The sequence below is a fragment of the Paraburkholderia caledonica genome (assembly GCF_000383275.1).
Classification (GTDB): domain Bacteria; phylum Pseudomonadota; class Gammaproteobacteria; order Burkholderiales; family Burkholderiaceae; genus Paraburkholderia; species Paraburkholderia caledonica.
Genome location: NZ_KB911045.1, coordinates 113,787 through 171,457 on the forward strand (window position 1 = coordinate 113,787; position 57,671 = coordinate 171,457).

The window sequence follows — 57,671 nt, forward strand, 5'->3', positions numbered from 1 at the left end:
CCGTGTGCAGCAGCCAGAACGAAGCAATGTCGCCGGAACGGAACTCGATGATGTTCTTGGTCGGTTCGCGGTGAAAACCGTATAGCGCGTTGACCTTGGCCTGCAACGCGTCGATCAGTTGACGCAGCCGTTGATGCAGAACCGGCGAAGCGTCGATTGCGAGGCACGGCGGCACGAAGCTGTCGTCGATTTCAAAGCCCGACGTGGCTGTGCGGCGCACGCGCACGAGCGGCACCGAGAGCAGTTGATCGCGCGGCTCGCTGTGCGCAATCAGCTTGACACTCGTTTTGAGGAAGGTGATGTCGGCTTCGGCCGCGTCGGTGAAATGATCGGCGACGGGAGTCTGCTCACTGACGTAGCGCGCAACGAAGCCCGCGTTGTTGTCGTGCGAATAATTGGCGCCCGTCTCGCGCAACGGATGCAGCGCGAGATAAAACGTAAATTCGTTGATACCGTCGGGCAGCGTGTCCAACGCGATCGGCGGTGGCAGGTCGTCCGCTTGCGGCGCCGAATACAATGCGCCGTCGGGGAACACCAGCGAAAGCTCGCTGACACGCAGCACGTTGCTGCCAAGTGCGTCACGGTCGAAGCGCGCCGAACGTACGCCCCAGTTATACGGCTGGATAGCCTGAATGGACTCGAACAGGCGCGCCTCGTGATAGGCGTCCTGACGCTGAAAATGCTGCGGCCTCAGAAACAGGCCTTCCCCCCAGAGCACTTTTGCGGAATAACTCATCTCAAACCTGTTATATGGGTTCAGCGTGCGGCGCGGCCGCAATAAGCCTATTCGGGCGCCGCATTGTTAATGCTCTTGAAAATGTTAAATCTCACTGCCTCCGCATCTTTCGCGGCAGGTTTTAACCACAGCTAACAGCGGAAAGCATATTCAGCGGCTGCGCGGGCAATCCCTGTTCTGGCGGGATCACCGTGCCGTTGGTCACCGTCATTGCGCAGTTATGCAGGCCGATCATTATGCCGGATTTCTCCGACTTCGCCGGGTCGAAGGCGAATTTCCAACGCTGCATGGCCGGATCGCGGAATAGAGCGACGATACCGAAGGCTTGCGCTTCACGCGATACCTTTTCGGTAACAACGTAACGTTGGCCTGGGATCAGCGTCACTTCACGCACGCCCAGCAGATCGCCGCCGAGTATGGTCTTTTCCTTCGCTGGGTCAGTAAATGCGTCGAATGGCGCCTGCTGGAATGAAGTGGGATCTTTCAATGTGTAAAGCCGCACCACCAGCGCAAATGGTCGCTTGTCATTCGCGGCATTCAGATTGGGCGCCGCATATAACGTGAGGCCGACATTGCGCGGCGGTTTTTGCGCGTCCGGCAAATCCGGCTTGCCGAGGCCGCTCGCCTGCAAAGCCGCGTTGGCAGCGGCTCCGAGCACGGTAACGCCTGCGGCACAACCGCCTAGCGCGGCGCACAAGGCGGCGTTTGCAATCAATAGCGATGCATGGCGAACAAGACGCGAATTCATATACTTCGACCGGCTGGCCGCCGTCCCCCGTCTAAACATCGATAACAAAATTATTTCCGCAAAACTTCACCAACTAATGCCGCTTTCTGCCGTTTACTGCCTCGCGATGCTGCTTGCATGTAATGCCGCGCATACATTGGCTTTGCGCCCGGTGAGTGGCAAAATTTCCCGTTTACCCGACTGCCCCTATTGCGCCAGGAAACAATTTCTGCGTGCCTGGTTTTAAAGATCCATGCGTATTTTTTTCGTGCAATGCTTCTTCACATGAAAGTTGAATTATCGAAAATTGGCCTGTACTATACCCGCGCACTTGAAGCAAAGCAAAACTCCGGTTTCTCCTTGAATTAAAAAATCGCACGTCGGTGAAAAACGATGAATGACCGTCTGTTAGTAAAACTATCTGGGGTAGTGTTGGCATGCGGCGTGATCGCCGGTTGCGCGACACAAGGCAACAACACGGCGACCACACCGGAGGCTTTTAATAAGCAGCTCGCGGACGCAGATACTGTAGCGAAAGGCGGCGATCAGGATCGTGCTATCGCGCTTTATCAGCAGCTTTCAAAATCAGATCCGACGCGCGAAGAACCGTGGTCGCGCATTGCGCAGATCCAGTTTGCGCAAGGTCATTACGGTCAGGCTATCGTCGCCGCGCAAGAGGCGCTGCAGCGCGACCAGACCGACCGTCAGGCAAAGAGCGTACTGGCCGTGGCAGGTCTTCGCGTTGCCACTCAATCGCTCGGTGAATTGCGTCAGGACGCGTCGCTCGCGGGCGACGCCAAGTCGGACGCGCAAGCGCTCGCCAAGCAGTTGCGCGACACGCTGGGCGAAGCCACGCTGTTCCCGCCTGACCCGAGCGACAAGACGCCTGCAAAGAAAAAGCGCGTGATTCGCCGCGTCTCGAAGAGCAAGACAGTAGAGGCGCCTGATGCGAGCACCACGGCTGCGGCTCCGGCTGCCACGCCGGCGGCTCCGGCGGCGCCTGCCCCTGCGGCACCCGCAGCGCCCGCCAAGGCCGCGCAAAGCGGCGGCGCGTCAGATCCGTTCAGCGCGCTGCGCTGATCTCCACGTCTCACCATCAGCATTCGGGAGCCGACGATGGCGAAGAAAGAAAGCATACAAAAACGCTTGCAAAAAGTGCGGCCGCCCCGCGTGCAGCTCACCTATGAGGTCGAGCGCGGCGATGCGATCGAGGTGAAAGAGCTGCCGTTCGTCGTCGGCGTGGTGGCCGATCTGGCGGGGCAATCCGAAGTCGATCAGCCGAAGCTTCGCGATCGCAAGTTCGTCAATATCGACCGCGACAATTTCGACGACGTGATGAAGGCGATCGAGCCGCGCGCTGCGTTCCAGGTGGAAAACCGCCTGAGCGAAGCCGGCGGCAAATTTGCCGTGGATCTGCGTTTCAAGTCGATGGCCGATTTCAATCCGGACGAAGTGGTCGCGCAAATCGAGCCGTTGCGGCGTCTGCTCGAAGCACGTTCGAAGCTCGCGGATCTGCGCAACAAGCTCGCCGGCAACGACAAGCTGGAAGATCTGCTTTCCGAAGTGCTCAACAACACGCAGCAGTTGCAAACTCTGGCGAAAGATCAGGGCAATGCGGCGAACCAGAACGGCGGCGCGCCGGACCACGACAAGCAAGGCGAATAAGTACGGGGTGTGAGATGAACCAGCAAACAGCAGCGGCCCAACTCGCTACTGCGCAAAGCGGTCCGGAATCCACGCTGCTCGACGAGATCGTCGAGAAAAGCCGCGTGGCGAAGTCCGATTCCGAACATGCGCGTGCGAAAGACCTGATCGGCGAACTCGTGCACCAGGTGCTCGACGGCACCGTGGTCGTCTCCGACAACCTGTCGGCAACGATCGACGCACGCGTTGCGGAACTCGACCGCCTCATTTCCGCGCAGTTGAGCGCGGTGATGCACGCACCCGAATTCCAGCGCATGGAAAGCACCTGGCGCGGTCTGGACTATCTGTGCAAGGAGAGCAACACCGGCTCGACGGTCAAGATCAAGGCGCTGCATGCGCCCAAGCGCGATCTCGTGCGTGACTTCAAGACCGCGATCGAATTCGATCAAAGCGCGCTCTTCAAGAAGATCTACGAAGAAGAGTTCGGCACGTTCGGCGGCTCGCCCTTCGGCGCGATCATCGGCGATTTCGAGGTCACGCGTCAGCCCGAAGACGTCTATTTCATTGAGCAGATGTCGCATGTCGCGGCGGCCGCGCATGCGCCGTTCATCGCTTCGGCGTCGCCCGAATTGCTGGGCCTCGAAACGTTTGCCGATCTGGGCAAGCCGCGCGACCTCGGCAAGGTGTTCGATACCGTCGAATACGCGAAGTGGAAGTCGTTCCGCGACTCCGAAGATTCGCGATATGTGGGCCTCACGCTGCCGCGCTTTCTCGGCCGCCTGCCGTTCAATCCAAAAGACGGCGCCACGGCAGAAGGCTTCAACTTTGTCGAAGACGTCGACGGCACCGATCATAGCAAGTACTTGTGGTGCAACGCGGCGTGGGCATTCGCTGCGCGCCTCACGGCTGCATTCGACGATTTCGGCTGGTGTGCAGCCATTCGCGGCGTGGAAGGCGGCGGTCTGGTGGAAGATCTGCCGACTCACACCTTCAAGACCGACGACGGTGAAGTCGCGCTCAAATGCCCGACCGAAATCGCTATTACGGATCGCCGGGAGAAAGAGTTGAGCGACCTGGGTTTCATTCCGCTCGTGCATTGCAAGAACTCCGACTACGCCGCGTTCTTCGCCGCGCAATCGGTGCAAAAGCCCAAGAAATACAGCACCGACAGCGCAAATGCGAATGCTGTTCTGTCCGCGCAATTGCAGTACATCTTCTCGGTATCGCGCGTTGCGCATTACCTGAAGGCAATGATGCGCGACAAGATCGGCAGCTTTGCATCGGCGCAGAACGTCGAGGTCTTTCTCAATCGCTGGATCTCGCAGTACGTGCTGCTGGATGACAACGCAACCCAGGAACAGAAAGCGCAGTTCCCGTTGCGTGAAGCATCCATCCAGGTCTCGGAGATTCCGGGCAAGCCCGGCGCATATCGCTCGGTTGCATTCCTGCGCCCGCATTTCCAGCTCGACGAACTGTCGATCTCCTTGCGGCTCGTCGCCGATCTGCCGAAACCGGCCAATTCATAAACGAAGTCAGAAAACCCGGGCCGGCCGTCCGGGTTAGCTGTTAAAATCACCTCTTTGGGGAGTCGATGAGTTATGAAGGACATCTATTTAAAATTCGGCAATCCGGCGATCAAAGGCGAGTCTGCCGATAAAGATCACGCTGGCTGGATCGAAATCGATTCGTGGAGCCACTCGATCACGCAACCGCGCTCGGCCACGGCTTCGACCGCAGGCGGCCACACGTCCGAGCGTTGCGAACACGCGGATATGCAGTTCACGAAAGACATCGACGTAGTCAGCCCGCTGATCTATCAGCACGCATCGGGCGGCACGACGTTTGACGAAGTCACCATCGACTTCATGCGTTCGGACGGCGAAGGCAATCGCATCAAGTACCTCGAAGTAAAGCTGAAGTACGTGATCATTTCGAGCGTGACGCCGAGCGTCGTCGGCGAAGGTCTGCCTACCGAACAGTTCTCGCTGAAGTATGCAGCCGTGCAGTGGAAGTACACGCAGCAGAAGATCGGCGGCAACCAGGGCGGCAACGCGCAGGGCGCGTGGAGCCTGACGAAGAACGACAAGACGTACGCGGTCTGATGCATGGGCGCACGCGGCGCGCGGCCCGGAAGGGCTGCAGCGCATGGCGTGCGCACTGCATCTAACCGCTTCTTCGGACGCCGATGAAACGCTTCGAACCCAGCTTTCTCGACAAGCTGTTCGACGACGAACCGCATCTGCCGGCTTCACCGGCGATGCGGCAATTGTCGTTGGAGGAGTTAAAGGGCACTGTCGCGCGAGATGTCGAAGCGATACTGAACACGCGCATCGCGCTGACCGAGCATGAGCTCGCGGCTTTGCCCGAATGTCAGCGCTCCGTGCTCACGTATGGCCTGAACGACTTCGCAGGACTGAGTCTCGCGAGTCATTACGACCGCACGTTCATCTGCAAATCGATTCAACAGGCAATTGCGCGGCATGAGCCGCGCTTACAGCAGGTATCGGTCACGCTCGAACTGAACGAACAATCGACCAACGCGCTGAACTTCGCAATTCAGGCGCTGCTGGTCGTTCATCCGGCGGAAGAACCGGTGAGTTTCGACGCGATGTTGCAGCCGTCCACATTGCAATACTCGGTGACGCGCGCACGCGCAAAATTGTAGACGCTGTTTTTAGCTTGATACCGTTTGGCTTCAATGCCGCTTCCCCGCCGCCGCCACGCGCATCGGCGGCGGTAACGAAGCGGAGAAGGTTCGGGTCCGGGGATTAGATCGATGGAAGAATTGCTGCCGTATTACGAGCGCGAGTTGTCATTTTTGCGGCGCTATTCGCGCGACTTCGCGGAGCGCTACCCGAAGATCGCCGCGCGTCTTGCCATGTCGGGCGAGCACTGCGAGGACCCGCATGTCGAGCGAATGATCGAGTCGTTCGCGCTGCTCGGCGCACGCATCAACAAGAAGCTCGACGACGATTACCCCGAGTTCACCGAAGCGCTGCTCGAAGTGCTATATCCGCACTATCTGCGGCCATTTCCATCGTGTTCGATTGCGCAATTGGGCACCTCCGCCGCATTGAGTCATCTGACGGAACCGGTCACGATCGAACGCGGTACTGAACTGAAGTCGCGGCCCATTCGCGGCGTGCAATGCCGTTTCCGGACCGCGTACGACGTCACGCTCGCACCGGTTCGTATCTCGGAGGCGAAGTACACGTCAGTCGCAATGGCGCCCAGCGCGACCGTGCTACCCGGCAATGCGACCGCAATCGTTTCGATCACCTTCGAATCCACCGCCGCGCAACTCGATCTGTCCGCGTTGAAGGTGGATACGTTGCGCGCGCATCTGCACGGCGAGCAGTCGTTCATTGCGGCGCTCGCCGACTGCCTGTTTGTCAATGCTATGGCCACATATGTCGAAGCCGACCGGCGCGGCGTATGGACGCAACTGCGTGCATCGCCGCTCGTGCAGGCAGGCTTTGACGAGCAAGACGCGCTGATCGACTATCCGGCCAAGTCCCATCCGGCTTATCGGCTCCTCACCGAGTACTTTGCATTCCCGGAGAAATTCAATTTCGCCGACTTCGATCTGACCGCAATGACGCGCGCGACAGGACGCTGCCAACGCCTGACACTGCACATCGTGCTGAAAGAAGTGCGCAGCGATTCGCATGTCGCCAGACTTCTCGATGCCTTGTCGGCGCATCATTTCCGTCTCTTTTGCACGCCGGTGGTGAATCTGTTCGAACAGCACGGCGAACCGATTCGCGTGACCCATCAGGCGGTCTCGTACCCGGTGATCGCTGAAGCGCGCCGCGCATTTGCCTATGAGGTTTATTCGATCGATTCGGTCAAGTTCGTCAGGCAACAGGCGCATCAGGAATCGGTCACCGAATTCAGGCCTTTCTATTCGCTGCATCACGGCGAGGCCGCACGCGCCGGACACTACTGGTTCGCGCGCCGCAACGATTGGGTCGCGCAAAAGAGCCCAGGCTACGAGACCGAGATCTCGATTGTCGATATCGACTTTGAACCGGCGGCGCCGCAAACCGACACGTTGAGTCTCGATCTGACCTGTACGAACCGCGACTTGCCCGCGGGCCTCGCCGTGGGTCTCGAAGGCGGCGATCTCTTTCTCGAAGGCGGGTCGCTGACGGGCAGCATTACGATGTTGCGCCGGCCCACGCCGAGCGTGCGTTTCGAACGCGGCCGGGCCGCGCATTGGCGGCTTATTTCGCATCTCGCGCTGAACCATGTGTCGCTCGCGAATAGCGGGCTTTCCGCGCTGAAGGAAATGCTGGTGCTCTACGATTTGCGGCGCACGGCGGTGTCGGCGCGGCATATCGACGGTCTTGTCGGAATCGAGCAGTGCGCGGCCGTGCAATGGCTGCCCGGCAAACCGTTCGCGACGTTCGTGCGCGGCATTGAGATTCGCTTGACCATCGACGAAGAACATTTTGTCGGCACGAGTCTCGCGTCTTTCGTGCGCGTGATCGACACATTCTTTGGGCTGTATGTGCATCTGAACAGCTTTGTGCAACTGGTCGTCGTGTCGAAGCGCACTGGCGAGGAGATCTTGCGATGCAAACCGCGCAGCGGCGAATCGATCCTGGCGTAGTCGAGCAGCTTCTCGACGAACCACATCGCTTTGAATTTTTTCAGGCGGTGCGGCTGTTCGAAAAGTGGTTTGCACAACAATCGCCGTCTGACACCGGACGTTCCGGCGATATCGTCGCGCAGCGCATTGCTTTTCGCAATTCGCTCTCCATGTCTTTCCCGCCGAGCGAGATCCACGGTGCGCAATCGTACGACGACGAAGGCACTGCGCTAAAGGAGAAGGCCCAGCGTACGGCAGCGCTCGAAGACGGCTCGCTCGAAAAAGTTGACATCACGCCGGCATTCTTTGGCTTGCTCGGCGGGCAGGGCGCGTTGCCGTTGCACTACACCGAGCAGATCATCGCCCGTGAACAGATCAAGCGCGACCGCGCCACGCGCGAATTCTTCGATGTGTTTTCCAATCGCGCCACCGCGCTTTTTTACGCGGCGTGGAAGAAGTACCGCTTGCCGTTTCATTACGAACTGGATCGCGACGAACGCTACTTGCCGTTGCTGCTTGCGCTCGCGGGCGTTGCGGACAACGACACCCGCACCAGTCTGCAAACTGGCGAGGGCGCGCTATTCGACGAAGCGATTGCCGGCTATGCGCTGCCCGCGCGGCACAGGCCAGTGTCGGCAGCGTATTTGCAACGCACGTTGTCCGAATACTTCAAGGTGCCGGTGCGTGTCGAGCAGTTCGTCGGCAAATGGTATGACGTGCCGCGCGATCAATTGACGCTGCTCGGCAGTGTCAACGCGACACTTGGCGCAACTGCGCTCGCCGGTGAGCGCGTCTGGCAGCGCGACATGCGCGCGCGGCTCGTGATCGGACCGCTCGACAAAGCCGACTACGAGGCGTTTCTGCCCGGTGCGGACCGCGCCGTTGCGCTGGAACGCATGCTTACGCTGCTGGCGGGCATCACGCTCGAATACGAAGTGGCGCTAGTGCTGCGCCGCGAGGCCGTGGGCCCGACGCTTCTCAGTAAGGGCGCACGCCTCGGCTGGGACGCGTTTCTTTGTACACGCGACGCCGAGCGCGACCGCATGGATGCGCGTTACGAACTGCACGTGATTCACTGACTATAACGATAGAACCTGACCGGATCGCACGACATGAGCACGTCCCTCAATACCCTGATCGCGAAACTGAATCCGACTTGCCGGCAAGCAGCGTTGCTGGCGGCGAACAACTGTCTTGCCCGCGGTCATTACGAGGTGGACCTCGAACATCTGCTGCTTGCGCTGCTCGATGAACCGGCAAGCGATGTTGCGCTGGTGCTGCGCGCAAGCAGGATCGATCCACATGCGTTGCGTGCGGATATCGAGCGTGAGCTGCAGCGCCTGAAAACAGGCAATACGCGTACGCCGGTGTTCTCGAAACAGCTGATCGATCTGCTCGAACAGGCATGGCTAATTGCGTCGCTCGATTCGCAGATTGGGCGCATCCGTTCAGGGCATTTGCTGCTCGCGTTGCTGAGCGCACCCGATCTCGCACAATTCGCCGAGCGGATGTCGCCATTGCTGGGCGATGTGCGTGTGACGGATCTGAAGCATAAGTTCGACGAGTTGACTGCAGGCTCTCGCGAAGTCGAGCGCAGCGATGCGGCGCAGAGTCCGGACGAAAGCGCGAACGATGCAGCGAGAGCGGACGCGGCGGTGGGCGCACCGTCGAAGACGCCGGCACTCGACACCTACACCAGCAACCTCACGCAGCGAGCGCGTGAAGGGAAGATCGATCCGGTGATCGGCCGCGAAGGCGAAATTCGCCAGACCATCGACATACTGATGCGGCGTCGGCAGAACAATCCGATCATGACAGGCGAGGCGGGTGTCGGTAAAACTGCGGTGGTCGAAGGGCTCGCGCTTCGCATTGCGGCAGACGACGTGCCCGCGCCGCTGAAAGGCGTGGCGCTGCATGTACTGGACATGGGCCTCCTGCAAGCAGGCGCCAGCGTGAAGGGCGAATTCGAGAATCGCCTGAAGAACGTGATTGACGAGGTCAAGAAGAGCCCGCATCCGATCATCCTGTTCATCGACGAGGCGCATACGATCATCGGCGCGGGCGGGCAGGCTGGCCAGAACGATGCGGCGAATCTGCTGAAGCCGGCATTGGCGCGCGGCGAATTACGCACAATCGCTGCGACCACCTGGAGCGAGTACAAGAAGTACTTCGAGAAAGACGCAGCACTGGCCCGCCGTTTCCAGGTCGTGAAGATCGAAGAACCGAGCGAAACGCTTGCGGCAGCGATGTTGCGCGGCATGGCGTCGTTGATGGAAAAGCACTTCAACGTGCGGGTGCTCGACGATGCGATTACCGAGGCAGTGCGCCTCTCGCATCGATACATTAGCGGCCGGCAACTGCCGGATAAGGCCATCAGCGTGCTTGACACCGCATGCGCGAAAGTCGCGCTCGCGCACAGTTCGACACCGGCCGCTATCGACGACACGAAGAAGCGCCTCGAACGTATCGACGCGGAAATTGCGGCGCTGGAGCGCGAAGTGGCGAGCGGGGCGCTTCACGACGAACGGCTCGCGCAGTTGCGCGAACTGCGCGAAGAAGACCTGAAGGATCTCGCCGAAGACGAAGCGCGCTACGACAAGGAGCGCGCATTGGTGAGCGAGATCGTGGGCTTGCGGGCGGAGATCGACGCCGCGCGGGTGAGTAGCGCGGACGCGGAGCAAGCGGCGAAGGCGCAACAGGCGCGCGAAACGCTCGCGGTTCGCGTCGCCGAATTGCATGCGTTGCAGGGCGGTCAGCCCATGGTGCCGTTGCAGGTGGACGGCCACGTTGTCGCGGAAATCGTCGCGTCGTGGACAGGCATTCCGCTCGGCCGCATGGTCAAGGACGAAATCCAGACTGTGCTCAACCTGCAGCCATTACTCGGCGCGCGGGTGATCGGACAGGATCATGCACTCGAAGCCATCGCGCAACGAGTACGCACGGCAAGTGCGAATCTCGAAGATCCGAACAAACCGCGTGGTGTGTTCATGTTTGTCGGACCGTCGGGCGTCGGCAAGACCGAGACGGCGCTCGCACTCGCCGATGTGCTCTACGGCGGCGAGCGCAAGATGGTGACGATCAACATGAGCGAGTACCAGGAAGCGCATAGCGTGTCTGGCCTCAAAGGATCGCCGCCGGGCTACGTCGGCTATGGCGAGGGCGGTGTGCTGACAGAAGCCGTGCGCCGCAACCCGTATTCGGTCGTATTGCTCGATGAAGTCGAAAAGGCTCATCCCGATGTGCTCGAAATGTTCTTTCAGGTGTTCGACAAAGGCACGATGGATGACGCTGAAGGCCGCGAGATAGATTTCCGCAATACGCTGATCATTCTCACGTCGAATGTCGGTTCGCAAGCGGTCATGCAGGCGTGCCTGAACAAAACCGCCGAGGAATTGCCTGACGCCGATGCACTTGCAGAAACCTTGCGCCCGCAACTATACAAAGCATTCAAACCGGCTTTTCTCGGGCGCATGAAAGTAGTGCCCTATTATCCGATTTCCGACGACGTGCTTGCCGAGATCATCGCGTTGAAACTGGAGCGGATTCGCCGCCGCATAGAATCGAATCACAAGGCAGTGTTCGAGTGGGACGAGTCTCTCGTCGATGCGGTCCTCGCGCGCTGCACCGAAGTGGATTCCGGTGCGCGCAACGTCGACCATATTCTCAACGGCACGCTGTTGCCCGAAGTCGCACAGCACGTGTTGGAGCGCATAGCCAACGGCGTGGCGATTCAACGTATTTCGGTGCGCGCAAGCGAGGCTGGCGAGTTCGAATACGCCGTCGCCTAAGCAATTTCACAAATGCATTCTGATAGCTCTGTGCCATGCCGACCAATCTGAACACGCTGCTCGCTCCAATCAGCGAAGCCGCGCCCTGTGGCGAAGATCTGCTGTTCTCCGCCGACTTCGATGCGATCCAGCACGCCCGGCGTTTCGAAGATCCATCGCTCGATCAAGGCGAATGGATCACCGAGATCAAGGAAGCCGACTGGCCGTTCGTTATCGAGCGATCGAGCGCTTTGCTGCAGACGCAGACCAAAGACTTGCGGCTCGCTGTGTGGCTCACGGAAGCGCTTGCCATAGAAGAAGGCGTGAGCGGTCTCACGCAGGGTTATACGCTGCTGGCGGGGTTGTGCGAGAAGTTCTGGGACACAGTCCATCCGCTGCCGGAAGGCGACGACACCGAATATCGACTCGGCAACGTTGCATGGCTTGTCGGTCGCACCGGCGATCTGCTGCGCGCCATGCCGCTTACGTCGTCGCAAGGCAACCTGTACAGCACGATCGATTGGGACGTGGCGACACACGTTGCGCAAGCCGTGAAGCGCGATCCCGATCATGCCGACGACATTGCGCGCGGCAAGCCGTCCATCGAGCAGATCGACGCATCGAAACGCGCGACGCCGCCCGCGTTTTACTCAACGCTGCTGGCCGAACTCAAGGCGTTCGAAGCGGCAATGCTCGCACTCGAACAGGAACTGGACCGTCGCGCCGCTGACTCGGCACCGAGCTTTCGTCAGGCGAAAGACGCATATGAAAGCGTTTATCGTCTGGCCGAACGTTTTGCACGCGAACTGGGCGTGAATGCAGATGCGCAACCGACGTCTATCGACAGATCGAGTGCGCCGATGCATCACGAGCTGGAACGGGCCGAACCCACCTTCAAAACTTCACCGCAACGCGAGGAGCCCGTGTTGACGACGCCGCCGACCCACGCAATCGCAGGAATCCAGAGCCGCGCGCAAGCCGTCGCGCAGTTGCGCGCGGTGGCCCGGTTCTTTCGCACTACGGAGCCGCATAATCCTGCTGCTTATTTTGCCGACAAGGCCGCCGAGGCTGCGGACATGCCGTTGCATCAGTGGCTCTCAACTGTGGTGAAAGACGACGGATCGCTCGCGCATATTCGCGAGTTGCTCGGCGTAAAGCCGGAAGAAAACGGCTAGAGGTCCGCGCCCAAACGAAAAAACCTGGCTTCGAGTCGCTTGACCGAGCCAGGTTTTTTTACGCGAGCAGTTCAAGTGCTGACGCGTTGGTCCGCTCAGGAACCCGCGCGAAACTCGATGCGGCGATTGCGTGCGCGCCCATCGGCGCTATCGTTCGATGCAATCGGCTGATCGGGTCCGACGCCGGTCGTGCTCATCTGTTGCGGCGGAATGCCCTTCGCCACGAGGTAGCCCTTCACGGCATCGGCGCGTGCCTGGCTCAAAGCGATATTCGAGGTTCGGTTACCCGAGTTGTCGGTGTGACCGATAATCGCCACCGTCTTCGTGGTCATCTTCAGCATCGCAGCAGCCATCTGATCGAGAATGGCGCGGCCTTGCGGCGTGAGCGTCGCGCTGCCGGTCTCGAATTCGATCGTACGATTCGCGAGCGTCTGGTCCAGCAGGCCCTGCTCGGATGCACTGACGCGCAGACCGTTCTTGATCGTATAGGTCGGATTCAACGCATTCGCCATATCGCTCGCAAGTTGCTGACGCTGCGACTCGTTGCGTACTTCTCCCTTTACGTCGATCTGCGTGCCGTCGATTTTCAATTGGCCCTTGCTGATCTGCTTCAGTTGCGGGCCGATCAGCTTTTGCACGTTGGCGGACCAGTTAGGCGGCGTTGCGACGTCTGCGACTTCGATCTGATCGACCACGCTGGCTGCCCCATACGTCTCGCGCAAACGTGCGAGCACGGCCGCCTTGGTCGCTTCGTCCGGGACTTTGCCGCCCACCACGACCTGGCCCGGCGCCGCGTTAGCGGGCGGCGGCGATGCCGTGACGGCACCGGTGCCCGCACCTGTCGTGCCGCTCGCGAGGCCGGCAGTGTTCACCGCGGGCCCCACGTTGCCCGCCGTAGCTGAGGGGCTGGCCGAAGGCGCGGGCAGTGTCGTGGTGCGAATCGAAATGCCGCTGTTGTCGACCGGTGTGACGCGGGCAGGGCCGTCGTTGTCGGCGTGCGCCGACGCGTTGAACATCAAGCCCGCGAGTAGCACGGCGATCCTGGTGCGTGAATTCAGCATTGCATTACGCTCCCGTGAAGGCTTCGCGGAACGTGTCGATGCTGACGCGCAAGGACAGTTGCGGTTGGTCGAGGTAGCTGACAAGCTTGCTGATGCCATGATCGTTTTGTGCGTGTTCGTCGATCCACTCGGGATCGTCGATATCGATGTTATGTGCTGCATAGGCTTGCGGATCGACCACGCTATGCAGCGTTTTCGCCGACGCGCCGTTAAAGCCGACAATGAGCCGCTCGCGCTCTGCGATCGTGCCGATGAAGATCGCCAGTTCGAAATCCGCCTGCGCGACGAACGGCGCGATCAGTTCCAGCCAGAATGCCGCAACCAGACTGCGATAGAACGGATCGTTAGGCAGCGGCAGCGTGAGTCCGCGTTCCAGATGCGACGAGCCGCTTTGCATCACGGGGCGCAGCAGAGAACCGAGCGCGAGCATCGCGCCGCGCAAGCGCACAGGATGACCGCTTGCCAGCAACATCTGTTCGAGCCCGGCGAGCGTCTGGTGCTCGACAAAGTCGTTGAAGGTGCCGTCATGCGGATTGCCCGGACCGCCGCCAATCTCGATCGGCACCTGCGTTTCGCCCAGCGCCTGCAATGCGCCGGCCGGCTCGCTTGCGCCAAGCAAAGGCTTCATCTGCGCCGACACGCGCGACCACAAACGCGCGAAAGCGAGCGGGCTGTGCGCGAGGAACGTGAGCGGCTTTTCGACTTCGAGCGCGGTTGCCGCCAGAAACGGAAAGCGGCGCGACGACTGATCGTGACTCGCCACCATATGGCCCGCAATGGCGAGCTTGCTGCGCGAACCGAGGAACGCGAAGTGCATGGGCTTCGCATTTTCGTAGACGATCTTCCAGCGCGGATCGTCAGTGAGCAATTCCATTGCCTCGGCGATCCAGCGGTCGAGCGTGGCGAGCAACTGCGGGTTGTGCGCGCTTTTAACGAAGTCCCCACGCGACGGAATCTTCCCGAAGTACGCGATCTGCGCCTGCACGGTCTGCGTCATTGCGCACTCCCTGTGTTCGAAACCGCAGTGGCGGTCGTGGCCGGCCGCGCTGCCGGCGACGCGGGCGCCGCCGTATTCGTGGCCGTAGCGGTGACCGAGTTGGCCGCCGCACTCACATCCGCTACCGACGACGGCAGGCGCAAACCGCGCAGGCTCTGCTGTTGCGGCGCGTCGCTGCTGCTGCCCGATGCTTGCGACGTGCTGATGATCCGCATGCTCACCGCCACCGTCACATTGCCCTGGGTCCACGACAGGTCGAAGGTCCCATCCGGGCGGCGCTTTCGTTGCGCCGAGTTGATCAGCTTCTCAAGACCGTAGCGGCCCGGCTCGTTGACGAGCTGCAGCGTGCGGCCGTCGAAGGTCGTCGCGTTCAGCGTAGCGCCTGGCGAGCCCGACGGATTCGGCCACACGAAGTTGGTCCACTGCGGCGGCGTGTTGCGGTAGCGCATCTGCTGACCGTCGATCGCGAGCGTGTACTCCGTCGTTCCGCTGCTCGGCTGCGGGAGAATCTGGAACACTGTCTGCGGCTCGGCCGAACTTTGGCCCGCCGACGCACCCGCTGCGCCGCCGGCGAGCGGCGCGACCCAACGCGCGAAGCCGTTGGTGAAGTCGGGCGTGAGCGCGAGGCCCATGTCGCCCCATGTGCGGGCGGTGAGCGTGTCGCCGCGGCGCACCGCGAGCGGCCCGAGCGTGGTGCCGACGAACTTCGCAATCGAACCGTCAGGTCCGAACACCTGCGCAATCTCACCCGCGCCGGCTTCGACCTTCGCATCGCCGGCAAACGGATACTTGTTCGCAAGCGAACTCTGGAACGTCTGATACACCTGCGCATTCCACACCTTGTTCACTTCGACGCTCGCGGGCTGAATCACCACGGCATACGCGGCCATCAGCGGACGCACCAGCAGCGGCCGCAACGCCTTGCGTTGTGAGTCGGTGAGACCCGTCAACATCTGCTCGTCGACATACTTGAGCGAATCGGCCAACTCGGAGCCGCTGCCGTCGAGCGTCTGCTGCATGAGCTGGCGCGCGCCCGGCCCTGGATCGCCCTGATTCTTGATGACGTTAAACCGCGTACGGACCTTCGACAGCGTGTCCATGTAGCCTTTGAGCATCGAGCCGTTGTCGCCCGTCACGACAATGCGGCCGAGCGCGGAGAACTCCTGGCCGATCGGGCCCATCGGCAATTCAACTGGATTACCGTTGATGTCGATGTTCGCGTTCAATTGACCGGTCGGCGCGCGCGCGAACCATTGCTTGAACCAGCTCGTCACACCGCTTTGCGCGCGTTTCAGGTTCGCGTTGAAAAGCGACGGGTTATCCCACGAGGTCTGGTCGTAAGCAGTTTCGAGTACTTTGCGAATGGGCGAATCCTGCGGATCGCCGAGACGGTTCATTGCGTCCACCGCTTGTCCGAAACTGCCGAAGCTCTGCACCGCAATACCTTGCATGAACTTCTGCCAGTGCATTGCGTACTCAGTCTTGTACATCGTGACGAGTGCTTTCTGAATCTGCTCAGGGCTGCCTTCGAGCGTGAGGTCGTCATGAGCGGAGGTGTTGAGCACCCAGTCTTTCGCTTGCAGTTCTTTCGTCGCGGCGTCGCGGATTGCAGGCTGCACGTACTGGAACCACGCTTCACGCGTGAACGTGCCGGGGATCGCGTAGCTGCCCGCCACGAGCGCCGTATTGTTTTCGCCGACGATGCGCGCAATGGTCATTGGCGCGAAACGGGTCGACGCGCGCGCCTTGATTTCTTCGTAGACACGCTGACGCGCCGGCATGCCGCGCACTACGCGGCGCAGGTTTTCGCGCGTCTGGTCAACGAGGCCGAGGTTCTGGTCGATCATCGGCCAGTCGTCGTCGGATACGCGTGACAGGTAGAACGTGATCATGCGCTCCGCGCTGCGGATCATCTCGTCACGCGGCATGTTGCCGCGATTCGTTTCGAGCCAGCCGCGCCAGAAACGCGCAACCTGGTCGGTCAGATGAGCCGTTTCCACGTGACGTTTGTCACTTAGCATCAGATACGTCTTGAGCGCGTTGTACGCGTCTTCGACGTTGGTTGGCGATGCGTCGCTATAAAGCCCGCCCTGGCTGTTTGCCGCCATGGCCGTGTGAGCCGAGACGGGAATGGCGGCCGCATCGGGCGTGCGGTTAAGCGGCGCAAGCTGATCGGGATGCGCGTTGACTTCCTTCAGGAACGACGCGAGGTTCTGCGAAACCGGATCGAGCAGGATCTGGCGCACGCCGTTGTAGTACTCGGTAAGCAGGCGTTCTTCGAGACGATCGCCCTGGTACAGACCGAATGAAACGGCGAGCGGCTTGTCGCGTCGGAACTGTTCCAACTGGTCGATACGGTCTTCGAGAACGTCCATGGCCTGCAGGCGCGACTGCAGATCGTTGCGGTTCTGCTGCAGGCGCACCACGTTGTCGAGGTCGGCTTTCACGTTCTCGGCGAGTTGCTGATTGCCGATGGTCGACCAGGTCCAGCCGCCGAGTGCGAGCGCCAGCGCGGCGACGAAGCCGAAGAACGTTGCATAGCGCATGCGCGTTTTCGCGGGGCTTGCAAACTGCTTGACCGTTTGCCGGTCTGCGAAAATTACTTTCGAAAAGAGATCGCGCAGAAAGAAGCCGTTCTTCGAGAATGCGCTATGCGGCTTCGGCAGGCTGTCGGCGCTCAGGCCGAAGCGGTTGGCGATGCGCGTGGCCGCGGAGCTATTGGTTTCGCCTTCCTGCAACGCACTCGTGAAATAAAAGCCGCGGAAGATCGGCTTGTACTGGAACGGGTTCGTTTCGAAGAGCGTGGCAAGGAAAGCACGCAATGCCGGCTTGATCGTCGAGAATTCCAGTGGAAAGCTCAGTTGACCGGGCGAGAGCTTATTGCCGCGATTGATTGACATTTGCGCGACGCTGATTTCTTTCAGGCCGTCGTACAGTTCTTCGAAGTGCTCGTCGAAAAGCCCCACCACGTCGCGCTTCTCGTCCGGTTCGTAGGGCAGGGTGGCGCCCCACACGCGGTCGTATTCATGACGGTCGCTGCCGCTGAAGAATTCGGTGAAGCCCGTAATCAGGTCTGCCTTCGTGAACATCACGTAGACAGGCGCGAAAACTTCGAGCTTCTCGGTCAATTCCTGCACGCGCTGGCGCAGATTCTTCGCGAGATTGATTGCGAATTCCGGCTTGCTGCTCGTGAGCTCCGCAATGCTCGCCGTCACGATGATCCCGTTGATCGGTGCTTTCGGCCGGAAGCGTTTGAGCAGACCGAGAAAGCCGAGCCATTCGGTGCGGTCTTCTTCATGCACCGAGTAACGGCCGGCCGTATCCAGCAGGATGCCTTCGGTCGTGAAGAACCAGTCGCAGTTGCGCGTGCCGCCAATGCCGTGAATTACCGCGTTGTTCTTGTCGGCGAAGGGAAACTGCAAGCCTGAGTTCAACACGGCGCTGCTCTTGCCGGCGGCGGGGTTGCCGATCACGATGTACCACGGCAACTCGTACAGTGCGGAGCCGCCCGAGACCTGACCGATCTTCGAGGTCTTGATGGTCTTGACTGCATCGACGAGGCGCGTGCGCAGCACGTCGAGTTCTGCCTGGCGGGCGGGCGTTGGCGCAGGACCGGCCTCGGTGCTCTGTTTCTCGGCCTGCTGTTCCAGCATCTCGCCGAGCTTGCGGTTCGCGTGCCGCGCGCGCAGGCGGCGCACCGCCCACACGAGCAGCCATAGCGCGATGACCACGCCGAGTGCGATGGCCGGCCACATCAGATCGATCTGCAATGTATCGGCGCCGACGAACAACACAGCAGCGAGCGCGAGCAGGCCGATGATCGAGAGCGTGCGTGGATGGGTCAACACGTTGAGAATGCGTCGCATAAGCCGTTCAGGTCTTGATGATTGGTGTTGTGGCGCGTGCTGTGGCAAAGGGCATCACGCGAGTGCAGCGTTTGAAACCGAAGCGAAAGAAAACGAAAGCGGGTTCGGGACGAACATGAAAATGGGTGAATTGTTAAATGCGTGAGTGCGGTGCTTGCAAATAGCGGCCTGATGAATGCACCGTTGTATAGGCGATTGCGGTTTGCACTGCCGCTTTTTGCCATAAATAATGATTGAACGCCCCATTTTCCAGCCTCTTGTACCCGTTACGTCTTAATGACCCCGTCCGAGGACGAAGCCGGGTTTGTGATATTCAACGTGCCCGAGATCCATCATTTTCCAGCGGCCACCCCATGTCAGGCCGACCTGTTCGGCTGTTTGCCCATATAACTGATAGCCTCGCATCGCCCAGGGATCTTTTTCTGAAATGACGAGCTTGCCGTCGCGTAGAAACGCATTGTCCGCAGCAAGACCGTATTGGTGATAGCTTTGAAACGCAGCGGCATTGGTGACGTTGCTCCCCATTTGCGCGAGCCGGTTTTGCCGCTCCGGACTGCGATAACCTTCAAGCAAAGCCATTTCGTACCCGTGCTGCTCGTGCATGATTTTGTAGACGAGCAATAAACGCGTTCTGAAATCGGCATCGAGCAGATTCCAGTCGCGGCTCGCATCTTTCAGCGCGGGCCGGATCTGCTCGACTTCACGCGTGGCAAACACCTCCGGCGGCAGCGGCGGCGGGGGTACGAGCTGTTCGCCGTTTAGTAAGGCGGCAATTTTCTCGTCGGGTACCCGTGCTGTTTCGTCGAATTGGAATAACTGCCGGCCGCGTAATGCCAATGCCACCAATGGCGGCGTCGCAAGAATACCTGTGGTGGTAAAAATCAGCAAGCGCCGACGCGCCAGTAATTTCTTCATATCCACCGCAGTGGATTGCGAAATTCTTGCCGAGCGTGCTAATTGGCCGCGCGCGACGGATGCGCTACGCGATGCCCCGCGCATAACGCGTCCATGAATGGTCAGTGCAGCGTCTAATAGAGAAGCCCGGACTGCCGGCAAAAGCAGCATTGCGGCGATCACAACCGCGATGGCGAAATAGGCAAGAAGTACTACGGCAATCAATGGCGACCCCGGAAATTGGAAACAATTGTATTTTGTAATGCTTGCTCTTAGAATCAGGCCTGCTCGGAGAGGAGCCGGAGCAGTATTATCACGGCGAAATAATCCAGGATTCAATGAGACAGTGAATGAGTGCGCCGGAAAATTCAAATTCCAAAGCCCCGCCTAGCCTGTTATCCGATAAGGCTAAAGGCGCAGATGGCAATGGTTCGCGAATTCTTGCGAATCTGGAAGGCCGCGTCGCGCCGCCTAACGATAAACCACGCCGGTCAAGAACGCCTCTTGCGCTGGTCGCCCTGCTTGTAATCGCCGCGGGGGGATGGGGCGCGTGGCACATGCAACAACGTGCGCCTGCGGAGCCGGTCGCCGGCGCCCTGCCCGCGAGTGGAGCCAACGTCGCCAGGGCCGCCGTACCGGCCTCCGTTGCGAGCGCAACCGTTCAGGTCGCCGCGAATGCGCAAGCGCCCGCGCCGGCATCGTCGCAAGCGGCGACGATCATCGCCGATGACAGCGACAGCAAAGCCGCGGCTTCTTCTGCATCGGCGTCCGCAGGCCTCGCGGACAACCGCTTGTCGCGGGCGCTTGCGGACGGCGCGGTGCCGAGCGGCGCTTCAACCTCGGTTGCTGCGGTCGCGCCGGTCTCAGGCGCGTCGGCAACGGCGCCAGCGGTTGCGTCGGCGGCGAAGCACGACAAGAGTTCAACGGCCGTTGCGAGCAGGAGCAAGCACGAGGCCGCGGCGCACGGCAAGAAGGAAACCGTAACGGCAAGCGCAGGCAACCATCGTTCGAGCACGACGGCCGCCGCCGCGCAGACGAAGAAAGCGAAGCCGGGCGCGACATCGAAAGATGATTCGGACGCCGATCTATTGGCCGCGCTCGTTGCACGGACCAAACCGGCGGACAGCAAGGCGGGCGGCAGTAGTCCGGCCGCCAAGGTGCCTACCTCGGCGGCGCCGGGCAATGCAAAGCTTGCCGAGCGCGTAAAAGAGTGCGGACAGCGTGGCTTTTTCGAAGACCAGTTGTGCCGCTGGCGCGTGTGCGACGGTCATTGGGGCAAAGACCCCGCATGCCCAGGCTCTGCGCAGCAAGCGCGTCAGCCCTGACTCTTTGCCATACGAGTTTTCTGTTCGAGAGGCCTTGGCGAGGTTCGCGTTATCCGCGAGCCTCGTCGATACTACGGTTTGATTTCGGCGTCTTTAAGTCTATGATGACTCTCCCTAGTCGCACACCGATGCGATAGAACAGGAGACATCAATGAAGCGGTTTTTCGTGGCATTGAGCTATGTAGCAAGCGTCGTGACTGCTCTGGTCATTGCGGCATGCGGCGGCAGCGAACTGAATCCGTCCAATCCCCCCAAGGTCATTATCGACAGCGACTACAACACGCTGAGCGACGATGGCCAGCTCGGCGTCATGGCGGCGCAATTACAGGCGCAGGGATCGCTGAAAGTACTCGGCATTACCGTGGTGTCGGGTAATCAATGGTTGAAGCAGGGCGTGGCGGATGCATTGAAATCCGTCGAGCGGCTCGGCGTTGAAAAGCAGATCGGCGTCTATGCAGGCGCAAACTATGCGCTGTCGCATGACTTCGCCACGATCCAGGCAGAAATGACGCAATTCCCCGGCGGCGACGGCTATCTCGGCGCTTGGGGCACGCCCGAGCCGAAGTCCGATAGCGACCTCGTGGCACCGCCCGACGGCTTCGCGACGCACACCAAGGTGCAGAGCAAAAGCGCGGTGGATTTCATCGTCGATTCAGTGAAGCAGAATCCCGGCGAGGTGACGATTCTTGCAATCGGACCATTGACCAATATCGCGCTCGCCGCGCGTCAGCATCCCGAGATCGTGCCGTTGATCAAACAGATCATCTATATGGGAGGCGCGATCGACGTGCCGGGCAATACGACACCGACGGCGGAATTCAACTGGTGGTTCGATCCGCAAGCAGCGAAAGAGGTGCTGCGTCTGCCGGTGAAGCAGGTCGTCGTGCCGCTCGACGTGACAGACACCGTGAAAATGGATAAGGCGCTTTACGACCGTATCGCACATGATCCAACGAAGCAGACCATCATTACTCAATTGTTCAAGACATTGAATGGCTATGGTTTTGACGGCAAGAACGGCTTCGAGACGAACCCGAACTACACCACGAACATATGGGACACACTGACACTCGGGTACCTGATGCATCCTTCGTTTGCGACCCAGACCGTGGACGAGTGGGTGGACGTGGATACGAGTTTCGGCGCGAATGACGGCAAAGCTACCGGCTATTCGAGCTCACCGCCGGCTGGATTGCAGAAGATGACGATCGTCAAACGCTTTGACAACCAGAACTTCTTCAATTTCTATGTGGACCTGCTGACCCGGCCGGTGCCGCTGCCAGGCTGATCTATTGTCACGCGTGTACTGCTGCGAGGCTGCATGAATCCGCTTCACGCGGGATGCAAGCCACGCAGCAATTGACGCACGTGCGAGAGGTCCTGATCGACGTGCTCGGCGTTTTCGAACAACTCCGCGAGCCAGTCCACGAATGCGCGCACGCGGGGCGACACACGGCGATTCTTCAGATAGGCGACCGAAACAGGCATGGGCACAGGCTTCCATTGCGGAAGTACTTCGCGCAATAGTCCCGAGTCGAGGTACGGTTGCGCGGCGATCCGCGCAGGTTGAATGAGCCCGTGGCCTTGCAGTCCGCAGGTGAGATACGCCTGCTCGTCGCTGACCTTCACAAAACCATTTACCTTGACGCTTTGCGCTTCGCCGTCCACTTCGAAATCGAAAGCGACTTCGCGGCCGTTATGCGGCGACATGCAATTGACTGCGACGTGCCCGCGCAGGTCGTCGAGGTCAGTAGGCGTGCCGTATCGATCGAGATAATCCGGACTTGCACAGGTCACATGCTCGAGCGTGCCGAGATGCCGCGCGACGAGATTCGAGTCCGGCAGTTCACCGAGCTGGATGCTGCAGTCGATTGCTTCGGACACCAGATCCACTGTACGGTTGCTGACGCCAACGGCAAGGTCGAGGTTGGGATAGCGTGTATGGAAGTCGTCGAGCGCAGGCAGCACGATTGCGCTTGCCACCGAGCCGGGCATTTCAATGCGCAGACGGCCGGTGAGGTTATCGGTGGCGTGCCGGATGCTGGCTTCCATTTCGTCGATATCGGCGAGGATTTGCGCACAGCGTTCGTAATAGGCGGCGCCTTCCGGAGTGACGCTGAGCCGCCGCGTGGTGCGGGCGAGCAACTGCGTGCCGAGCAGGGCTTCCAGATTCTGGACGATGGTAGTCGCCGTCGCGCGCGGAATGTTCAGCGATTCCGCTGCGCGGGTGAAGCTGTTCGTGTCCACAATCCGGATGAATGTGCGCATGGCGGTTATTCTGTCTATCATTCGGTGCCTCTCGTTTGGGGTTAGCTTTTTGCCTTTGCGGCGGGCTGTTTGGGTGTTTGATTGATTACGTTGGGGTTCTGTTTTTTGGAACCTTTGGCCTCTCCCTGATTTCACGGCGGTCTATTAGCGTTGCCCCTGTGCGGGGCGGCACTTCCTTTCTTTGCGGCCGCAAAGAAAGTAAGCAAAGAAAGCGGCTCACACCGCTAGCTCATAAGTGGGTCCCCTGGCTCAGAGAGGGCAGTGGTGCATCTGGAATCCGTGCCCTCGCACATTCGGCACTCGTGACAAGGCAGTCATACTTCCCGCCTCGCGCGGTGCGCTCGTCGGAAAGGTGCACGGAACACCATGCGCGCTTTGACGCGTATCGGTAGTACTTCCGATCGAAAACTTGGGCGCGACATGACTGCCCGCAACAAAAAGTACCGACGGTTTTATGAACTACCGCCACGGCGCGCGAAGCGCTGCCGGAAGAATGACTGCTTTGTCACGAGCGTGGAATGTGCGGGTGCACGGATTCCAGATGCACCACTTCCGGTTGCAGGCCACGGCGCCCACTTATGAGCTAGCGGTTTGAGCCCGCTTTCTTTGCTTACTTTCTTTGCGGCGGCAAAGAAAGTAAGTGCCGCCCCGCACAGGGGCAACGCTAATAGACCGCCGTGAAATCAAGGAAAGGCCAAAGGTCCCACCCAGAAACAGAACTCCAAACCACAAAAAGCAAAAAACAAAGCCACCGCCCGCAGGCGCGAAAAAAATACCGCGCCGCAGGCAGCAACCCTCTCAATCACTTCCGCAAAGAATCGAGATCGATCACAAATCGATACTTGACGTCGCTCTTCAACATCCGCTCATACGCCTCATTGATCTTCTGCATCGGAATGACTTCGACGTCCGAAGTGATTCCGTGCTCACCGCAGAAGTCCAGCATCTCCTGCGTCTCGGCAATCCCGCCGATCAGCGAACCGGCCAGGCGGCGGCGCTTGAGAATCAGGTTGAACACTTGCGGCGACGGATGGTCGTGCTCCGGCGCGCCTACCAGCGTCATCGTTCCATCGCGCTTGAGCAGGTTAAGGAACGGGTTCAGGTCGTGCGGCGCAGCCACCGTATTCACAATCAGGTCGAAGCTGTTCGCATGCGCTTCCATTTCTTGCGCGTTCTTCGAGATCACCACCTCGTGTGCGCCTAGCCGCTTCGCGTCCTCGATCTTCGACGGCGACGTCGTGAACAGCACGACATGCGCGCCCATCGCACGCGCCAGCTTCACGCCCATGTGACCCAGACCGCCGAGGCCGACAACGCCGACCTTCTTGCCGGGGCCGGCGCCCCATGTGCGCAGCGGCGAATACGTCGTGATGCCCGCGCACAGCAATGGCGCAACGCCGGCGGGGTCGAGATTTTGCGGCACACGCAACGTGAATTCTTCGTCGACGACGAGCTGAGTCGAATAACCGCCGTACGTAATCTGTCCGTCGACGCGGTCCACGCCGTTATAGGTACCGACAAAACCGTTCTCGCAGTACTGCTCGAGCCCTTCGGCGCAACTTGCGCAGGTGCGGCACGAGTCGACGAGGCATCCCACGCCTACGAGATCGCCTGTCTTGTACTTCGTGACGTCGGTTCCCACGGCGGTGACGCGGCCGACGATCTCGTGACCGGGCACCACGGGATACACCGTGTTCTTCCATTCGTTGCGGGCCTGATGCAGGTCGGAGTGACACACGCCGCAATACAGCACTTCCATCTGTACGTCGTGCGCGCGCAGTTCGCGGCGCTGGATTTCAAACGGGGCGAGCGGCGCGCTGGCGTCGGTCGCGGCATAGGCATATGTCGTGCTCATGGGTAGCTCCAGCAAAAGAGGGTGGATGTTGCAAGCCGCCCGCGATGGGCGATACATATCGCCGATGCGGCCAGGTCTTGCCAATGTTTCGATCAGAGCGTCGGACCACCGCGCGGATCGGAACGCCCGCATGGGTGGCGAGTTCGTGAACATGAACTGCCGACCAGACTGGTGGCGTAGCGCGGAAAGGATGATCCGGCAGGGTTCCCATAGTAGGAGCGCGAGGCCACTCAGTGAATACCTGAATGTCTTGAAGATTTGCCTAAAACTCCTGGAGCGGAGCGCACCAGGCAGTTTGGTGCTAAATTTCAAGCATTATTCTCTTGCACGTCACTATATCGTCATGTCGCAGCACTCGTCCGAACTGTCGTCACCCTCAGCCGAACTTCCAGTGGCTGACGCCGCGCAGCAGCGCCTGATCGAAGTATTCGACATGCTCGCGCCGAAGCCCGGCATGACGCGTTCGAGCCTTGAAGGTGTGAACCTGATGCGTGCCAACAGCCCGCTGCCGCGCATGCCGGTCATGTACGAGCCGAGCATTGTTATTGTGTGTCAGGGGCGCAAGCGCGGCTATCTCGGGGACCAGGTGTTCCAGTACGATGCGCAGCAGTACCTCGTGCTGTCCGTGCCGCTGCCGTTCGAATGCGAGACCGAGGCGAGCTTTGATCAGCCGTTCCTCGGCATCTCGATCCGGGTCGATCTGACCATGGTGGCCGAGTTGCTGATGGCGCTCAACGAAACGCAAGGCGCCGCGAAGAACGAACCGCTCGGCATTTACTCGACGCCGCTCGATCCCGCTTTGAGCAGCGCGGTGCAGCGTCTGCTGGATGCGCTGGCGTCGCCGCTCGACGCGCGCATTCTCGCGCCCAGCATCGTGCGCGAAATCTGCTATCGGGTGTTGACCGGCGAGCAGGGCGACGCGATTCGCGCGGCGCTCACGCACCAGAATCATTTTGGCCGCGTTGCAAAGGCGCTGCGTCGCATCCACGCCGATTATCACGGCGCGCTCGACGTCGATACGCTTGCTGCAGAAGCCGGTATGAGCCTCGCTGTTTTTCACGCGCAATTCAAGGCAGTGACAGCGACTTCGCCGATGCAATACGTGAAGACCACACGTTTGCATCACGCGCGCCTGTTGATGGTGCAGGACGGTTTGAATGCGGGCGCCGCAGCGGCGCGCGTAGGTTATGAAAGCGCCTCGCAATTTAGTCGCGAATTCAAGCGCCTGTTTGGCCTGAGTCCCGTCGACGAAGTGAAGCGCATGCGGGCAATCTACGACTCACCGCCGCCGCGAATCGTGCAGCCGGTCGCACGTTATGTCACGGCCGTGTAAGCGCGCTGCCTCACACCTTCTTCAGATACGCCGCCTTCAACATGAAGTTGCCGGCGTCCATTTTGCAGTCCACCTCGTGATCGCCGCCGGCGAGCCGAATGCTCTTTACTTTCGTGCCCATTTTCAGTGTGATGGAAGAGCCCTTTACTTTTAGATCCTTGATTAGCACTACCGCATCGCCGTCGGCGAGCACATTGCCGTTGGCGTCCTTGACCACGCGTTCGTCTGACTGGTCAGCGGATGTGACGGCGGCGATTGGCCACTCGTGCGCGCAGTCGGGGCAGACATAGTTCTCGCCGTCCGGGTAAGTGTTGTCCATTGCGCATTGGGGGCAGGCGGGAATTGTCGACATGGTTCTTTTTGGAAGGCGCGTGCGCCGAGGATCGGGATCGGTTGAGGGGGGCGAGTATAGCCGACGCCTGCGTCGCGCTATCCCGCTTTCAGACGCCGCTGGCGTCCACACTGGGCCGCAGTTCGTAGTGCGAGCGTTTTTCTTCGTACATCAGCAGATCCGCGCGCTGAACGCCGGCTTCAAGGCGGTCCCCGCGTTGGCAGGTCGCGGCTCCCATTGAAAAACTCAGCGGCGAGCCCGGATAAAACTGATTGTTCATTTCGACGAGTTGGCGAATTGCGTCGATCATCGCCGCGCCGCCGCGCTCGTCCGTGTTCGGCATCAGGATCGCGAACTCGTCCCCGCCGATACGGGCGGCCTGGAACGGCGACTCCATGGCTTTCGCCAGCACTTCGCCTGCGCGGCGCAGCAGCGCATCGCCGGCAGCGTGGCCGAGCTGGTCGTTCACGCGTTTCAGGCCGTTCAGATCGGCCATGATGATGGTGACGGGCCACGGACCTTTGCGCTCGAGCCGGTTCAGTTCGTCCACATAGAACGAACGATTGCGCAGCTTGGTGAGCACGTCGTGCTTGCCGAGAAATTCGAGGTACGCTTCGGCCTTCTTGCGTGCGGTGATATCGGTCAGCGCGACGAGCACGAGGTCCCAGTTCTTTTCGTGACCGGGCAGCACCGAGAATTGCAGATGCACGTGCACCTCGCTGCCGTCGAGCGAATAGTTGAGCACCTCGCGCTGCTGGAACAGTTTGCCTTCCCACAGGTCGAGTAACTGCTCGCGGAAATGCGGCCCCATGTCGTCGCGGAACACTTCCGGCAGGCGCGCGAGCAGCGTTTTTTTGTCCGGCGCGGCGAACATTTCGAGCGTGTGCCAGTTCACGTCGAGCACGTGAATCTCCTGCATGCAGCGCTCGACGAACTCCGGATGCACATCGGTAAACACGCGGAAATCGCTAATGCCGGCCGCCCGCGCCTGATCGAGCAGTTGCTTGACCGCGCTGAAATCTTCGACCCATAGCGATACCGGCGAATGCTCGAACAGGCCGCGCGCATATTCCTCGGCGAGCGTCACGCGCCGCCGCGCCGCCTCCAGTTCGGTGATGTCTTCCACCGACACCAGCACGCGGTCCCAGCGCTCCTCGTGACCCGGCAGCACGGAGCCCTTCAGCAGTACGTCGAGGCGCCGACCACCAAGCGTGTAGTTCACGGTCTGGCTCGTGAAGTGGGCTTGCCCGGCCCACAGCTGACACAGTTCTTCCAGGTGCGTCTTCAGCATATCGTCGCGGAACACCGTGGCGAGGTTGTCGTTGAGCGTGGCGAAATCGGCGGCTTCGAATTGCGTCAGCGTCTTCTGATTCACCTTGATGACGCGAATGCTGCGGGCGCATTCCGCAACCCGTTCGGGCACATTCGCGAAGTGCGCGCGCAGGTCGGTCACGCCTTCGGCGCGCCATGCGTCGAACAGATCGCGCACGCCGCTGAAGTCTTCGACCCATAGCGAGACGGGCGCGAGGTCGAACATCTTCGAATCGTCGTTGGCGGGCTTGGGGACGCCTGGCAGAGTATCCAGCATGAGGTTCTCTTAGCGAAAAGTCCTGCTATTTTACGGCCCCTTTGAAGCCGCCTAAAAAACAAACGGCTTTCATCCGCTTGCAGCAGGGCTTCGCGTCAGCACGCAATAATTGGTCTTGCTACACTCGATTCGACACGTTTCGTTTGCCAACCTGCACACACGCCACCGGGAAAAAGGACGGACATGAAGCCTTCTCTGCTGATTCTCATTCATCTCGACGACGCGAGCCGCGCTTCTATCGAGGCGGAATTCGATAGCGTCTACGCGCCCGATCCGGCGCAACATGCCGCTGTCATCGCCACTCACGGCGCAATGATCCGCGCGGTGCTGACGAACGGCACACGCGGGATCAGCGCGGCTGAGATCGATCGCATGCCGAAGCTGGAATTCGTCAGCGCACTCGGCGCGGGCTATGAAAACGTTGCCGTCGACCATGCGCGCTCGCGCGGCATCGTGCTCGTGAACGGAGCGGGCACCAACGATCACTGCGTCGCCGACCACGCGTTTGCGTTGCTCCTGTCGATCGTGCGCGATGTGCCGCGACTCGACGAGGCGACGCGTGAAGGCGTATGGCGCGATGCATTGCCGATGCGTCCGGACGTCTCCGGCAAGCGTCTCGGCATCGTGGGGCTCGGCAACATCGGCGAGAAGATCGCGCGGCGCGGCGCGGGCTTCGACATGGAGATCGGCTATCACAACCGCAAGCCGCGCGAAGGCACATCGTTATCGTATTTCGACGGCGTCGAAGCACTCGCGCGATGGTGCGACTTCCTCGTGATCGCGACGCCCGGCGGTGCGGGTACGCATCATCTGATCGGCGCCAGGGTTTTTGAGGCGCTGGGCCCGGATGGTTTCGTCGTCAACGTTTCTCGCGGCAGCGTGCTCGATACCGCTGCGCTCGCGCAAGCGCTCGTAGCAGGGACGATCGCAGGCGCGGCACTCGACGTCTACGAGGGCGAACCGCAGCCGCCTGCTGCCTTGCTGAAGCTGCGCAATGTCGTGCTGACACCGCACGTCGGCGGACGCTCGCCCGACGCGATAGCGGCAGCCGTGAACAATTTTCTGCGAAACGCTGCCCGGCATTTCGCCGGCGAGCCTGTGTTGACCCCGATCTGACCAGACGCCGCTGTCTTTCGTCTGTCCATTGCGACCGCTGTGAACGCTGCCGCCTACGCATTTGCCAGAGGTGCAATGGCGTGGCGGTAGACTCATAATGAGTATCCCGCGTCATGGTCGGCCTATTGGTGATATGAAACGCAGAGATGCGCTCGCTGCATGCTCGCTAGGCGCTCTGCTCGGCCCGGTCAGTCTGGCTCGCGCATCGGCGGGCAGACCTCGTGTGGTGTTCCTCAACCCGGGTGAGGCCGTGGAGCATGGCACCGGACAGCACTGGCAACTGGTGTCGGAATTCATGGGCATTGCGGCGCGGTCTTTCGACATGCGTCTCGACGTTGTGTACGCCGAGCGGGATCATCTGCTTATGTTGCGTCAGGCCGAGGAAGTCGCGCGCCGCGCCGATCCTCCCGATTACGTGGTGATCGTCAATGAAAAAATGGCCGCCCAGCAGATGCTTCAGTTGCTCGCTCGCTCGTCTTCGAAAGTTGTCGTCATTCATAACGACGTGACCGCTCGGCAACGTCGTGAAATCGGCGACGAGCGGCAAGCCATTCGGAACTGGATCGGAACGGTGACAGCCAACGCGGCGAGCGGCGGCTATCGCCTGATGAGCTACTTGTGCGGCCGGCTAGCCGGCGAACCGGCCAGGGTGATCGGCATCACCGGAGATCCCAACACGCCGGTTTCGCAGGAACGCGCCTCGGGTGTCGACGCGTTTCTGTCCCGTGCCGGCGGCTCGCGAATGTATCAACTGGTGTTCAGCGACTGGAGCTACGCGGATAGCGAGGAAAAGACGCGCGTGCTGCTTGCGCGCTACCGGGACACCAATCTTGTTTGGGCTGCTAATGATTCAATGACGCTAGGCGCGTTGAGTGCGGTGCGGTCGCGGGGCGCGCGGGTGCTCGTAGGCGGCATGGGCGCGCTGCCAGGCGCGCTGCGCAGCGTCGCCGAGGGCGGACTGGCCGCGATGGTGGGCGGCGACTACTTCATCGGCGCGTGGGCGATGGTGCTGCTATACGACTACCATCACGGCAAAGATTTTGCGGCATCGGGAGGCGCCCGCCAGACGCTGGACTTTCTGAGCGTGGTTCATCAGGGCAACGTCGAGCGCTTTAGCCAGGCGATCTTCGATCATGGCGACGAACTCGATTTCACGATGTTTTCGAAGGTGCGGCATCCCGAGCCCGGCCCCTACGATTTCAGTCTCGCGCGGCTTGTCGGTCCATTCGCCGGGAGCGGGTGATGCGTCCATTTTCGCTTCCGGGTCTGCGCTCGTTGAATCTGCATGCGAAGCTCATGCTTGCGCTCGCGATACTGGTCGCGGTGGTCGCGGGCACGTCGGCTTATCTGCTGATCGAGCGCCAGCGCGCGCAGAAATTTTCCGAACTCGAAGAACGTGCTGCGCGCATTTCCGATCTGTTCAGCCGTTCGCTCGCGTTGCCGCTATGGAACGTGGACCGCGGCGCGATCAGCGCCCAGCTTGCCGCGCTTTCGCCGAATCCGGAGGTCGTGCAGTTCACGGTCACCGCGGTAGGCTATGGCGTCGTGGCCGAGGCGAAGGGTGCACGCCGTGCCGACCCGTCCAGCGACGTGGTGCGGGTGCGGCCGATCGAATACCAGCCGCCCGGCAATGCGCCGCGCGAGAAGCTCGGCGAGGTGCGCGTTCAACTGTCGAGAGCACCGGCAATGCAGGCAATGCGCGATGCACGCAACGCAATTCTCGCGACGATAGCCGCCATGGTCGCCACGCTCTATGCGGCCACGCTGGTCCTGCTGAATGGCATGGTGCGCGGCCCCGTCAACCGGCTCGAAGAAATGGTGGACCGCATAGCAGGCGGCAATCTCGATGCGCGCTGCGCAGTGGAGTCCGACGACGAACTCGGCCGCCTCGCCGCGCGCGTCAATGCAATGGCGGACCGCCTGCGCGAATCGACGGCGCGCCTTTACGACAGCGAACAGAAGTACCGGAGCATTGTTGAAAACGCACTCGAAGGCATTTTCCGCCTGCACCGCAACGGCTGGCTGGAGGAAGCCAATCCGGCGATGGCGCGTCTGCTCGGCTACAGCAGCGCAAACGCGCTGGTCGCTGCGGGAACCGGCGAGCCGGGCAAGCGGCCGTTTTCGTCCGAGCTAGTGGAGGACCTCTTTGCGCGCCTGAAGCGGGACGGCGAAATAGCCGAACTCGATTTGCAGCTCACGCGACCTGACGGCACGGCTATCTGGGTACAACTGAGCGCGCGCGGCGTCGCGCACCCGCATGGCGATATCGTTCGGCTTGACGGTTTGCTTGCCGATGTCACGGCTCGCAAACATGCGCTGGACAATCTGCGCCGCCACCGCGACAGGCTTCAGGTGGAAGTCGCTGAGCGCAAACGCACCGAGCAGGAACTGCGGGCTTCGCGCGAGGAGCTTCGGCAATTGTCCTGGCACCTCGAAGTGATTCGTGAAGAGGAAAGAAAGCGTATCGCACTCGAAATTCACGACGAACTCGGCCAGCTTCTGACCGCGCTGAAGATCGACATTTCATTGCTGCAGATGAAACTGGCGGGCAATCCGGACGCGCTGCGCAAGACCGAAGCAATGCGCGAACTCGTCGAGAAAACCATGTGGATGGTGCGCAATGTGGCCAATCATCTGCGGCCTGCAGCGTTGAATTTCGGCATTGTGTCCGCGCTCGAATGGCTCGCCGAGGACTTCCACGGACGCCACCACATTCGCTGCTCGTTCGTGACATATGGCGACGAACCCGCACTCGAGGATTCGTGCGCGACGGCCATTTTCCGCATTGCGCAGGAGTCGCTCACCAATGTGGCGCGCCACTCACGCGCGTCGCGCGTGGTATTGACGCTGCGTTCGGACGAAGCGTCAATCGACCTGGAGATTCGCGACGATGGTTGCGGTTTCGATCTGAATGCGGTGTCGGCCGGGCACCGCGGTTCGTACGGATTGCTCGGCATGGCCGAGCGCGCCCGGCTGATCGGCGGAGCGCTCTCGATTGCGAGCAGCGCCGGTTCGGGTACTGTCGTCGCGGTGCGCATTCCTCTATCGGACGATGTGCGGGCAACTTTCGTGTCGTGAGGTGGTGTGACCTCCCGGCTACTTGTGCGTGATGCGCCTTACCGTACTGGTAACCAGGTCGACGTAGAAGAGGTCTCCGTCTTGACCTGCTTTCAAATCCACCGGTCCTCCTTGCAGACCCTTCGCAAAATTCTGTGGCGTGTTGTCGGGAGGCCGCATTGTCCAGATGCATTTGCGCAATAGATCACCGAAGTACAGCGCGCTCTTGAACTGAACGGGGTAGGTCGTGCTCGTGTCGTCAGTGAACCCAATGGCTGATAGCACGCTGCCGTTCTGGTCCGGCCCTCCGCCGGACGGTTTGCCGCCGCAGGCCCTGCCTTTTCGATCGTCGAGCGTGACGTAACCCAGGTGAGCGTAAGCAAAGAACGGCGCAGTGACACCCCCAACGCTCCCACAGTAGGCAGTGCTCTGGTAGTCGGGTTGCGGAGCCGCAGCGGCGTTATTACTAGGGTTCCATCCTTCGTAGCACGGCCATCCGAAGTTCTGGCCTTCGACGCTCACATGATCGATGGACTCCCAGGCGTTCCAGCCGACATTGCCGATATACAGTTCACCCGTGCCGGGCGCGCGCGCAAAGCGGAAAGGATTGCGCAGGCCGTTTGCAACCGTGGCAATGCTTTGGGTGGTCGTGCCTGGATTCACTATCCGCAAAATAACGCCATCGCTGTAAGGCGAGACACCCTGACTGCGGAACGCCCCCTGTGGCAGATTCGTTCCATCGCCGCAAGCGTTATCCAACTGACCGTAGTCGACCTGATTGAAGCTTGCGCCGTCGCCAGCGCTAACGTAGAGCGTTTTGTTATCCGATCCGAAAACCAGGCCACCGATACTGTGGGACGTGTAGAAGAAGCACCAGGTCTGGTTGCCTGACCCTGCGGCGGGCAGGATCTTCGTTTCGCCCGTCCCTGTCAAAAGGGAAAGCTGGCCATGGGTAAGGACGTTTCCGCTGCACGCCCCAGTAGCAGGCGGCGTGGTGTAAAGCACGTAGACTTTGCCGTCGTTCTGGGGATCTACTGCAAGCCCGAGCAGTCCCCGGTCGGAATCATTGCAGACTTTGCCGCTCAGGTCGGCAAACAGCAAACAGGTGGGAGAAGACAAATCGCAATTCCAAACCCTGCCGCCTTTTTCGGCAACGAAAACCCTCGTTTTATTCTTGTTGAAACTTATCGCTGTCGGCTGGTTAAGACAGCCGCTGTATAAAATCTGCTCGGTGAAACCCTTTGGGAGGGTCGGTTGCGGCCTCGTGATGGAAGTGGGTTGGCACGTAACCGACTGCGTAACAACCGCAGCATTGGAGACAGCGGCGTTCGGGGAAACTGCCTCCGCCGCACCGGGCGGAAACAGTAGAGTCAGCAACAGTACCAGCGCGGCGATTGCGCCGCTTTGGCTCAACCAGATTTTGCTATAGCGCGACATTTTGACCTCCCGCACGGATCGGACCGCGAGGCAGCGCCACCCACCGCGTGAGTCGTTTGCTTTCGACGCCGCAGATGTTAAATAGTGGTCTGTGCAACGGTGGGCGGCGGACAAAACACTGTCAGCGTTTGCCACGCGAGCCGGCCGAGCGGGACGCTGAAGCGCGACTCCACGCTGCGGGACCGGCACTTGTGCCGGATGCGCCGCGACGCCCGGCGCAACGGCTAATCGATGTGCTTTATTTGATGGCGTCGTGGTCGGGTTTGTCGGATTACGCCGCCGCTGCTGCTGCGAGCGACTCTTTTCGGCAATTTAGCGCGTCGAGGTCGGCCAGCGTTCGTAAACCAGGAATCCTAACCCATCGGAGATGACCTGCATGAATGAGCAGCCGGTGAAGACGGTCGCGACCGGGAGTCTGCGGATCGCTTTCCTCGACTATGGTCCCGGCGACGGTTGGCCCGTCATCCTGTCGCACGGTTTTCCCTACGACGTTCATGCCTTCGATGACGTGGCGCCGATCCTCGCCCACGCTGGAGCGAGAATCATTGTTCCCTATACGCGCGGGTTCGGTCCTACCCGCTTCGCTGCCGACGCGATCATGCGAAGCGGGCAACAAGCCGCGCGCGGTCGCGATATCGTCCAGCTTTCGGACGCTCTCGGCCTTGAGCGCCCGATCCTCGCCGGTTTCGACTGGGGCGGCAACGCGTCGTGCGTCGTCGCGGCGTTGTGGCCGGAGCGGATAGGTGGCCTTGTCTCGTATGCGGGCTACGACATCATCGATGTCAGCGCCCAACGACGTCCATCCGCGCCTTCGCTCGAGCACGTTTGCTGGTATCAGCATCTGTTTCAGACCGAGCGCGGGCGCGCATGCCTCGCCGAACACCGCCGCGACCTGTGCCGGATGCTGTGGGAAGAGTGGTCGCCGGGCTGGCGGTTCGACCAGGTGGTGTTCGACCGTACGGCGGCGTCCTTCGACAATCCTCACTTCGTCGATGTCGTGATCCATTGTTACCGCCACAGCTTCGGCCTCGCAGCCGGCGACCCAGCGTTGGACTCTCTCGAACAGCGCCTCGCGCAAAAGCCCGCCATCGCGGTGCCCGCAGTGACGCTCGACGGCACTAGAGACCCGCTGAAACCCGGTGGGACGTCAGATCACAGCCGCATGTTCATCGCCGCGCACGAACACCGCGTGATCGATGCGGGACATAACCTGCCGCAGGAGCAGCCCTCGGCTTTCGCCGACGCGATCCTCAAAGTACGCGAGTGGCTATAAGAGCGGCGTGCCGCGCTGTCCGATGACCTGGACAGGCGGGTGAGCAACTCGCCGTCGTTCCCGTTACGCCGAGCGACGAACGATCGCCACACTCACCCGCAAGCCCCCACTTCGCCGCACGCCGTGCAGAAGTCGCATCCGTCCTTGCGAATCACGGCGTTCGCGCCGCACGACCCGCATTTGCGTCCCAGCATTGTATGCAGTCCTGGTAGCAGGCCGGGTTGCGTCGATTGCAATGTGCTGGTTTCGGCTTCGCCCGGATGCGGGCGGATGCCGAAGTCCGCGGGCAACGCGGTTTCCGCTTTCATCTGTCCGCGCGGCAAACGCGCGAGCAGGCGCGATGGAACCTGATTGCCCTCGGCATCGAGGAATCCACGGCGGTGCAGGATCTGCTGGATTGCAAAGGCGAGGGCGGCGACTTCCGAATCGTGCCAGCGCGGCGTGCGGTGACCGTCCAGACGCTGCACTTCGCCAAGACGCACTTGCCCGCGATCCCACGACACCTTGCGCATGTCCTGCAGATTGCGTGCGACGAACCCGCCGCGCGCGGCGAGCGACAGCGAACGCATGGTCGCCGTGATCCACTGCTGCGACTCGTCGCGCTGACCGGTCGGGATAAAGAACTCGATGGGCCGCTCGATGGTCACGTCTTCTCCGCCGAGACGCCCTGTCACCTCGATAAACGACACCGCGACGTATAGCGATTTCTTGCCGGCTTGCGTCAGATACTCGACCTTCTCGATGATCGCCGGCAGCTCGCCTTTCGGCCGATGGTCGATCGCGATACGCAGCGGATCGAGATCGGTTTCGGCCAGCGTGTCGTCGGCTTGGGGCGGACTCACGCTGAGCACCGCGCCGAGAGTTTCGTTCGGCCGATACGTGGCGAGACCCTTGAGGCCGTTTTTCCATGCATCGAAATACAGGCTCTCGAAGGCTCCGAACGGATAGTCGGCGGGCACGTTCACCGTCTTCGAGATCGACGTGTCCACGTAAGGCTGCACGGCCGCCATCATGTCCAGATGATCGCGCGCGGACATTTCGAGTGCGCTGACAAAATAGTCGGGCAGCCGGCTCACGTCGCCGCCCAGCTCGCGATAAAGCCGGTAGGCGTAGTCTTCGACATCGAACGATTCGCGGCCGCCGTCCGCCATCACCTTCATGCGCGTGTAGGTCCACGAGAATGCAGGCTCGATGCCGTTGGACGCGTTGTCCGCGAATGCGAGGCTTACGGTGCCGGTCGGCGCGATCGACAGAAGATGGCTATTGCGAATACCGTGGCGGCGAATCGCCTCTTTGATGTCGTCGGGCAAGCGCGATGCGAACGTGCCCGCTTCGAGGTAGCGCGCGGCATCGAAGAGCGCAAATGCGCCGCGCTCCTTCGCGAGTTCCACCGAAGCGCGATACGCCTCGTCGCGCATCAGCCGCGCAATACTCACGGCGAAGTCGCGGCCTTCCTGCGAGTCGTAGCGCAAGCCAAGCATCACGAGCGTATCGCCGAGGCCGGTAAAGCCCACTCCGATGCGGCGTTTCGCGCGCGATTCTTCGTATTGCTGCGGCAGCGGCCACAGCGTGACGTCGAGCACGTCGTCGAGAAAACGCACCTGCGTGCGCGTGCGCCTCGCGAGACCGTCCCAGTCGAATGACGGCTTGCCGCCTTTCATTTGCGCGAACGGATCGATCACGAAACGCGTGAGATTCAGCGGGCCGAGGTTGCAGCAGCCATAAGCGGGCAGCGGTTGTTCGCCGCAAGGGTTGGTCGCCCGAATCGTTTCGACGGCGCGCAGGTTGTTGTCGTCGTTCATCCGCGAGATGAAGACGATGCCCGGTTCTGCGACGTCGTAAGTGGAGCGCATGATGCGGTCCCAGATCTCGCGCGCGGGCCGCTCGCTGTAGACCCACATACCGTCGTTCCGCTGCCTGACGTCGCCTGCTGCGCGCAGCGCCGGCGATGGCTCGGCGCGATGCACGAGCTGCCAGGGCTGATCTTCTTCGACCGCCCGCATGAATTCGTCGGTCACGCCGACGGAAACGTTGAAGTTGTTCCAGCGTCCCTTCGAGTGCTTCGCCTCGATGAATTCGAGCAGGTCCGGATGATCGCAGTCGAGCACGGCCATCTGTGCGCCGCGCCGCGAGCCCGCGCTTTCCACCGTGCGGCAGGACGCGTCGAACACATCCATATAACTGCACGGCCCGGACGCCGACGAACTCGTGGTGTGAACGCGCGCGCCCTTGGGCCGGATCGCCGAAAAGTTGTAGCCGACGCCGCCGCCGCGCCGCATCGTCTCCGCGGCTTGCAGCAGCGCGACGTAGATGCCGGGCAGCCCTTGTTCGTCGACGCCTTGAATCGCGTCGCCGACCGGCTGCACGAAGCAGTTGATCAGCGTGGCCGCGATGCCGGTGCCCGCCGCGCTCATGATGCGGCCGGCGCCGAGCGCGCCATGTCGCAGGTTATCGACGAAAAGCGCTTCTACCGATTCGCGCAGTTCCGGCGGTTCGGCCTCGGCGACGCCGCGGGCGACGCGCCTGAAGACGTCGTCGGCGGATTGCTCGTCGCCTTTCGCGTACTTTTCGAGCAGGACGTCGGTGGAAAATTGCTGCGGAGCGACTAGAGGAGTGGGAGGCGCGCTCGCCGCGCCGGTGTCCTGCCGGGTCGACGGATGCGGCGTGTCTTCTGCCATGGTATGCCCTCGAGCAGCGCCGTGGCGCGCACGGCGCGATAGGTGAATATGCACGTCACGTTACCGCCGCGCGGTGGGCAGGCGGGTGACGTGACGCAAGCAGGTCCACCTTAACGCACGTGGCGAAGGGCCGCAATCGGGGGAGGGTTGTGCGCGGCGCGGTCGGAGAACCTCATGGCCGCGCCGGCATGCAGACAGGGATACAGCAGAAAAATCAGGCTTCGGCAGGTAGCGCGCCGACGATCTCGGCGCAGATCATGGCGGAAGCATTCGCCGGCGCCGGGCGCTCGGCCGGCTTGAATACCGCGTCGCCGCGTCGAATCTTGCGACGCGTCACTGCGCACGTTCCCGAAGTGTGCGCGGATCTGCGCCGCCAGCGCTGCTCGCCGTAATGACATCGCCCCGGCTCGACCCAGCGGATCACCAGCGTCGTGTCGGAGCGCTCGAGAATTTCGATGCGTACGCCGTTGGTACCGTCAAGGGGGATGGACTCCAGGGTCATCATCGTCGGCTCCGTATTTGTGGGTGTGCCGAATGTAGACCTGCGCGCGCCGCAGAGCCATTGTGTCCCCGTTGAAACACTGTTCCCCAATTAGCAACAATCAGACTTGACTTTCGAAGGGGCTCGAATCGGCGGGGCTTGGCGCCCCGCTTGCTATCCCGAAATAAGATAGGAGCGTTTTTTGCAACGCAGTGTTGTAATCGCTGAGACACCAGAACCGCGGTCAGAGGCGTTCGCGCGCTTCCTTTAAGATGTCATTGCGATGGTTCGAGCGCGTCCCGCAAGTCTAACGTGTTTGGCTTTGGCGAGTCGGCTCGCGCGCATCCCGGTTTCAACATTGGCATTAATAGAAGAGCTCACATGAATTCACGTCCACCCGTCCCCCCGCCAGACTCGACGCATTCCACGGAGTTGCCGGCAACGCCTGGGCGCGTCAAGAAGCAGAGGGCGGCTTCGCTGGTGCTTTACATTGGGCTCGTGCTGCTGGCGTTGTGGGTCGTGCGCGACTTCATCCCGGTGGTCGCCTGGGCAGGCGTGCTGGCGATTGCCTTGTGGCCGCTGCTGCGCAAGGTCGAAGGCAACCGCTGGCTCACCGGCCGCACCACCTTGATCGCAGCCGTGCTGACCCTTGCGATAGCGTTGCTCGTGGTGCTGCCGGTCGGCATCGGCATTGCGCAGGCCTTGCGCGAAGCGCGTGACCTCAGCGAGTGGTTCAAGACCGCGCAGGAGAACGGCATTGCAATGCCGGATTTCCTTCACCGTTTGCCGTTCGGTGCCCAGCAGGTCGCGGCTTGGTGGCAGACCTATCTCGCGCCGCCGTTGCGCGATTCCGCAGCGATGAAGGGCTTGCACAGCACCACGGTCGTCACGCTCGGGCGGCACTTCGGCGCGCGCGCCGTGCATGCGGTCACCGTCTTCGCATTCATGCTGGTGACGTTGTTCGTGATCTTCCAGGCAGGGCCGCGTCTGTCGGGCGCATTGAGCCGGGGCCTGCGGCGCGGTTTCGGTGAAGACGGCGCGCAGCTCGTTCAGCGCATGGCCACGGCGGTACGCGGCACCGTGTCCGGACTCGTGGTAGTCGGACTCGGCGAAGGCGCGTTGCTCGGCGTCGCCTATTTCGTGACCGGCTTGCCGCATGTGGCGCTGCTTGCGCTGATCACCGCGATTGCTGCGATGTTGCCGTTCTGCGCGCCGATCACTTTCAGCCTCGCCGCGTTGTGGCTGTTCTCACAAGGATCGGTGGCGGGCGCAATCGGTCTGCTGGTGTTCGGTGCGATCGTGGTGTTCGTCGCCGAGCATTTCGTGCGGCCCGTGCTGATCGGCAATTCGACGCGCCTGCCGTTTCTGCTCGTGCTCTTTGGCATCCTCGGCGGCGCCGAGACGTTCGGCCTGCTCGGCCTCTTTATCGGCCCCGCGTTGATGACCGTGCTGATGGTGCTGTGGACCGATCTCGTGCAGTAGTTGCATGCACATCAATGCAATGCCCGGTCCCGCTCTGCGCGGCGCCCGCATCTGCGCGGCGCCCGCCTCAGGGCCGCTGATTCGACGGATGTTCCTGCACCGGCGATCTCGCGCAGCCGAGTGTGTATTTCAATGCGCCCGGTAGAAGGGCGCTCCATACGTCCCACGTGTGGCCGCCGTCGATAATGCGCAGCGCTGCCGGATTACCGGCTAACCGAAGGTGCGTGTAAAGCAAAGACGCGTCGGCCTGAATGGCGAGATCGTCGTCGCCGGCGGCGATAAAGACGGGCACGCGATAAGGCCGGCTCATATAGCGCTCCCACTGCGCCGGGTAGTTCAGCTCGTGCCAGATGCGCGGATCGAATTGCCGCTCCCCGAACACGCCGACACGTCGCGCGGCCGAACCGCGCGGCGGCTCGTTTGCATAGATGGCAGGGCTCAGCAGCAGCGCGCCGCAAAACCGTTCCGGCTGCGTCATCACGTAGCGCAACGCGCCGAAGCCGCCCATCGAGACGCCGCCGATCATCCGCCCGGCGCGCTGGGTCGACACGGCGTAGTGCGTTTCGATCTCTGGGAGGAGATCGTCGAAGAAAGCGGTCTCCATCTTTTCCTTGCGATCGACGTACCAGTCGGTGCCGCCTTGCGGCATCACGACCGCGACCGGCGGGATATCGCGGTGTTCGATCAGCGCGTCGACCGTGCTTTGCAGATGGCCTTGGGTGATCCAGTCATTCGCGTCGCCATTGTTGCCGTGCAGGAGATAGATGACCGGAATGCGCGCGGCGTCCGGACGGTAGCCGGTCGGCAGATAAAGCGTGTAGGACCAGTCGCGTCCGAGCGCGGACGAATGGAAGCTTCGATTCGTTACCGTGCTTGCAAAAGACGAAGCGCCGCAAGCGGCGCAAAGAACAGCCAGCACGGAGTGTAGGAATGGACGCATGTCAGGGTAGGAAGCAGCCGCGCCAGTTGACGCGCGGCCGTCATGCTATCAGCATCCGGTGGCTCTTTGTCCAAAGAGCTTTATGGCGACCCCTTGTTCCGGATACCGGGCACGCAGCGGGGTAAAAGCTTTCAAGGCGGCGTGTCGAGGTGCCGCCATGCGCATTGCCTTCGGCGCTTTATGGCGACGTGCGAAGCCGCGTGGTGAAAAGACGCGTCACGAGGCGCTTGAGCGGCTCGGTCCCGCACGCGACGGCGAACAAGGCCGTGACCGCGCACGCGTCGGCGAGCAGACCGAGCGGATAGTTCAGATAGCCGTCGGTTGCCGCATACAGCACCGAGTCCACCACGAGCGAGATCACTGCGCCGGCGATGAAGCAAAGCAGGCCCTTGCGTCCAATGACACCGATCAACGGCAGCGACTCAGCGAGTTTTTTAGCCCAGCCAAGCTCGATCAGGTTGGCGACAAGCCATGCGATGGCGAGGAAGTTGACCGCTCGCAAGTACGACAGATTCTGCTTGAAGCTCGCATCGAGCGGCTCGCGTTCAATAAAGAGCTTGTAGTAAGCGGCGAGCGCCACTACCGAGCACGCCGCGAAAGTGACGAGCCAGCCCAAGCGATGCTCGCTCACTCGCTGATAGACGGGCTGGCAGCGCGCGAGCGCGCCGAGCACGAACAGCAACTGCCAGGCGAACGGGTTGAAGTCCCAATGCATGTCGGGCGCGGCCGGCAGATACGCATTGATGGCCGGCGCGCCGGCCCACAGCGCGACGCTGCCGGCAAGCAGAAGCCAAGGCTTGCTGCGCGCAAGCGGCAGGATCATCGGCACGAGCAGCGCGAAGAAAGCGTACATGGGCAACACCGACGCAAGGTAAGGCTGGCGGCGGAACAACAGGATGTCACGCATGGCGGCGACGGGCGTGTCCATCAGGTCGTCGAGGTCGGTGATCGCGAGGTTCGGCGCCTCGATGCTGAATGCGTTCAGGACCGCGCTCACGAGCAGCATCAGGCCCGCGGTCACGAGAAACGCCCGATAGATTTCCAGCGAGCGCCGCAGGAAGCGGTTGCGCGCGATGGTTTCGCTACGCCGCTCGGCGAGCGCCGCGTAGGCCGTCGCGGTAGCAAAGCCGCCGAGGAAGACGAAGACTTCCGCGGCGTCGCACAGCGCATACGCGTGCAGCGTGACGCGCGACAGAATGCTTCCGCCGATGTGGTCCACCACGATGATCAGCAGAACGAGTCCGCGAAAAAAGTCGAGCTCGACTAAACGGGATTGCGACGGTTTCATTGTTTTTATGCCAAAAGCAGCCGCGTGCGACGGCGCGCTCTTTCAGCGCGTCGGGCGTCTCACATGGCTTTGGAATAGTGGATGAGTGCTGCGGCGGCCGCGCAATCGCGTTGCCGCTGTCGACCGGCACGAAGGCACGGTTGCACGATGCAGTAAAAATGACCCGGGCAGAGCGGCGGAGTTCCGCTTCGGTGCCGCGAAAGTCAGCGATTATATTTCTTTCTGTGACAAGTCTGCTTGGAGTCACACAAATGGGAAGCCCGCCCACATGGGTTGTCGGCGGAATAGGCGGTTAAAGACAGTGGAGATTTCGCAACGTTTTGACATATCCAAGCGACACCCAATGGACGGACGGCTTACGGCGTGTGAGGATTTCCCGTAAGCGCGTCAGGCATCTAGAAGCGCGTTGTCGTAGGGTCAAGAAGAAGGCGTCGGATCGAGTTAGGCCCATTACTCGAGTGCAGGGGGATCGTCATGAACAAGCAAGTGTTCGCGCTCGCTGTTTCCACCGCTGTGTCCGCCGCTTTCAGCGCACCAGCTTCGGCGCAGACGAGCGTCACGCTGTATGGCGTGCTCGACGAAGGCATCAACTACACGAACAACGCCGGCCGTGGCCATGCCTACGAGTTGGCGAGCGGCTATGCGCAAGGCAGCCGATGGGGGCTAAAGGGCGCGGAGGAACTTGGCGGCGGCCTCAAGGCGATTTTTCAGCTCGAGAATGGTTTCGACCTGAGTTCAGGGCGATTCAATCAGGGTGGCCGTATGTTCGGGCGGCAGGCTTTCGTCGGCCTGAGCGCGGACCGCTTTGGCACGTTGACGTTCGGGCGCCAATACGATTCGGTAGTCGATTATCTGGCGCAGACCACGGCCAATGGCAATTGGGCCGGCTCGCTCTTCTCGCACCCCTACGATAACGACAACACGGATAACTCGTTTCGCCTCAACAACACCGTCAAATACACGAGCCCGTCGCTTAGCGGTTTTCAATTCGGCGGCACATACAGCTTCAGTAACGATACCAACTTCGGCAATAACCGCGCTTATAGCGTCGGCGGACAGTACGCCTATGGAGGGCTGCTCGTGAGCGCCGCCTATTTACAGGCCAATAATCCCGGCAATGGCGTGAATGGTGCAATTACCGCCAATGACGCCAGCTTTATCGCAACCCGTATGCGCGTATTCGGTGGTGGCATTACGTATAACTTCGGTCCGGCTACGGCGGGTTTTGTGTACAGCAACTCGAATTATCTGAATCCGACCGGTAATGGTTATCTCGGCGTTACGCCGCTCGTGCCGCCCGGCGTATTGCTGAATTCGTTGAAATATCAGAACTTCGAGTTGAACGGAAAATACCAGTTTTCACCGGTGCTGTTCGTCGGGGCGCAGTACGTCTATACGATGGAAAACTACGATGCGTCGAGCGGCGGCGTCAAACCGAAAATCCATTCGTTTGGTTTGATGGCCGATTACAACCTGTCCAAACGCACCGATGTCTACATTCAAGGCGAGTACCAGCACGTGACTGGCGACTCCACTTACTCGATACTCGATGATGCGTTTATAACCGGCGCACAAGCGCCGTCGTCTACATCGAAACAGGTCGTGGTGCGCGCCGCGATACGGCATAAATTTTAAACTTGAGTCTGTACGCCGCCGCCGATAACGACAATACAAAAGAAAAACGCGCCCGGTGAGCAGTTCACCGGGCGCGTCGTTTTTTGCCGGTCATTCGCACCGGCTGCTTCATTCGATACTCAGTTCATCAGGACGTTTTGCACCAGAATGCCGGCCATCACGCCTGCGGGAATGCCGAAGGTTCGGCCGCGGAGAGTCGCACTCAGATCTTCGTCGAGAATGAAGCTGCTGCGGCGCTTGCTCCATACCGTCTTGTACAGAACCGGCCTGGTGTCGGCGATAAGGAGCGAGATGACCGCCGTCGCAATGACCTGTGCGAATGCATGCAGTCTGGCCATGAGCGGGGAAAATTCAGCCCCGACGCAGAACAGCACCATGATGGCGGTAGCGATCACGGCGCCAAAGAAGAAACCGCTCATGAAGCGGTTGGCTGATGTAAGAGAATCCACTTGAGCCTCGACTTCTTCATCGTCCGGGTGAGGGTTGATGAAGCAAAATATTCGGAAGGGAAGGTATTTCAGTTGAGTAACTGGGAGCTTTTTCGGTGCGCGGCAGTCAGCATCAAAAGAGGCCTAAGAATATTTTTTTTATGCTCTTCAACCTATCGTCCGTTTCCTAATCACGCTTCGGAGAAATCCTAAAGCGCGAGGGCGGATACGGGCTCCGCCCCGGCTCAGTCAACCGCGGGACATTGACCTGACTTCTTCAATGGAGATTTCATGAGCAATCGTGCGACGCAAATTCTTCCTCACCATCGTTATGTTCATTCGCTGGGCGCGCCGCTCGCCTGCGTGCAAGGCACAATCAGCAAAGTATTCGCGAGTCCGGACAACCACCACGGCGCGAATCATCAGCATATGGTCATCAAGATCGACAAAGTGTTGAAGTTCGAAGGCGGCACGCAAAACCTGGTGGGCACAGAAGTGTTCGTGGCGGTTCGCTTCGGCGACAACGAGGGACTGTCCGAAGAGATTCCCGGACTACAAGCCGGTCAACCGATCGAGGTGCAAGGCGAATACATTCCCGAGGCGAGCGCCTATCCGACCGACGACAATTCCGACCCCGTCCTGCCAGTCCTGCATTTCACTCACCATCCCGTCGGCTACGTGCGCTATGCGGGGCAGTACTACAGCTGATGCTTGCCGGCTCGACCGGCGCGCGTGGCCCATCGCCTTTTCGAACCGGCCATTCAAGTTATGACGGCGGCGTGCCGTTAAGCAGATGGCGTCGATCGCGTTGCCCGCCCGTTGCGCGCGCAACGACGCATGCAAGGCCGTGCGTAACGTTTGTATCAGACTGTGTGACGCGCCGGGTTTTCTGTTGAAGCCACTTTACAATTCTGCTGGGAATTTAGTCCGGTCTGGCCCGTCCTCGGAGGGAGTGGCTGCTTTGAGCGCCCGAATCCGCCGTCGCGCGAGCGACGAATCGACGAGCGGGCCGGTCGAATGCAAGGCAAGAACAGCAAGGGTGCGGGGCGCGCAACGCGCGCTCGCCAGGTCGCAACACGAAAGGCTGCGCGTTGTTCAATCGCGCGCATCGCATGCGGCAAGGCATCTGCGACCTGCCAACAAGATACGTCAGGATTCGAACATGATCGGAAAGCGTTTCGACAGAGCAATAATGGTCAGCATTGCCGGCGCGTGGCTGGCGCTTGCGATGACCGGTTGCGCGAACCTCGGGCAGCAGGGTGCGCAGGGCGACGGAGCATCGGCAACAGGCGCCGCAAACGTGGCAGGCACGGCGGGACTGTCTGCATCGGCGAATACGCCGGCGCCGGCCGCCAATGAAGCCTCACCACTCAGGAAAGCGCCGCCGCTGGTGTATCGGGTCAAGCGCGGAGACACGCTGGCGCGCATCGCGCAGCGTCATCATTGCAGTGTCGGGCAGTTGCAGGCGTGGAACGGCCTCAAGGCATCGTCGCGGTTGAAGAGGGGCCAGGTGTTGCGTGTTGCATCGCCGGAAACGGTGCAGGCGGTCAACGCGGCAGCGGCTGCCGCAAAAGCCGCCGCTGCTACGTCGAGCGCCTCTGTCGCGCAGACTTCCGCGGCCGATACTGCGGCAGCCGGAGCGTCGTCAGCCGCGCAAGCTTCGGCCGGCCCGAGTGCCGCCGAAGCGCGCGAAGTCGCGCAACAGACCATGCGTCACGCGAACGGTGTCGCGCTCGCGTGGCCGGCGGGCGGCCGGGTGGTCGAAGGGTTTCAGCCGGGCGAAACGCGCGGCATAGAGATCGGCGGCAAGGCAGGCGATCCGGTTCGTGCTGCGGCCGACGGCAAGGTCATGTACGCCGGTACGGGGCTGAACAGCTACGGCAGTCTCATCATCGTTCAGCACAACAAAGACTTTCTCACCGCCTACTCGCATAACCGCAAGCTGCTGGTCAAGACGGGAGACATCGTTCGTCAAGGGCAGCAGATCGCCGAGATGGGCGATCAGAACAACTCACGCGTCTCGGTCGGCTTCGAATTGCGCCGCGACGGCAAGCCCATTGATCCAATGCCGTACCTGCCGCAAGGACGCGGCTAGGCGCATCTCGTCGGGCGGCTTCAGTCGAGCTGCCCGAGCCACCCGAGCGCCGCCGCGACGATTGCTTCCGGCGCATCTTCCTGCACCAGATGGCCTGCGCGCGGCACGGCCTGAAAGCGCGCCTGCGGAATCAGCGCGGCCAGACGGCGGCCGCGCTCCAGCTCAATCCACCGATCCTCTTCGCCCCACAGAATCTGCGTCGGGCAGCGCAGTTGCGCATAGCGGGGTTCGACTTCGTCTGTGTAACGCTGATCCATTTGCGCGATCTGCCGGTAGAACGCAGCTTGCCCTGTTGCGCCGAGCCATGGTGTCACGTACGGCGCAAGCTCGTGATCTGTGATGTCGCGCGCGATCGCGCCGCGCACATACGCGTTGACCACGGCCTCGTGAATGTAGGGCGGCAGCCCTGCGAAGGCGTCGCCGTGGCGGCGCACGTGCTGGACGAACGGCGAGCCCCACGGCGCGAGCGCGACCGGATCGATCAGCATGAGGCTGCGGTAGTCGCAACCGTTGATCAGATGCGCACGCAACGACGTGGCTCCGCCGAAGTCATGCGCGATCACATCCGGGCTCTTCAATTGCCAGTGCGCGAGCAATTCGGCGAGCAACGCATTCTGGACACCGAGAGACACGTCCTGGCCGTCGCACATGGCGGACTGCCCGTAACCCAGCAAATCGTAATAATGGACCGTGCGATGTTGCGCGAGATGTGGCGCGATGCGATGCCACACATAGGATGAAAACGGTGTGCCATGTACCAGCACGAGTGGCGGGCCGGTTCCTGTCACGTTGAAGCGCACGCTTTGATCGCGGAACGTATAGGTTTGGGGCAGTGGCCAGTCGTTCATGGCAGTGAGCGGTTGTGACGAAGTCTGCTTACGTTAGCAGGGCTCGCGGCAGCATGCATCACGGTTTTGCGTGGTTTTACGGCAGGCGCCGCGATGCACCGCCAGACGCTGCTCGGCTTGACCGCCCACGTCCCGCAAAAGCTCACCGTAAAATTGTTCAGCAAACCCAGGCAATTTGGTCGATAGGTCTTTCATCGCGCTTGCACGGCACCTCCGTCCACCAGTCACGCATGCATCATCTTTACGAATCGCGCATGAATGCCCTTGAATCAGGGCGATTTTGCGCCGTCATGGTTAGCAAAGCCTGGTAATCGCTGATTGGCAAAGCTCCGCCGCGAAGGAGCAACTACGCTGGATTGACGCAGACTATTCACATGCAACCGCTTGCGAACGGTGAGGAAATCCGGGAGACGCGGCCTGTCAGTGACTACTTCGACTACTTCGCTTGCGCGCCGCGCAAGAGTTGCGATACCTGGCCATGCAAATGGAGTATCGCCGGATCGGCCTGCAACAGCGGCAGATAACGCGGCAGGAAAATGTTGTTCGGCTGGTCGGGGGAGAAGAGGCCGGTAACGGCTTCGGCAGCGGCGATCCGGTCCGTGGCGTCGGCTTCCTTGTCGTCGAGAATTTCGTCGACGTTCGCGATGATCGTCGAGAGCGGCGTGAGCCAGCGGAAGCCTGTACCGTTGATCAGCACTTGCAGAAACGCCGCAGGCGTGACCGGGCCGAATTCTTTCTCGTACGACGCGCGCTCATGATCGAGTATCGCCTTATGCAGCGCCAGCAAAGGTCTGCGGATCTCCGAGAGGAATTGGGTGCATTGCTGGTCGTTCATGATGCGGCTCCTTCGGATGGTCAGTGCAGGTCTCGCCCATGCTAACAAAAATGCGGCGCCTGGGGCCGCTCCGGTGCCATTGCACAGCGATGGCGGGGTCCAGGCGAAGTTCTTAATGCACGGCTACAATTCGCCGAACCCTCACAGTCAGTAGCGCGATGCCTCGCGTGCAGTTACGCGACGACGCGTTTGCAACGGCGCATATTGGCATTGCGCATTAGTCATTGCGCATTAGTCATTGCTGTCGAATAAACGCGGCGAGTCATTGCGTTTTGAACGCCGGTCATGACTAAACAGCCTGGCAAAAGATAACCCCACAAGGAGTCGCTCATGACAACATTCAATATCAACGGCGAGACACATACCGTGGACGCGCCGCCCGACATGCCTCTGTTGTGGGTCCTTCGCGATCTCGTCGGCTTGACCGGCACGAAGTTCGGCTGCGGTATCGCTCAATGCGGCGCCTGCACCGTTCATCTCGACGGCGTCGCAGTGCGCTCGTGCGTATTGCCGGCGGCGGCTGTCGGCGACAAGAAGATCACTACGATTGAAGCAGTCGGCAACACACCCGCGGGCCAGAAGGTGCAGCAGGCGTGGCGCCAACTGGACGTGGTGCAATGCGGCTACTGCCAGTCGGGCCAGGTCATGTCGGCGGCGTCGCTGATTGCAAGCAACCCCAATCCTACCGATGCTGACATCGACGCAGCCATGGCCGGCAACATCTGCCGCTGCGGCACGTACAACCGCATCCGCGTTGCAATCAAGCATGCGGCGAAGGGAGTCTGATATGTCGCAAGGATTGCTCGATGCACAGAACGGCGCAACGTCCTCGCCCGACGCAAGCGGAAAGCGCGGCGTGTCGCGCCGCACATTCCTCAAGCTGAGTGTGACCGTCGGCGCGGCGGCGGGTGGCGGGCTGCTGCTCGGCTTCAGCATGCCGGCCGTCAGTCAGGACCAGAAAGCCGGCAAGTCGGTGATTGGCGGCGACGCAAACGAAGCGGCGCAGAACGGCGTGTTCGCACCGAATGCGTTCATCCAGATCGACACGGCAGGCAAGGTTACGCTGGTGATTCCGAAGGTCGAGATGGGTCAGGGCGTTTATACGTCGATTCCAATGTTGATCGCCGAAGAACTCGAAGTGCCGCTCGACACCGTCACGCTCGACCACGCGCCGCCTGACGAGAAGCTCTTCACCGACCCGTTGCTCGGCGGCCAGCTCACCGGCGGATCGACGTCGATCCGCTATGCATGGGAGCCGATGCGCAAGGCGGGGGCCACCGCGCGCATGCTGCTTATCGGCGCGGCCGCGCAGCAATGGCAAGTGGACGCCTCAAGCTGTCATGCGAAATCCGGTCAGGTCATTCACGCGGCGAGCAATCGCAGCATCGGCTATGGCCAGTTGGTGGATGCCGCGGCCAAACTGCCGGTGCCGCAGAACGTGCCGCTGAAGGACCCGAAAGACTTCAAGATCATCGGCACGGCCGTGAAGCGCCTCGATTCGCCGGAAAAAGTGGACGGCACCGCAACGTTCGGCCTCGACGTGCGACTACCCGACATGGTCTACGCGGCCATCGCAAATTGCCCCGTGTTCGGTGGCAAGCTTGCGAGCGTCGACGATACCAACGCGAAGAAGATCCCCGGCGTGCGTCAGGTCGTCAAGATCGACAACGCGGTCGCCGTGATCGGCGATCATACGTGGGCAGCCAAACGCGGGCTGCAGGCGCTCGACATCAAATGGAACGAGGGCGCGGACGCAAAGCTTTCGATGAAGCAGATCGTCGACGATCTGGCCAATGCGTCGCAACGCAACGGCGCGGTCGCACGCAAAGACGGCGATGTGGTGCACGCCTTTTCGAACGCGAAGACGCGAGTCGATGCCGTCTATCAGCAGCCGTTTCTCGCGCATGCCACGATGGAGCCGATCAACTGTACGGTGCATGTGCGCCCCGATGGCTGCGAAATCTGGCTCGGCTCGCAGGTGCCCACGCGCGTGCGCGACGCGGCAATGGCCGTGACCGGCTTGCCCGCCGACAAGATCGTCGTGCACAACCATCTGATCGGCGGCGGCTTCGGTCGCCGGCTCGAGTTCGATATGGTCACGCAGGCGGTCAAGATCGGCAAGCAGGTGTCGACGCCCGTCAAAGTGTTGTGGACGCGCGAAGAAGACATTCAGCACGACATGTACCGGCCGTACTACTACGACAAGATTTCCGCGGGCCTCGACGCGAACGGCAAGCCGCTCGCGTGGCAGCACCGGATCGTCGGTTCGTCGATCATGGCGCGCTTTGCACCGCCTGCATTCAAGGACGGGCTCGATCCCGACGCGGTCGAAGTCGCGTCCGATCTGCCGTACGACTTGCCCAACCAGCTCGTCGACTACGTGCGCCAGGAGCCGCACGCCATTCCCACCGCGTTCTGGCGCGGCGTGGGCCCGACGCGCGGCACGTTCGTGGTCGAAAGTTTTATCGACGAACTCGCGGCCGAGGCCAAGGTGGACCCGGTCAAATACCGGCGCGATCTGCTCGGCAAGACGCCGCGTGCGCTGAATGTGCTCAACACTGCCGCGCAGGCGGCAAATTGGGGCAGCGCGGTGCCGAAGGGGCAAGGGCGCGGCGTGTCGGTCATGCATGCGTTCGGCAGCTACTTCGCGATCGTCGTCGATGTCGCGGTCGATCAGGGCGAGGTGGCGGTCAAGCGCGTGGTGTGCGCGGTCGATTGCGGAATGGTCGTCAATCCGAACACCGTCGAAGCGCAGGTGCAAGGCGGGATCATCTTCGGCATTACGGCGGCGCTTTATAGCGAGATCACGATCAAGGACGGCCGCGTGGAGCAAAACAACTTCACGGACTACCGGATGCTGCGTATCGACGAGACGCCGCCTATCGACGTGCATATCGTGAAGAGCAGCGAGGCGCCGGGCGGCATCGGCGAGCCGGGAACAGCCGCGCTCGCGCCCGCGCTGACCAACGCGATTTTCGCGGCCACCGGCAAGCGGCTGCGGCAATTGCCGGTCGGCAGCCAGTTGAAAACCGCTTAACGGGAGCCCGACATGAAAAACACTCTGAAGGGTTTCGGTGCGGCGCTATGCGTGGCGTTGCCTTTTCTGGCCCAGACATCGCCGGCAAGCGCGGCGGCATCCGCAGCCGACCAGGCGCTCGTGCAACGCGGCGCGTATCTGGCGAAGGCCGGCGATTGCGCCGCATGCCACACGGCGCCGAAAGGCAAGCCGTTCGCGGGCGGCTTGCCGATGAACACGCCGATGGGCCAGATCTACACCACCAACATCACGCCCGACGCGCAAACCGGCATCGGCAGCTATACGGAGCAGGACTTCGCCCGCGCCATGCGCGAAGGTGTCGCGAAAGACGGCCACAACCTGTATCCGGCGATGCCGTATCCGTCGTATGCAAAGGTCAACGACGAAGACATGAAAGCGCTTTACGCGTTTTTCATGAGCGGCGTCGCTCCGGTGCAGCAGGCCAATCGCGAGTCCGACATCAAATGGCCGATGAACATGCGCTGGCCGCTGAAGCTCTGGAACATGGTGTTCCTCGAGAAGGGCGTGTACCAGAACAAGCCGGGCAAGGACGTCGCATGGAATCGCGGCGCGTATCTGATCCAGGGACTCGGGCACTGCGGCTCATGTCACACGCCGCGCGGCATTGCGTTCCAGGAGAAGGCGCTCGACGAAACCGGCAGCGCGTTTCTGACTGGCGGTCTGCTCGACAACTGGTACGCGACGAACCTCACCGGCGAACATAACGTCGGCCTCGGGCGCTGGAGCGATCAGGACTTGCAGGCGTTCCTGAAGACCGGCGCGAATCGTCACGCTTCCGCATTCGGCTCGATGACGAGCGTGATCAACAACAGCACGCAGAACCTGAACGACGGCGATATCGCGGCGATGACGACGTATCTGAAGTCGCTGCCGGCGGTGGGCGGCAACGGTGCGCCGCCCTACAAGTACGATCCGCAAACGACGAAGGTGTCGCTCAACCGTCCCGCGAACGATGCCGGCGCGCGCGTCTACACCGCGTATTGCATGCATTGTCACGGCGTCGACGGACGCGGTTTTGCGCCGATGCTTGCGCCGTTGGCCGGCAATCCCAACGTGCTGGAAAAGGACGCGTCGTCGCTCATCAACGTGACGCTGAACGGCACCGAGGACCTCGTGATCGGCGGCATTCCCGCGCCGTATCCAATGCCGAAGTACGCGCCGGTGCTCAACGACCAGCAGATCGCCGACGTGCTCACGTTCGTGCGCGCGGGCTGGAATAACGGCGCGCCCGCAGTCACGGCCGCCGACGTGACGAAGCTGCGCAAGTCGACTCAAGCGGCGCGCTAGCTGTAGCGTAAAGCGTGAGCGCATGAAAAAGCGTCAACCGTCTTGCGGCGGTTGACGCTTTTTTCCATTCTGCGACGCACCCGGCTCGCGAGGTCTAGCGATGCTGTCCGACCTTTTGCCGTTTCTCCAGCACGCGTGCGTACCAGGTCAGCGGAAAGCACATCGCGAAGTAGATCATGGCGACCATCCCGTAGATCGGAAACGGGCGGAACGCTGCGTTCGTGATCATCGTGCCGGTCTTCGTCAATTCAGTGAAGCCGATAATCGACGCCAGCGCAGTGCTCTTGACTACCTGCACGAGAAAGCCGACCGTCGGCGCAACGGCGATTTTGAGCGCCTGCGGCCAGACGATATAACGCAACTGCTGGCTGAACGTCATGCCGAGACTCGCGCCGGCGGCCCACTGACCGCGCGGCACGGCTTCCACACAGCCTCGCCAGATGTCGACCAGATACGCGCTCGTGTAAAGCGTGAGCGTGACCGTGGCGGCGACCCACGGCGACACGTCCACGCCGAGGAGCGGCAGACCAAAAAATGCGAGAAAGAGTTGCATCAGCAGCGGCGTGCCCTGAAACACCTCCACATAGAGCACGACGATGCGGCGCAGCCACGGGAGCGGCGACACACGCATGGCGAGCAGGATCAGGCCAACGATGCCGCCGCCGACAAACGCGATCAACGAAAGCAGCACTGTCCAGCGCGCCGCGAGCAGCAGATTCCGAGCGATGTCCCACAGGGTGAATTCGACCATGATCAACGCTCCGCGGGCAGGGTGCGGGCGCCGCGCCACATCAGGCGGGCACGCCAGCTGCGAGGCGCGCTGTCGGCGCCGCGCGCGGTGCGGCCCGCAAACAGGCCGCGTCCGAACCGGTTGAGGATTTGCCGCAGCACGATGGATAGCAGCAGATACGTCGCCGTGATGATCAGGTAGCTCTCGAACGAACGGAAATTGCGAGACTGAATGAAGTTGGCTGCGTACGTGAGATCGGGAACGGAGATCTGCGACACCACCGCCGAGCCGAGCATCACGATCAGCACCTGGCTCAGGAGCGCGGGAAACACATTGGCGAGCGCCTGCGGCAGCACGATGTAGCGAAACACTTGCCGTCCATGCAGACCGAGTGCTTGCGCGGCCTGAACCTGGCCGCGCGAAATGGAGTCGATGCCCGCGCGCACGATTTCGATTGCGTAGGCACCCAGGTTGACGGTCATCGCCAGAATCGCCGCCTGTATTTCGTCGATGTGAATACCGAGGCTCGGCAAGCCGAAGAACACGAAGAACAACTGCACGATGAACGGCGTATTGCGGATCAGTTCCACATAGCTCGCCACGACCCAGCGCGCCCATTTTGGTCCGGCCACCGCGACGCTCGCGCCCGCGATGCCGACCACGGCGCCGAGCAAGGTCGAGATCGCCGTGAGTCCCAATGTGACGGCAACACCGCGCGCGAGCATCCCCGCATAGAGGCCGAAGCCGCTGAAATCGAACGCATAGGTCATGGCGTGGCGCTCATCGTGAGTCAAACTCCGTACAGGAAAATCAGAGATCGGCCGGCAACGGCGTGCGCAGCCATTTCTGCGAAATCGCGTTCATGGTGCCGTCCTTGCGGGCCTTGGCTATGGTTTCGTCGACTTTCTGCTTCAGACGCGGCTCGTTCTTGTTCAAACCGACGTGATCCGGCGAGCTGAAAAGCGAGAACTTCTGCTCGGGATCGTTGGCGGGATGACGCGCGAGAATCGTGGCGCCGACGTCGTTGCCGACGACCATCAACTGTACCTGACCAGAAAGAAACGCCGAAATTGCTCCGTTAGGATCGTCGAAACGTTTGATGTTCGCGCTGGGCGGCGCGATCTTCGTCACGCTCAGGTCTTCCAGCGTGCCGCGCGCGACCGAAATGGACTTGCCTGCCAGGTCGGCGGCGTTTTTCACCGGCAATGCTTTCGGGCCGAACACGGCCAGGTAATACGGCGCGTACGGCTGCGAGAAGTCGATCACCTTCTCGCGCTCGGGCGTCTGACCGACCGACAGCAGCATGTCGGCCTTACGGTCCGCGAGGTATGCCATGCGGTTGTCGCCCGTCACCTGGACCAGTTCGACCTTGGCGTTGAGCGCGCGGCCGATCAGATTCGCGACGTCGATGTCATAGCCCATCGGCTTCATGTCCGGCCCGATCGAGCCGAACGGCGGATAGTCCATGAACACGCCAATGCGCACGGTGCCCGATTTGGCAATGCTGTCGAGCGCATCGGCATGAGCGGCCGGCGAAAACGCGCTGAGCGCGCCAGCGCCGGTGAACGCGAGCGCTGCGGCCAGCGTGGCGAATGCGCGGCGCGCTGTCGATCGAACGGGCTTGAGTTGCTTAATGAGCTGATTCATGGTCTGTCCTCTGTCGAGTGTGTTGCAACTGTCGTGTTGGAATACGATTGATATCACTGCACCGCGCGCGCGGCGATCAGCTTGCACGCGTGCGGCGGCAGTTCGGCCAGCACCGGCATGCCGAGCGCAAGGCCCGGTGTTTCGCGCGGCGTAGTTGCGGCAGTCAGCGTAAAGCCGGCGCAATCGATCGTCGCCTCAAGCGAGGCGCCTACGTCGCGGATAAACGTGACCGTACCGGCCAGCCGGTTCGGCCCTGCGGCGGCGCCGGTCGCGGATTTCACGCAGACGTCCTCGGGACGGATCAGCAAACGGATGTCGCTCGTGGACTCCGGAACGCGAGCCGCCTGCGACACCGCAATGCGCACGCCGCCAGGAAGACTGACCGCGCCCGCGCCGTCGTAAGTGACCGGCAGGATATTACCGAGCCCGATAAAGTCGGCCACGAACTCGCTGACCGGATCGCGATAGATGTCGAGCGGCTTGCCGACCTGAGCGATGCGGCCTTTTTCCATTACGACGATTTCATCGGCCATGGTCATTGCTTCGCGCTGATCGTGCGTGACCATGATCGTGGTGATGCCGAGGCGCTGTTGCAGCAGGCGAATTTCCACTTGCATCGCTTCGCGCAATTTGGCGTCGAGCGCGGAAAGCGGTTCGTCCAGAAGCAGCAGTTTCGGCTGCGACGCGATCGCACGCGCAATCGCCACCCGTTGCCGCTGACCGCCGGAAAGCTGGGTGACCGGCCGGTTCGCCATGTGCGGCAACTGGATCAGTTCGAGCAGTTCGGCGATCCGGCGCGCCTGTTCGGGCTTCGGCGTCTTACGCAGCTTCAGCGGATAGGCGATGTTTTGCGCGACGCTCATGTGCGGAAAGAGCGCAAGCGACTGGAACACCATGCCGAAGTCGCGCTGGTTGGCCGGCACGCGCGTGATGTCGCGGCCCGCGAATTCGATGCTGCCCGAGGTCGGCGTTTCGAGGCCGGCGATCATCCGCAGCAAGGTGGTTTTGCCGCAGCCCGACGGGCCGAGAAAGCACACGAGCTTGCCGTCCGGCACGCTCAGATCGACGCTGTCGACAGCATAGGCCGCGCCGAAGCGCCGGGTCACGGCCTGCAAGGTCAGATGAGTCATCGAATGCTCCAGCAAGAAGGCGTCGGAAAAACACGTGCGGTCACAGCGCAACCCCTTCGTCGCCGATCAGCTTTTCGAGCAGCCAGATCAGCGCGAAATCGATCGCGACGATAAACACCGCGAAGCAGAACACGGTCGGATCGAGCGACGACACCGTGCGGCTGTACAGCCACACCGGCAAGGTCATTGTGTCGATGGTGTACAGGAAGAACGTCACGGTGAATTCGTTGAACGACACGATGAACGCGAACAACATGCCGGCGAGAATGCCCGGCCGCATCAGCGGCAGGATCACGTCGACGAGCGCGCGGGCCGGGCTCGCGCCCATCACGCAGGCCGCTTCTTCGAACTCGGGACCAATCGAGGCGACCGACGCCGCGCAGTTTTTCACCGTGAAGGGCAGAGCCAGAATCACGTGCGCGACGATCAGGCGGAAGACGCCGAGTTCGACCGGCAGCACGTTGAAGACAAGCAACAGCGACAGGCCCAGCATCACGAGCGGATAGACGAGCGGCAGCGCGACCAGTTGCTCGACCGCCGGTTTGCCGCGAAAGCGATAGCGGCTCAGCGCGTAAGCCGCGGGCACGGAGACGAGCGTCGCGATCAGCATGGTCGACAGCGCGACGATCAGGCTCGTGCTCAACGCGGCGCCCATCGAAAGCGAACTGGTTGCGTCCGGCGACACGAAGCTTTGCCATGCGGCGCGATACCAGTGCAGACCGTACGCGTGCGGCGGGAATTCCAGCGTGTCGGCCGCGCTGAACGACATCGTGATCATGGTGAGAATGGGCAGCGCGGCGACGAACAGCACGATCGCCGCGAGCAAGGCCGTGGCCTTGCCGAGCTGACCGGGCAGAGCGTTGGACAGACGCGGCCAGCGGGGCGGCGGCGACGCGCGATGCAAGCGCGCACTCGGGACGGGCGTGCTCATGCGTGGGGCTCCTCGGCGAGACGTTGGGTGCGGCGCACGAGTCGTTGTGAAAGCGCCATCACGGCGAGCGTCGCGATCATCAATACGACACCGGATGCCGACGCGGCCGGCCAGTTCAGCAAAGGCGCGACCTGATCGTGAACCAGTACCGCGAGCATCGGCACGCGGCGGCCGCCGAGCAAAAGCGGCACGGCGAACGCGCTGGCGTTGTAGGCGAACACGAGTAGCGCGCCCGACACCAGACCGGGCATGGCGAGCGGCAACAGGACATGCCGCAGCGTTTGCCAGCGCGTTGCGCCGAGCGTCGCCGCGGCTTCCTCGAATGAACTGGAGACGGCGCGCATGGCACTCGAAAGCGGCAGCACCGCAAGTGGAAACGCCGTCTGGATGAGGCCGAGCAGCACGCCGTTTTCACGGTACAGCCACATCAACGGACGATGCATGAGACCGCTGCCGAGCAGCGCGTGATTGAGCAAACCGGCCGGCCCGAGGATGATCAGCCAGCCATAGCCTTGCAGCAGCAGATTGACGAGCAGCGGCAGCAGCACGCCGGCCAGCAACAGCCGCCGCGCGAGACGCGACGTCGTGCGCGCCATCGCGAGCGCGACCGGAATGGCCAGCAGCACCGCGCAGATCATGCTCTGGAACGCGAGCTTCAATGTGAGCCACAACGACCGCATGAAGTAGCCGTCCAGCAGATCAGCGTAGTTCTGCAGCGTGAAGCCATGCCATTCGTTGCCTTGCGTGCCGAAGCTCATGCGCAACACGACGAGCGCCGCCGCGCCGAGCACCGCGAGAAACAGCAGGATCGGCGCGAGCAGCAGCCATGGCCTCGCCTTCTGCGCGACGCTGGCCGCAGGCGCGTCGGGTCCTGTGGCGTCGGGTCCGGCGATGAGTGCGGCGCGGGACGCGGCGCCCATGCCAGGCGCCGCCTCGTGAGCCGTAGCATCGGAGGAGGCCGCTGAAGCACGCCGCGAGAAGCGCGCTGGCATCGTCGTCATGCCGAAAAGATTTCGGTGTAGCGCTTGATCCACGCGGGCTGCACGGCGGCGAGCGCCTTGTCGTCATGCAGCACGGCTTTCTCGGCGATCTGCTGCGCGCTTGGCACGAACGCGCGGCTCTCGGCGGGAATCA

General features: G+C 61.5%; 48 protein-coding genes (2 of these 48 cut by a window edge). 23 read left to right on the forward strand and 25 right to left on the reverse strand.

Annotation, left to right across the window (positions count from 1 at the left end):
• Positions 1-736, reverse strand: the 5' portion of a protein-coding gene (tssK, locus tag H281_RS0127580) for a type VI secretion system baseplate subunit TssK (protein ID WP_020070376.1). The gene continues 611 nt to the left of window position 1, outside the view; the window shows 736 of its 1,347 coding nt (coding positions 1-736); its start codon is at positions 734-736; its stop codon lies off the left edge, out of view.
• A gap of 121 nt (positions 737-857) precedes the next feature.
• Positions 858-1,484, reverse strand: a complete 627-nt coding sequence (gene tssJ, locus H281_RS0127585) for a type VI secretion system lipoprotein TssJ (RefSeq protein ID WP_020070377.1) — start codon at positions 1,482-1,484, stop codon at positions 858-860.
• Positions 1,485-1,856: 372 nt separating this feature from the next.
• On the opposite strand from tssJ, the gene H281_RS0127590 reads away from it, so the two are divergent.
• The 9 genes from H281_RS0127590 (at position 1,857) to tssA (ending at position 12,643) form a co-directional block, all read left to right on the forward strand.
• Entirely contained in the window at positions 1,857-2,543 is a 687-nt protein-coding gene (locus H281_RS0127590; protein ID WP_027805000.1) for a tetratricopeptide repeat protein, read from the forward strand.
• Between the two features lie 36 nt (positions 2,544-2,579).
• Positions 2,580-3,128, forward strand: a complete 549-nt coding sequence (tssB, locus tag H281_RS0127595; protein WP_020070379.1) for a type VI secretion system contractile sheath small subunit — start codon at positions 2,580-2,582, stop codon at positions 3,126-3,128.
• A gap of 14 nt (positions 3,129-3,142) precedes the next feature.
• Positions 3,143-4,633, forward strand: a complete 1,491-nt coding sequence (tssC, locus tag H281_RS0127600; protein ID WP_020070380.1) for a type VI secretion system contractile sheath large subunit — start codon at positions 3,143-3,145, stop codon at positions 4,631-4,633.
• A 72-nt stretch (positions 4,634-4,705) separates the two neighbouring features.
• On the forward strand, positions 4,706-5,209 hold the full coding sequence (locus tag H281_RS0127605; protein ID WP_020070381.1) for an Hcp family type VI secretion system effector: 504 nt from the start codon (positions 4,706-4,708) through the stop codon (positions 5,207-5,209).
• 83 nt (positions 5,210-5,292) lie between these two features.
• Complete coding sequence (gene tssE, locus H281_RS0127610) at positions 5,293-5,772, forward strand: type VI secretion system baseplate subunit TssE (RefSeq protein WP_020070382.1); 480 nt, start codon at positions 5,293-5,295, stop codon at positions 5,770-5,772.
• Between the two features lie 111 nt (positions 5,773-5,883).
• Positions 5,884-7,722, forward strand: a complete 1,839-nt coding sequence (gene tssF, locus H281_RS0127615; protein ID WP_020070383.1) for a type VI secretion system baseplate subunit TssF — start codon at positions 5,884-5,886, stop codon at positions 7,720-7,722.
• Positions 7,686-8,780, forward strand: coding sequence for a type VI secretion system baseplate subunit TssG (tssG, locus tag H281_RS0127620; protein ID WP_020070384.1), 1,095 nt, complete (start codon positions 7,686-7,688; stop codon positions 8,778-8,780). The genes tssF and tssG overlap by 37 nt, the downstream gene beginning before the upstream one ends.
• Positions 8,781-8,813: 33 nt before the next feature.
• The gene (tssH, locus tag H281_RS0127625) at positions 8,814-11,489 is read left to right on the forward strand and encodes a type VI secretion system ATPase TssH (RefSeq protein WP_020070385.1); all 2,676 of its coding nucleotides are present in this window, start codon (positions 8,814-8,816) and stop codon (positions 11,487-11,489) included.
• Between the two features lie 35 nt (positions 11,490-11,524).
• Complete coding sequence (tssA, locus tag H281_RS0127630) at positions 11,525-12,643, forward strand: type VI secretion system protein TssA (protein WP_020070386.1); 1,119 nt, start codon at positions 11,525-11,527, stop codon at positions 12,641-12,643.
• 95 nt (positions 12,644-12,738) lie between these two features.
• Here tssA and H281_RS0127635 read toward each other — a convergent pair whose 3' ends face one another.
• The 4 genes from H281_RS0127635 to H281_RS0127650 all read right to left on the reverse strand — a co-directional run bounded on the left by H281_RS0127635 (position 12,739) and on the right by H281_RS0127650 (position 19,686).
• Positions 12,739-13,704 carry an OmpA family protein gene (locus H281_RS0127635; RefSeq protein WP_020070387.1) on the reverse strand — a complete coding sequence of 322 codons (966 nt, stop codon included), beginning with the start codon at positions 13,702-13,704 and terminating at the stop codon, positions 12,739-12,741.
• 4 nt (positions 13,705-13,708) lie between these two features.
• The gene (gene tagF, locus H281_RS0127640) at positions 13,709-14,701 is read right to left on the reverse strand and encodes a type VI secretion system-associated protein TagF (protein WP_020070388.1); all 993 of its coding nucleotides are present in this window, start codon (positions 14,699-14,701) and stop codon (positions 13,709-13,711) included.
• Positions 14,698-18,567, reverse strand: coding sequence for a type VI secretion system membrane subunit TssM (gene tssM / locus H281_RS0127645; RefSeq protein ID WP_020070389.1), 3,870 nt, complete (start codon positions 18,565-18,567; stop codon positions 14,698-14,700). The genes tagF and tssM overlap by 4 nt, the downstream gene beginning before the upstream one ends.
• Positions 18,568-18,840: 273 nt before the next feature.
• Positions 18,841-19,686 (reverse strand): M15 family metallopeptidase, encoded by an 846-nt coding sequence (locus tag H281_RS0127650; protein WP_027805001.1) that lies wholly within the window; start codon positions 19,684-19,686, stop codon positions 18,841-18,843.
• Between the two features lie 125 nt (positions 19,687-19,811).
• On the opposite strand from H281_RS0127650, the gene H281_RS0127655 reads away from it, so the two are divergent.
• Positions 19,812-20,786 carry a hypothetical protein gene (locus H281_RS0127655; protein WP_027805002.1) on the forward strand — a complete coding sequence of 325 codons (975 nt, stop codon included), beginning with the start codon at positions 19,812-19,814 and terminating at the stop codon, positions 20,784-20,786.
• A gap of 151 nt (positions 20,787-20,937) precedes the next feature.
• Entirely contained in the window at positions 20,938-22,074 is a 1,137-nt protein-coding gene (locus tag H281_RS0127660; RefSeq protein ID WP_020070392.1) for a nucleoside hydrolase, read from the forward strand.
• Between the two features lie 44 nt (positions 22,075-22,118).
• Here H281_RS0127660 and H281_RS0127665 read toward each other — a convergent pair whose 3' ends face one another.
• Positions 22,119-23,075: a LysR family transcriptional regulator gene (locus tag H281_RS0127665; RefSeq protein ID WP_027805003.1), complete on the reverse strand. Its 957-nt coding sequence runs from the start codon at positions 23,073-23,075 to the stop codon at positions 22,119-22,121.
• A gap of 781 nt (positions 23,076-23,856) precedes the next feature.
• Positions 23,857-24,909: an NAD(P)-dependent alcohol dehydrogenase gene (locus H281_RS0127670; protein WP_020070394.1), complete on the reverse strand. Its 1,053-nt coding sequence runs from the start codon at positions 24,907-24,909 to the stop codon at positions 23,857-23,859.
• A 343-nt stretch (positions 24,910-25,252) separates the two neighbouring features.
• Between H281_RS0127670 and H281_RS0127675 the strand changes: the two genes are divergently transcribed.
• Positions 25,253-26,242, forward strand: a complete 990-nt coding sequence (locus H281_RS0127675; RefSeq protein WP_027805004.1) for an AraC family transcriptional regulator — start codon at positions 25,253-25,255, stop codon at positions 26,240-26,242.
• Positions 26,243-26,252: 10 nt separating this feature from the next.
• On the opposite strand, the gene H281_RS0127680 is transcribed toward H281_RS0127675, so the two are convergent.
• Together H281_RS0127680 and H281_RS0127685 are read right to left on the reverse strand one after the other, a co-directional pair.
• Positions 26,253-26,594, reverse strand: coding sequence for a zinc ribbon domain-containing protein YjdM (locus tag H281_RS0127680; protein WP_027805005.1), 342 nt, complete (start codon positions 26,592-26,594; stop codon positions 26,253-26,255).
• Positions 26,595-26,682: 88 nt separating this feature from the next.
• Positions 26,683-28,161, reverse strand: a complete 1,479-nt coding sequence (locus H281_RS0127685; RefSeq protein ID WP_020070397.1) for a sensor domain-containing diguanylate cyclase — start codon at positions 28,159-28,161, stop codon at positions 26,683-26,685.
• A gap of 183 nt (positions 28,162-28,344) precedes the next feature.
• Here H281_RS0127685 and H281_RS0127690 point away from each other — a divergent pair, with 183 nt between their 5' ends.
• The 3 genes from H281_RS0127690 to H281_RS0127700 all read left to right on the forward strand — a co-directional run bounded on the left by H281_RS0127690 (position 28,345) and on the right by H281_RS0127700 (position 32,355).
• Positions 28,345-29,277: a 2-hydroxyacid dehydrogenase gene (locus H281_RS0127690; RefSeq protein WP_020070398.1), complete on the forward strand. Its 933-nt coding sequence runs from the start codon at positions 28,345-28,347 to the stop codon at positions 29,275-29,277.
• Positions 29,278-29,410: 133 nt separating this feature from the next.
• Entirely contained in the window at positions 29,411-30,520 is a 1,110-nt protein-coding gene (locus H281_RS0127695) for an ABC transporter substrate-binding protein (RefSeq protein ID WP_020070399.1), read from the forward strand.
• On the forward strand, positions 30,520-32,355 hold the full coding sequence (locus H281_RS0127700; protein WP_020070400.1) for a sensor histidine kinase: 1,836 nt from the start codon (positions 30,520-30,522) through the stop codon (positions 32,353-32,355). Before H281_RS0127695 ends, H281_RS0127700 begins: the two co-directional genes overlap by 1 nt.
• A gap of 18 nt (positions 32,356-32,373) precedes the next feature.
• Here the strand turns inward: H281_RS0127700 and H281_RS0127705 are convergent, their stop codons facing one another.
• The gene (locus tag H281_RS0127705) at positions 32,374-33,771 is read right to left on the reverse strand and encodes a PQQ-dependent sugar dehydrogenase (RefSeq protein ID WP_020070401.1); all 1,398 of its coding nucleotides are present in this window, start codon (positions 33,769-33,771) and stop codon (positions 32,374-32,376) included.
• Positions 33,772-34,147: 376 nt separating this feature from the next.
• On the opposite strand from H281_RS0127705, the gene H281_RS0127710 reads away from it, so the two are divergent.
• Positions 34,148-35,044, forward strand: a complete 897-nt coding sequence (locus H281_RS0127710; RefSeq protein WP_020070402.1) for an alpha/beta fold hydrolase — start codon at positions 34,148-34,150, stop codon at positions 35,042-35,044.
• Between the two features lie 92 nt (positions 35,045-35,136).
• On the opposite strand, the gene H281_RS0127715 is transcribed toward H281_RS0127710, so the two are convergent.
• Positions 35,137-37,722 carry an adenosylcobalamin-dependent ribonucleoside-diphosphate reductase gene (locus H281_RS0127715; protein WP_020070403.1) on the reverse strand — a complete coding sequence of 862 codons (2,586 nt, stop codon included), beginning with the start codon at positions 37,720-37,722 and terminating at the stop codon, positions 35,137-35,139.
• A gap of 214 nt (positions 37,723-37,936) precedes the next feature.
• A complete protein-coding gene (locus H281_RS0127720) occupies positions 37,937-38,224 on the reverse strand; it encodes a DUF3331 domain-containing protein (protein WP_027779345.1) in 288 nt (95 codons plus the stop codon).
• 360 nt (positions 38,225-38,584) lie between these two features.
• Between H281_RS0127720 and H281_RS0127725 the strand changes: the two genes are divergently transcribed.
• The gene (locus H281_RS0127725) at positions 38,585-39,685 is read left to right on the forward strand and encodes an AI-2E family transporter (RefSeq protein WP_027805006.1); all 1,101 of its coding nucleotides are present in this window, start codon (positions 38,585-38,587) and stop codon (positions 39,683-39,685) included.
• 67 nt (positions 39,686-39,752) lie between these two features.
• Here H281_RS0127725 and H281_RS0127730 read toward each other — a convergent pair whose 3' ends face one another.
• Both H281_RS0127730 and H281_RS0127735 read right to left on the reverse strand, forming a co-directional pair.
• The gene (locus H281_RS0127730; protein WP_020070406.1) at positions 39,753-40,625 is read right to left on the reverse strand and encodes an alpha/beta hydrolase; all 873 of its coding nucleotides are present in this window, start codon (positions 40,623-40,625) and stop codon (positions 39,753-39,755) included.
• A gap of 178 nt (positions 40,626-40,803) precedes the next feature.
• Positions 40,804-41,913: an OpgC domain-containing protein gene (locus H281_RS0127735; protein ID WP_020070407.1), complete on the reverse strand. Its 1,110-nt coding sequence runs from the start codon at positions 41,911-41,913 to the stop codon at positions 40,804-40,806.
• A 474-nt stretch (positions 41,914-42,387) separates the two neighbouring features.
• On the opposite strand from H281_RS0127735, the gene H281_RS0127740 reads away from it, so the two are divergent.
• On the forward strand, positions 42,388-43,548 hold the full coding sequence (locus H281_RS0127740) for a porin (RefSeq protein WP_020070408.1): 1,161 nt from the start codon (positions 42,388-42,390) through the stop codon (positions 43,546-43,548).
• Between the two features lie 119 nt (positions 43,549-43,667).
• Here the strand turns inward: H281_RS0127740 and H281_RS0127745 are convergent, their stop codons facing one another.
• Complete coding sequence (locus tag H281_RS0127745) at positions 43,668-43,997, reverse strand: hypothetical protein (protein WP_027805007.1); 330 nt, start codon at positions 43,995-43,997, stop codon at positions 43,668-43,670.
• A gap of 270 nt (positions 43,998-44,267) precedes the next feature.
• Here H281_RS0127745 and H281_RS0127750 point away from each other — a divergent pair, with 270 nt between their 5' ends.
• Complete coding sequence (locus H281_RS0127750) at positions 44,268-44,684, forward strand: hypothetical protein (RefSeq protein WP_020070410.1); 417 nt, start codon at positions 44,268-44,270, stop codon at positions 44,682-44,684.
• 454 nt (positions 44,685-45,138) lie between these two features.
• The gene (locus H281_RS0127755; protein ID WP_027805008.1) at positions 45,139-46,071 is read left to right on the forward strand and encodes a peptidoglycan DD-metalloendopeptidase family protein; all 933 of its coding nucleotides are present in this window, start codon (positions 45,139-45,141) and stop codon (positions 46,069-46,071) included.
• A gap of 20 nt (positions 46,072-46,091) precedes the next feature.
• Here H281_RS0127755 and H281_RS0127760 read toward each other — a convergent pair whose 3' ends face one another.
• A complete protein-coding gene (locus tag H281_RS0127760; protein WP_020070412.1) occupies positions 46,092-46,919 on the reverse strand; it encodes an alpha/beta fold hydrolase in 828 nt (275 codons plus the stop codon).
• A 436-nt stretch (positions 46,920-47,355) separates the two neighbouring features.
• Complete coding sequence (locus H281_RS0127765) at positions 47,356-47,754, reverse strand: hypothetical protein (protein WP_020070413.1); 399 nt, start codon at positions 47,752-47,754, stop codon at positions 47,356-47,358.
• 330 nt (positions 47,755-48,084) lie between these two features.
• Here H281_RS0127765 and H281_RS0127770 point away from each other — a divergent pair, with 330 nt between their 5' ends.
• Genes H281_RS0127770 through H281_RS0127780 form a run of 3 tightly spaced genes read left to right on the forward strand, consistent with a single transcriptional unit; the run spans position 48,085 to position 52,099 of the window.
• Complete coding sequence (locus H281_RS0127770; protein ID WP_020070414.1) at positions 48,085-48,540, forward strand: (2Fe-2S)-binding protein; 456 nt, start codon at positions 48,085-48,087, stop codon at positions 48,538-48,540.
• A gap of 1 nt (position 48,541) precedes the next feature.
• On the forward strand, positions 48,542-50,791 hold the full coding sequence (locus H281_RS0127775) for a xanthine dehydrogenase family protein molybdopterin-binding subunit (RefSeq protein WP_020070415.1): 2,250 nt from the start codon (positions 48,542-48,544) through the stop codon (positions 50,789-50,791).
• A 12-nt stretch (positions 50,792-50,803) separates the two neighbouring features.
• Positions 50,804-52,099 (forward strand): cytochrome c, encoded by a 1,296-nt coding sequence (locus H281_RS0127780; RefSeq protein ID WP_020070416.1) that lies wholly within the window; start codon positions 50,804-50,806, stop codon positions 52,097-52,099.
• Positions 52,100-52,193: 94 nt separating this feature from the next.
• On the opposite strand, the gene H281_RS0127785 is transcribed toward H281_RS0127780, so the two are convergent.
• The 7 genes from H281_RS0127785 to H281_RS0127815 form a co-directional block, all read right to left on the reverse strand.
• The gene (locus H281_RS0127785) at positions 52,194-52,850 is read right to left on the reverse strand and encodes an amino acid ABC transporter permease (protein WP_020070417.1); all 657 of its coding nucleotides are present in this window, start codon (positions 52,848-52,850) and stop codon (positions 52,194-52,196) included.
• Between the two features lie 2 nt (positions 52,851-52,852).
• On the reverse strand, positions 52,853-53,599 hold the full coding sequence (locus H281_RS0127790) for an amino acid ABC transporter permease (RefSeq protein ID WP_020070418.1): 747 nt from the start codon (positions 53,597-53,599) through the stop codon (positions 52,853-52,855).
• 40 nt (positions 53,600-53,639) lie between these two features.
• The gene (locus tag H281_RS0127795; protein WP_020070419.1) at positions 53,640-54,476 is read right to left on the reverse strand and encodes a transporter substrate-binding domain-containing protein; all 837 of its coding nucleotides are present in this window, start codon (positions 54,474-54,476) and stop codon (positions 53,640-53,642) included.
• A 53-nt stretch (positions 54,477-54,529) separates the two neighbouring features.
• Entirely contained in the window at positions 54,530-55,606 is a 1,077-nt protein-coding gene (locus H281_RS0127800) for an ABC transporter ATP-binding protein (protein ID WP_020070420.1), read from the reverse strand.
• Positions 55,607-55,646: 40 nt separating this feature from the next.
• A complete protein-coding gene (locus H281_RS0127805) occupies positions 55,647-56,537 on the reverse strand; it encodes an ABC transporter permease (RefSeq protein ID WP_020070421.1) in 891 nt (296 codons plus the stop codon).
• The gene (locus H281_RS0127810; RefSeq protein WP_020070422.1) at positions 56,534-57,457 is read right to left on the reverse strand and encodes an ABC transporter permease; all 924 of its coding nucleotides are present in this window, start codon (positions 57,455-57,457) and stop codon (positions 56,534-56,536) included. The genes H281_RS0127805 and H281_RS0127810 overlap by 4 nt, the downstream gene beginning before the upstream one ends.
• Before the next feature lie 77 nt (positions 57,458-57,534).
• On the reverse strand, positions 57,535-57,671 hold the 3' end of the coding sequence (locus tag H281_RS0127815) for an ABC transporter substrate-binding protein (protein WP_020070423.1). It continues 958 nt past the right edge of the window; 137 of the gene's 1,095 nt are visible here — the last part of the coding sequence; the start codon falls outside the window, past its right edge; it ends in the stop codon at positions 57,535-57,537.

Excerpts from the sequence above, each read along its gene's own strand:
- H281_RS0127790 (WP_020070418.1), bottom strand. The coding sequence starts at position 53,599 with ATGACCTATGCGTTCGATTTCAGCGGCTTCGGCCTCTATGCGGGGATG.
- H281_RS0127780 (WP_020070416.1), top strand. The coding sequence starts at position 50,804 with ATGAAAAACACTCTGAAGGGTTTCGGTGCGGCGCTATGCGTGGCGTTG.
- H281_RS0127605 (WP_020070381.1), top strand. The coding sequence starts at position 4,706 with ATGAAGGACATCTATTTAAAATTCGGCAATCCGGCGATCAAAGGCGAG.
- tagF (WP_020070388.1), bottom strand. The coding sequence starts at position 14,701 with ATGACGCAGACCGTGCAGGCGCAGATCGCGTACTTCGGGAAGATTCCG.
- H281_RS0127720 (WP_027779345.1), bottom strand. The coding sequence starts at position 38,224 with ATGACCCTGGAGTCCATCCCCCTTGACGGTACCAACGGCGTACGCATC.
- H281_RS0127715 (WP_020070403.1), bottom strand. The coding sequence starts at position 37,722 with ATGGCAGAAGACACGCCGCATCCGTCGACCCGGCAGGACACCGGCGCG.
- H281_RS0127785 (WP_020070417.1), bottom strand. The coding sequence starts at position 52,850 with ATGGTCGAATTCACCCTGTGGGACATCGCTCGGAATCTGCTGCTCGCG.
- H281_RS0127800 (WP_020070420.1), bottom strand. The coding sequence starts at position 55,606 with ATGACTCATCTGACCTTGCAGGCCGTGACCCGGCGCTTCGGCGCGGCC.
- H281_RS0127590 (WP_027805000.1), top strand. The coding sequence starts at position 1,857 with ATGAATGACCGTCTGTTAGTAAAACTATCTGGGGTAGTGTTGGCATGC.
- H281_RS0127760 (WP_020070412.1), bottom strand. The coding sequence starts at position 46,919 with ATGAACGACTGGCCACTGCCCCAAACCTATACGTTCCGCGATCAAAGC.
- H281_RS0127765 (WP_020070413.1), bottom strand. The coding sequence starts at position 47,754 with ATGAACGACCAGCAATGCACCCAATTCCTCTCGGAGATCCGCAGACCT.
- H281_RS0127635 (WP_020070387.1), bottom strand. The coding sequence starts at position 13,704 with ATGCTGAATTCACGCACCAGGATCGCCGTGCTACTCGCGGGCTTGATG.
- H281_RS0127685 (WP_020070397.1), bottom strand. The coding sequence starts at position 28,161 with ATGCTGGATACTCTGCCAGGCGTCCCCAAGCCCGCCAACGACGATTCG.
- H281_RS0127750 (WP_020070410.1), top strand. The coding sequence starts at position 44,268 with ATGAGCAATCGTGCGACGCAAATTCTTCCTCACCATCGTTATGTTCAT.
- tssM (WP_020070389.1), bottom strand. The coding sequence starts at position 18,567 with ATGCGACGCATTCTCAACGTGTTGACCCATCCACGCACGCTCTCGATC.
- tssH (WP_020070385.1), top strand. The coding sequence starts at position 8,814 with ATGAGCACGTCCCTCAATACCCTGATCGCGAAACTGAATCCGACTTGC.
- H281_RS0127710 (WP_020070402.1), top strand. The coding sequence starts at position 34,148 with ATGAATGAGCAGCCGGTGAAGACGGTCGCGACCGGGAGTCTGCGGATC.
- tssB (WP_020070379.1), top strand. The coding sequence starts at position 2,580 with ATGGCGAAGAAAGAAAGCATACAAAAACGCTTGCAAAAAGTGCGGCCG.
- H281_RS0127695 (WP_020070399.1), top strand. The coding sequence starts at position 29,411 with ATGAAACGCAGAGATGCGCTCGCTGCATGCTCGCTAGGCGCTCTGCTC.
- H281_RS0127795 (WP_020070419.1), bottom strand. The coding sequence starts at position 54,476 with ATGAATCAGCTCATTAAGCAACTCAAGCCCGTTCGATCGACAGCGCGC.
- H281_RS0127670 (WP_020070394.1), bottom strand. The coding sequence starts at position 24,909 with ATGAGCACGACATATGCCTATGCCGCGACCGACGCCAGCGCGCCGCTC.
- H281_RS0127655 (WP_027805002.1), top strand. The coding sequence starts at position 19,812 with ATGAGTGCGCCGGAAAATTCAAATTCCAAAGCCCCGCCTAGCCTGTTA.
- H281_RS0127770 (WP_020070414.1), top strand. The coding sequence starts at position 48,085 with ATGACAACATTCAATATCAACGGCGAGACACATACCGTGGACGCGCCG.
- tssA (WP_020070386.1), top strand. The coding sequence starts at position 11,525 with ATGCCGACCAATCTGAACACGCTGCTCGCTCCAATCAGCGAAGCCGCG.
- H281_RS0127725 (WP_027805006.1), top strand. The coding sequence starts at position 38,585 with ATGAATTCACGTCCACCCGTCCCCCCGCCAGACTCGACGCATTCCACG.
- H281_RS0127735 (WP_020070407.1), bottom strand. The coding sequence starts at position 41,913 with ATGAAACCGTCGCAATCCCGTTTAGTCGAGCTCGACTTTTTTCGCGGA.
- H281_RS0127705 (WP_020070401.1), bottom strand. The coding sequence starts at position 33,771 with ATGTCGCGCTATAGCAAAATCTGGTTGAGCCAAAGCGGCGCAATCGCC.
- H281_RS0127740 (WP_020070408.1), top strand. The coding sequence starts at position 42,388 with ATGAACAAGCAAGTGTTCGCGCTCGCTGTTTCCACCGCTGTGTCCGCC.
- H281_RS0127700 (WP_020070400.1), top strand. The coding sequence starts at position 30,520 with ATGCGTCCATTTTCGCTTCCGGGTCTGCGCTCGTTGAATCTGCATGCG.
- H281_RS0127755 (WP_027805008.1), top strand. The coding sequence starts at position 45,139 with ATGATCGGAAAGCGTTTCGACAGAGCAATAATGGTCAGCATTGCCGGC.
- tssG (WP_020070384.1), top strand. The coding sequence starts at position 7,686 with ATGCAAACCGCGCAGCGGCGAATCGATCCTGGCGTAGTCGAGCAGCTT.
- tssC (WP_020070380.1), top strand. The coding sequence starts at position 3,143 with ATGAACCAGCAAACAGCAGCGGCCCAACTCGCTACTGCGCAAAGCGGT.
- tssF (WP_020070383.1), top strand. The coding sequence starts at position 5,884 with ATGGAAGAATTGCTGCCGTATTACGAGCGCGAGTTGTCATTTTTGCGG.
- H281_RS0127660 (WP_020070392.1), top strand. The coding sequence starts at position 20,938 with ATGAAGCGGTTTTTCGTGGCATTGAGCTATGTAGCAAGCGTCGTGACT.
- H281_RS0127665 (WP_027805003.1), bottom strand. The coding sequence starts at position 23,075 with ATGATAGACAGAATAACCGCCATGCGCACATTCATCCGGATTGTGGAC.
- H281_RS0127680 (WP_027805005.1), bottom strand. The coding sequence starts at position 26,594 with ATGTCGACAATTCCCGCCTGCCCCCAATGCGCAATGGACAACACTTAC.
- H281_RS0127675 (WP_027805004.1), top strand. The coding sequence starts at position 25,253 with ATGTCGCAGCACTCGTCCGAACTGTCGTCACCCTCAGCCGAACTTCCA.
- H281_RS0127775 (WP_020070415.1), top strand. The coding sequence starts at position 48,542 with ATGTCGCAAGGATTGCTCGATGCACAGAACGGCGCAACGTCCTCGCCC.
- H281_RS0127690 (WP_020070398.1), top strand. The coding sequence starts at position 28,345 with ATGAAGCCTTCTCTGCTGATTCTCATTCATCTCGACGACGCGAGCCGC.
- H281_RS0127730 (WP_020070406.1), bottom strand. The coding sequence starts at position 40,625 with ATGCGTCCATTCCTACACTCCGTGCTGGCTGTTCTTTGCGCCGCTTGC.
- tssE (WP_020070382.1), top strand. The coding sequence starts at position 5,293 with ATGAAACGCTTCGAACCCAGCTTTCTCGACAAGCTGTTCGACGACGAA.
- tssJ (WP_020070377.1), bottom strand. The coding sequence starts at position 1,484 with ATGAATTCGCGTCTTGTTCGCCATGCATCGCTATTGATTGCAAACGCC.
- H281_RS0127805 (WP_020070421.1), bottom strand. The coding sequence starts at position 56,537 with ATGAGCACGCCCGTCCCGAGTGCGCGCTTGCATCGCGCGTCGCCGCCG.
- H281_RS0127810 (WP_020070422.1), bottom strand. The coding sequence starts at position 57,457 with ATGGGCGCCGCGTCCCGCGCCGCACTCATCGCCGGACCCGACGCCACA.